The organism is Curtobacterium sp. MCPF17_046 (genome assembly GCF_003224295.1).
Classification (GTDB): Bacteria; Actinomycetota; Actinomycetes; order Actinomycetales; family Microbacteriaceae; genus Curtobacterium.
The window spans coordinates 115344-173014 of sequence record NZ_QKLB01000002.1 but is presented as its reverse complement, the minus strand read 5'-3'; the positions used below and the strand labels follow the sequence as shown (position 1 = coordinate 173014).

At 72.1% G+C, this 57671-nt stretch carries 53 protein-coding genes (2 of these 53 cut by a window edge); 5 read left to right on the top strand and 48 right to left on the bottom strand.

From position 1 onward, the window contains the following. The 18 genes from DEJ32_RS02390 to fmt all read right to left on the bottom strand — a co-directional run. A protein-coding gene (locus DEJ32_RS02390; protein ID WP_110825042.1) for a VIT1/CCC1 transporter family protein crosses the window boundary here: on the bottom strand, window positions 1–158 show its start. Its footprint begins 982 nt before the window's first position; the window shows 158 of its 1140 coding nt (coding positions 1–158); it begins with the start codon at window positions 156–158; the stop codon falls past the left edge of the window. 168 nt (window positions 159–326) lie between these two features. Further along, window positions 327–1772, bottom strand: a complete 1446-nt coding sequence (pyk, locus tag DEJ32_RS02385; RefSeq protein WP_110891288.1) for a pyruvate kinase — start codon at window positions 1770–1772, stop codon at window positions 327–329. A 99-nt stretch (window positions 1773–1871) separates the two neighbouring features. Beyond that, on the bottom strand, window positions 1872–3329 hold the full coding sequence (locus tag DEJ32_RS02380) for a glutamate synthase subunit beta (RefSeq protein ID WP_110825044.1): 1458 nt from the start codon (window positions 3327–3329) through the stop codon (window positions 1872–1874). A 59-nt stretch (window positions 3330–3388) separates the two neighbouring features. Beyond that, window positions 3389–7906: a glutamate synthase large subunit gene (gltB, locus tag DEJ32_RS02375; RefSeq protein WP_110900275.1), complete on the bottom strand. Its 4518-nt coding sequence runs from the start codon at window positions 7904–7906 to the stop codon at window positions 3389–3391. Window positions 7907–8210: 304 nt separating this feature from the next. Then, entirely contained in the window at window positions 8211–9200 is a 990-nt protein-coding gene (lgt, locus tag DEJ32_RS02370) for a prolipoprotein diacylglyceryl transferase (RefSeq protein ID WP_110900195.1), read from the bottom strand. A 96-nt stretch (window positions 9201–9296) separates the two neighbouring features. Next, window positions 9297–10085, bottom strand: a complete 789-nt coding sequence (gene trpA / locus DEJ32_RS02365; protein ID WP_110900194.1) for a tryptophan synthase subunit alpha — start codon at window positions 10083–10085, stop codon at window positions 9297–9299. Between the two features lie 2 nt (window positions 10086–10087). Continuing rightward, entirely contained in the window at window positions 10088–11302 is a 1215-nt protein-coding gene (gene trpB, locus DEJ32_RS02360) for a tryptophan synthase subunit beta (RefSeq protein ID WP_110900274.1), read from the bottom strand. Window positions 11303–11345: 43 nt separating this feature from the next. Then, window positions 11346–12143, bottom strand: coding sequence for an indole-3-glycerol phosphate synthase TrpC (gene trpC / locus DEJ32_RS02355; RefSeq protein WP_110891291.1), 798 nt, complete (start codon window positions 12141–12143; stop codon window positions 11346–11348). 4 nt (window positions 12144–12147) lie between these two features. Continuing rightward, entirely contained in the window at window positions 12148–12387 is a 240-nt protein-coding gene (locus tag DEJ32_RS02350) for a DUF6704 family protein (RefSeq protein ID WP_110825049.1), read from the bottom strand. After that, window positions 12374–13186: a Trp biosynthesis-associated membrane protein gene (locus DEJ32_RS02345; RefSeq protein ID WP_110900193.1), complete on the bottom strand. Its 813-nt coding sequence runs from the start codon at window positions 13184–13186 to the stop codon at window positions 12374–12376. The genes DEJ32_RS02350 and DEJ32_RS02345 overlap by 14 nt, the downstream gene beginning before the upstream one ends. Further along, the gene (locus tag DEJ32_RS02340) at window positions 13183–14715 is read right to left on the bottom strand and encodes an anthranilate synthase component I (protein WP_110900192.1); all 1533 of its coding nucleotides are present in this window, start codon (window positions 14713–14715) and stop codon (window positions 13183–13185) included. The genes DEJ32_RS02345 and DEJ32_RS02340 overlap by 4 nt, the downstream gene beginning before the upstream one ends. Continuing rightward, window positions 14712–15140 carry a phosphoribosyl-AMP cyclohydrolase gene (hisI, locus tag DEJ32_RS02335; RefSeq protein ID WP_110891294.1) on the bottom strand — a complete coding sequence of 143 codons (429 nt, stop codon included), beginning with the start codon at window positions 15138–15140 and terminating at the stop codon, window positions 14712–14714. Before hisI ends, DEJ32_RS02340 begins: the two co-directional genes overlap by 4 nt. Before the next feature lie 89 nt (window positions 15141–15229). After that, the gene (hisF, locus tag DEJ32_RS02330; protein WP_258365882.1) at window positions 15230–16021 is read right to left on the bottom strand and encodes an imidazole glycerol phosphate synthase subunit HisF; all 792 of its coding nucleotides are present in this window, start codon (window positions 16019–16021) and stop codon (window positions 15230–15232) included. Beyond that, entirely contained in the window at window positions 16018–16857 is an 840-nt protein-coding gene (gene hisG, locus DEJ32_RS02325; protein ID WP_110900191.1) for an ATP phosphoribosyltransferase, read from the bottom strand. Before hisG ends, hisF begins: the two co-directional genes overlap by 4 nt. 62 nt (window positions 16858–16919) lie before the next feature. Continuing rightward, the gene (locus DEJ32_RS02320; RefSeq protein ID WP_058742152.1) at window positions 16920–17183 is read right to left on the bottom strand and encodes a phosphoribosyl-ATP diphosphatase; all 264 of its coding nucleotides are present in this window, start codon (window positions 17181–17183) and stop codon (window positions 16920–16922) included. Between the two features lie 9 nt (window positions 17184–17192). Beyond that, window positions 17193–17858, bottom strand: a complete 666-nt coding sequence (rpe, locus tag DEJ32_RS02315) for a ribulose-phosphate 3-epimerase (RefSeq protein WP_110900190.1) — start codon at window positions 17856–17858, stop codon at window positions 17193–17195. A gap of 23 nt (window positions 17859–17881) precedes the next feature. After that, window positions 17882–19516 (bottom strand): RsmB/NOP family class I SAM-dependent RNA methyltransferase, encoded by a 1635-nt coding sequence (locus DEJ32_RS02310; protein WP_110900189.1) that lies wholly within the window; start codon window positions 19514–19516, stop codon window positions 17882–17884. Next, the gene (gene fmt / locus DEJ32_RS02305) at window positions 19513–20451 is read right to left on the bottom strand and encodes a methionyl-tRNA formyltransferase (protein WP_110900188.1); all 939 of its coding nucleotides are present in this window, start codon (window positions 20449–20451) and stop codon (window positions 19513–19515) included. Before fmt ends, DEJ32_RS02310 begins: the two co-directional genes overlap by 4 nt. A 126-nt stretch (window positions 20452–20577) precedes the next feature. Here fmt and DEJ32_RS02300 point away from each other — a divergent pair, with 126 nt between their 5' ends. Both DEJ32_RS02300 and DEJ32_RS02295 read left to right on the top strand, forming a co-directional pair. Beyond that, complete coding sequence (locus tag DEJ32_RS02300) at window positions 20578–20904, top strand: hypothetical protein (protein ID WP_110825057.1); 327 nt, start codon at window positions 20578–20580, stop codon at window positions 20902–20904. A 119-nt stretch (window positions 20905–21023) separates the two neighbouring features. Further along, window positions 21024–21500, top strand: a complete 477-nt coding sequence (locus DEJ32_RS02295; protein WP_110825058.1) for a DUF4383 domain-containing protein — start codon at window positions 21024–21026, stop codon at window positions 21498–21500. A 144-nt stretch (window positions 21501–21644) separates the two neighbouring features. Here the strand turns inward: DEJ32_RS02295 and DEJ32_RS02290 are convergent, their stop codons facing one another. The 23 genes from DEJ32_RS02290 to DEJ32_RS02180 all read right to left on the bottom strand — a co-directional run bounded on the left by DEJ32_RS02290 (window position 21645) and on the right by DEJ32_RS02180 (window position 48657). After that, on the bottom strand, window positions 21645–23807 hold the full coding sequence (locus tag DEJ32_RS02290) for a primosomal protein N' (protein ID WP_110900187.1): 2163 nt from the start codon (window positions 23805–23807) through the stop codon (window positions 21645–21647). Between the two features lie 8 nt (window positions 23808–23815). Next, the gene (gene metK / locus DEJ32_RS02285) at window positions 23816–25027 is read right to left on the bottom strand and encodes a methionine adenosyltransferase (protein WP_110900186.1); all 1212 of its coding nucleotides are present in this window, start codon (window positions 25025–25027) and stop codon (window positions 23816–23818) included. A 5-nt stretch (window positions 25028–25032) separates the two neighbouring features. After that, window positions 25033–25296: a DNA-directed RNA polymerase subunit omega gene (gene rpoZ / locus DEJ32_RS02280; RefSeq protein WP_110825061.1), complete on the bottom strand. Its 264-nt coding sequence runs from the start codon at window positions 25294–25296 to the stop codon at window positions 25033–25035. A 29-nt stretch (window positions 25297–25325) separates the two neighbouring features. Next, a complete protein-coding gene (gene gmk / locus DEJ32_RS02275) occupies window positions 25326–26288 on the bottom strand; it encodes a guanylate kinase (RefSeq protein WP_110825062.1) in 963 nt (320 codons plus the stop codon). Beyond that, the gene (gene pyrF / locus DEJ32_RS02270; RefSeq protein WP_110891507.1) at window positions 26285–27145 is read right to left on the bottom strand and encodes an orotidine-5'-phosphate decarboxylase; all 861 of its coding nucleotides are present in this window, start codon (window positions 27143–27145) and stop codon (window positions 26285–26287) included. Before pyrF ends, gmk begins: the two co-directional genes overlap by 4 nt. Beyond that, complete coding sequence (gene carB / locus DEJ32_RS02265) at window positions 27142–30420, bottom strand: carbamoyl-phosphate synthase large subunit (protein ID WP_110900185.1); 3279 nt, start codon at window positions 30418–30420, stop codon at window positions 27142–27144. Before carB ends, pyrF begins: the two co-directional genes overlap by 4 nt. Beyond that, window positions 30420–31634, bottom strand: a complete 1215-nt coding sequence (gene carA, locus DEJ32_RS02260) for a glutamine-hydrolyzing carbamoyl-phosphate synthase small subunit (RefSeq protein WP_110900184.1) — start codon at window positions 31632–31634, stop codon at window positions 30420–30422. The genes carB and carA overlap by 1 nt, the downstream gene beginning before the upstream one ends. Then, the gene (locus tag DEJ32_RS02255; protein WP_110890805.1) at window positions 31634–32176 is read right to left on the bottom strand and encodes a hypothetical protein; all 543 of its coding nucleotides are present in this window, start codon (window positions 32174–32176) and stop codon (window positions 31634–31636) included. Before DEJ32_RS02255 ends, carA begins: the two co-directional genes overlap by 1 nt. Further along, on the bottom strand, window positions 32173–33528 hold the full coding sequence (locus DEJ32_RS02250) for a dihydroorotase (RefSeq protein ID WP_110900183.1): 1356 nt from the start codon (window positions 33526–33528) through the stop codon (window positions 32173–32175). Before DEJ32_RS02250 ends, DEJ32_RS02255 begins: the two co-directional genes overlap by 4 nt. Next, complete coding sequence (locus tag DEJ32_RS02245) at window positions 33525–34484, bottom strand: aspartate carbamoyltransferase catalytic subunit (RefSeq protein ID WP_110890807.1); 960 nt, start codon at window positions 34482–34484, stop codon at window positions 33525–33527. The genes DEJ32_RS02250 and DEJ32_RS02245 overlap by 4 nt, the downstream gene beginning before the upstream one ends. Beyond that, window positions 34481–35050 (bottom strand): bifunctional pyr operon transcriptional regulator/uracil phosphoribosyltransferase PyrR, encoded by a 570-nt coding sequence (gene pyrR / locus DEJ32_RS02240; protein WP_110890808.1) that lies wholly within the window; start codon window positions 35048–35050, stop codon window positions 34481–34483. Before pyrR ends, DEJ32_RS02245 begins: the two co-directional genes overlap by 4 nt. Before the next feature lie 77 nt (window positions 35051–35127). Continuing rightward, window positions 35128–35580 carry a transcription antitermination factor NusB gene (nusB, locus tag DEJ32_RS02235; protein ID WP_110825069.1) on the bottom strand — a complete coding sequence of 151 codons (453 nt, stop codon included), beginning with the start codon at window positions 35578–35580 and terminating at the stop codon, window positions 35128–35130. 11 nt (window positions 35581–35591) lie between these two features. After that, the gene (gene efp / locus DEJ32_RS02230; RefSeq protein WP_110825070.1) at window positions 35592–36152 is read right to left on the bottom strand and encodes an elongation factor P; all 561 of its coding nucleotides are present in this window, start codon (window positions 36150–36152) and stop codon (window positions 35592–35594) included. A 99-nt stretch (window positions 36153–36251) separates the two neighbouring features. Continuing rightward, window positions 36252–37943, bottom strand: a complete 1692-nt coding sequence (locus DEJ32_RS02225; RefSeq protein ID WP_110900182.1) for an AarF/ABC1/UbiB kinase family protein — start codon at window positions 37941–37943, stop codon at window positions 36252–36254. 57 nt (window positions 37944–38000) lie between these two features. Further along, on the bottom strand, window positions 38001–39098 hold the full coding sequence (aroB, locus tag DEJ32_RS02220; RefSeq protein ID WP_375342307.1) for a 3-dehydroquinate synthase: 1098 nt from the start codon (window positions 39096–39098) through the stop codon (window positions 38001–38003). Next, window positions 39095–39658, bottom strand: coding sequence for a shikimate kinase (locus DEJ32_RS02215; RefSeq protein ID WP_258368870.1), 564 nt, complete (start codon window positions 39656–39658; stop codon window positions 39095–39097). The genes aroB and DEJ32_RS02215 overlap by 4 nt, the downstream gene beginning before the upstream one ends. Window positions 39659–39678: 20 nt before the next feature. Next, entirely contained in the window at window positions 39679–40899 is a 1221-nt protein-coding gene (gene aroC / locus DEJ32_RS02210) for a chorismate synthase (protein WP_110825072.1), read from the bottom strand. A gap of 56 nt (window positions 40900–40955) precedes the next feature. Then, window positions 40956–42719 carry an endolytic transglycosylase MltG gene (gene mltG, locus DEJ32_RS02205; RefSeq protein WP_146234059.1) on the bottom strand — a complete coding sequence of 588 codons (1764 nt, stop codon included), beginning with the start codon at window positions 42717–42719 and terminating at the stop codon, window positions 40956–40958. 70 nt (window positions 42720–42789) lie between these two features. Beyond that, window positions 42790–43233 carry a Holliday junction resolvase RuvX gene (ruvX, locus tag DEJ32_RS02200; RefSeq protein ID WP_181420568.1) on the bottom strand — a complete coding sequence of 148 codons (444 nt, stop codon included), beginning with the start codon at window positions 43231–43233 and terminating at the stop codon, window positions 42790–42792. 8 nt (window positions 43234–43241) lie between these two features. Next, window positions 43242–45899, bottom strand: a complete 2658-nt coding sequence (alaS, locus tag DEJ32_RS02195; RefSeq protein WP_110900179.1) for an alanine--tRNA ligase — start codon at window positions 45897–45899, stop codon at window positions 43242–43244. A gap of 115 nt (window positions 45900–46014) precedes the next feature. Next, the gene (locus DEJ32_RS02190) at window positions 46015–46212 is read right to left on the bottom strand and encodes a hypothetical protein (protein WP_110825076.1); all 198 of its coding nucleotides are present in this window, start codon (window positions 46210–46212) and stop codon (window positions 46015–46017) included. Window positions 46213–46381: 169 nt separating this feature from the next. Continuing rightward, complete coding sequence (gene rpsD, locus DEJ32_RS02185; RefSeq protein WP_110825077.1) at window positions 46382–47011, bottom strand: 30S ribosomal protein S4; 630 nt, start codon at window positions 47009–47011, stop codon at window positions 46382–46384. Window positions 47012–47295: 284 nt separating this feature from the next. After that, window positions 47296–48657 carry a replication-associated recombination protein A gene (locus DEJ32_RS02180; protein WP_110825078.1) on the bottom strand — a complete coding sequence of 454 codons (1362 nt, stop codon included), beginning with the start codon at window positions 48655–48657 and terminating at the stop codon, window positions 47296–47298. A 139-nt stretch (window positions 48658–48796) separates the two neighbouring features. Between DEJ32_RS02180 and DEJ32_RS02175 the strand changes: the two genes are divergently transcribed. Both DEJ32_RS02175 and DEJ32_RS02170 read left to right on the top strand, forming a co-directional pair. Then, the gene (locus tag DEJ32_RS02175; protein ID WP_110825079.1) at window positions 48797–49606 is read left to right on the top strand and encodes a peptidylprolyl isomerase; all 810 of its coding nucleotides are present in this window, start codon (window positions 48797–48799) and stop codon (window positions 49604–49606) included. A gap of 113 nt (window positions 49607–49719) precedes the next feature. After that, window positions 49720–50952, top strand: coding sequence for a DUF349 domain-containing protein (locus DEJ32_RS02170; protein WP_110825080.1), 1233 nt, complete (start codon window positions 49720–49722; stop codon window positions 50950–50952). Window positions 50953–51021: 69 nt separating this feature from the next. Here DEJ32_RS02170 and DEJ32_RS02165 read toward each other — a convergent pair whose 3' ends face one another. The 5 genes from DEJ32_RS02165 to DEJ32_RS02145 all read right to left on the bottom strand — a co-directional run bounded on the left by DEJ32_RS02165 (window position 51022) and on the right by DEJ32_RS02145 (window position 54443). Then, window positions 51022–51984 (bottom strand): bifunctional riboflavin kinase/FAD synthetase, encoded by a 963-nt coding sequence (locus tag DEJ32_RS02165; protein ID WP_110900178.1) that lies wholly within the window; start codon window positions 51982–51984, stop codon window positions 51022–51024. A gap of 17 nt (window positions 51985–52001) precedes the next feature. Next, window positions 52002–52526 (bottom strand): hypothetical protein, encoded by a 525-nt coding sequence (locus tag DEJ32_RS02160; protein ID WP_258368869.1) that lies wholly within the window; start codon window positions 52524–52526, stop codon window positions 52002–52004. 81 nt (window positions 52527–52607) lie between these two features. Beyond that, complete coding sequence (locus tag DEJ32_RS02155; protein ID WP_110825082.1) at window positions 52608–52973, bottom strand: hypothetical protein; 366 nt, start codon at window positions 52971–52973, stop codon at window positions 52608–52610. Next, on the bottom strand, window positions 52970–53911 hold the full coding sequence (gene truB / locus DEJ32_RS02150; RefSeq protein WP_110900177.1) for a tRNA pseudouridine(55) synthase TruB: 942 nt from the start codon (window positions 53909–53911) through the stop codon (window positions 52970–52972). The genes DEJ32_RS02155 and truB overlap by 4 nt, the downstream gene beginning before the upstream one ends. Window positions 53912–53996: 85 nt before the next feature. Continuing rightward, window positions 53997–54443, bottom strand: coding sequence for a hypothetical protein (locus DEJ32_RS02145; RefSeq protein ID WP_110900176.1), 447 nt, complete (start codon window positions 54441–54443; stop codon window positions 53997–53999). A gap of 52 nt (window positions 54444–54495) precedes the next feature. Between DEJ32_RS02145 and DEJ32_RS02140 the strand changes: the two genes are divergently transcribed. Continuing rightward, entirely contained in the window at window positions 54496–55395 is a 900-nt protein-coding gene (locus DEJ32_RS02140; RefSeq protein WP_110900175.1) for an A/G-specific adenine glycosylase, read from the top strand. A gap of 55 nt (window positions 55396–55450) precedes the next feature. On the opposite strand, the gene rbfA is transcribed toward DEJ32_RS02140, so the two are convergent. Next, on the bottom strand, window positions 55451–55948 hold the full coding sequence (gene rbfA / locus DEJ32_RS02135; RefSeq protein WP_110900174.1) for a 30S ribosome-binding factor RbfA: 498 nt from the start codon (window positions 55946–55948) through the stop codon (window positions 55451–55453). A 75-nt stretch (window positions 55949–56023) separates the two neighbouring features. Then, window positions 56024–57671, bottom strand: partial view of a translation initiation factor IF-2 gene (gene infB / locus DEJ32_RS02130; protein ID WP_110825087.1) — the 3' portion only. 1217 nt of this gene lie beyond the right edge of the window; 1648 of the gene's 2865 nt are visible here — the last part of the coding sequence; its start codon lies beyond the right edge, outside the window; the stop codon is at window positions 56024–56026.

Sequence of the window (57671 nt, the reverse complement as noted above, 5' to 3'; positions counted from 1 at the left end):
AGGGCGACGAGGATCTCGCGCTCCTCGCCGGTGCGTCGCGAGGCGAGGTTCCGGTAGACGGCCGCCTCGGCACGCTCGTCGGCGAGGTACCGGCGCCACCGCTGCACGTCGGCGCGGGACCGGGACGCGGTGTCGGTCCGGAGGCTCGGATCACCCATGCGACGCTCCTCACGTGCTCGTGCCGGTCGGTGTGGACCGGATAACGGTACCCGCGTGCGGACCGCGCCCGACGGGTGTCGTGCCTCCCGCCCGGGACGGCGGAGGCCGCCACCCTGGTGGGTGACGGCCTTCCGGGTCGTGTCGGTCACGGACCGACGCGACCGTGCTCAGTCGCGGACGTAGGCGGGTGCCGCCTCGGCGTGCGCGTCGCCCACCCGGTGCACGCGCAGGTCGTTCGTCGAGCCCTCGAGTCCGGGAGGCGAGCCGGCCGTGACGATGACCCGGTCGCCGGGGACGGCGAGGCCGTTGCCGATGAGGACGTCGTCCACCTGGGAGAAGAGCTCGTCGGTGTGGGTCTTCCGGTCCACCAGGTAGGACCGCACGCCCCACGTCATCGCCAGACGACGACGCGTCGTCTCGTTCGGGGTGAAGGCGATGATCGGCAGCCCGTGGCGCAGGCGGGACATGCGGCGGGCCGAGTCACCGGACTCGGTGAACACGCAGAGGTACGACGCCTCGGTGAACTCCGCGATCTCGACCGCCGCGAGGGTGATCGCGCCACCGAGCGTGCGGGGCTTCGTGCCGAGCGGGGCGATGCGCTCGAGGCCGTGGTCCTCCGTCGACTCGACGATGCGGGCCATCGTGCGCACGGTCTCCACCGGGTACTCACCGACGCTCGTCTCACCGGAGAGCATGACCGCGTCGGCACCGTCGAGGACGGCGTTCGCGACGTCGGACGTCTCGGCGCGTGTCGGGATCGGGGACGAGATCATCGACTCGAGCATCTGGGTCGCGACGATGACCGGCTTGGCCATGCGGCGGGACAGCTCGACCGCGCGCTTCTGCACGATCGGGACGGCCTCCAACGGGAGCTCGACACCGAGGTCACCACGGGCGACCATGATCGAGTCGAACGCGTCGATGATCTCCTCGAGCGCGTCGACGGCCTGCGGCTTCTCGACCTTGGCGATCACCGGGAGGCGCTTGCCCTCCTCGTCCATGATCTGGTGCGCACGCTCGACGTCGGCGGCGTTGCGGACGAACGAGAGCGCGATGAGGTCCGCGCCCATGCGGATGCCCCAGCGGAGGTCGGCTTCGTCCTTCTCGCTCAGCGCGGGCACGTTCACCGCGACACCGGGCAGGTTGATGCCCTTGTTGTTCGAGACGGTGCCGGCGACGACGACCTCGGTGCGGACGCGCACGCCGTCGGTGTCGAGGACGCGGAGGCGCACACGGCCGTCGTCGATGAGCAGCGGGTCGCCCGGCTTGACGTCCTGCGGCAGCCCCTTGAACGTGGTCCCGCAGACGTCCTTCGTGCCCGGCACGTCCTCCGTCGTGATCGTGAAGACGTCGCCGACGGCGAGCTCGTGCGGGCCGTCGGCGAACTTGGCCAGACGGATCTTCGGGCCCTGCAGGTCGACGAGGATCGCGACGGGCTTGCCCAGCTCCTCGGCGGCGCGACGCACGTTCTCGTAGTTGGCCTCGTGCACGCTGTAGTCACCGTGGCTGAGGTTCAGGCGGGCGACGTCGACCCCGGCCTGGATGATCTGCTTGACGACCTCGTAGTCGGAGGTGGCAGGTCCGAGCGTCGAAACGATCTTTGCGCGTCTCAATGGATTCCTTCGTGTGGTGGAGGTGGCTTCGCGGAACGACGAGAGGCCACCAGCACCCTATCGAGTGCCGGTGGCCTCCCGTCTACGAGGTGGGGACCATCAGACCGAGATCGCCCGGTCCGTCGCCTTGACCGGAGCCGGCAGGATCGTCGACCCCTCGAGGTACTCGTCGACCTTGGCCGCGGCGGCACGCCCCTCGGCGATCGCCCAGACGATCAGGGACTGCCCACGACCGGCGTCGCCGGCGACGAACACGCCCGGCTCGTTCGTGGTGTAGTCCGCCTGGCGGGACACCGCGCCCGACACGGTGGTCGGGAGCCCCAGCTGCGGCTCGATCGTGTCGGTCTCCGGACCGGTGAAGCCCATCGCGATGAGCACGAGGTCCGCGGGGATCTCACGCTCGGTACCGGCCTTCGGGACACGGCGGCCGTCGACGTACTCGGTCTCGGCGACGCGGAGCGCACGGACCTCGCCGGCCTCGTTCGCCAGGAACTCCACCGTGGTGGCCAGGAACATGCGCTCCCCGCCCTCCTCGTGCGCGCTCGTGACCTCGAACACCGTGGCGAACATCGGCCACGGCTGGTCCGACGGGCGCTCCAGCGGCGGCTGCTTGCCGATCGCCAGGTTCGTCACGCTGAGCGCACCCTGGCGGTGGGCGGTGCCGATGCAGTCCGCGCCGGTGTCACCGCCGCCGATGACGACGACGTGCTTGCCCTCAGCCGTGACCTGGTTGTCGACCACGGTGCCCGCGTTCGCCTTGTTCTGCTGGACGAGGTAGTCCATGGCGAAGTGCACGCCGGCGAGGTCACGACCCGGGATCGGGAGGTCGCGCGGCACGGTCGCCCCGGTGGCGACCACGACCGCGTCGTACCGCGACTTCAGGTCGTCCCAGGTGATGTCCCGACCGATCTCGACACCGGCACGGAAGCGGGTGCCCTCGGCCTGCATCTGGGCGAGGCGGGCGTCGATCTGCCGCTTCTCCATCTTGAAGTCCGGGATGCCGTAGCGGAGCAGACCACCGATGCGGTCGTCACGCTCGTACACGGCGACCGTGTGCCCGGCGCGGGTCAGCTGCTGCGCGGCGGCGAGCCCTGCGGGACCGGAACCGACGACCGCGACGGTCTTGCCGGTGAGGCGCTCCGGCGGGTGCGGCGTGACCCAGCCGTTCTGGTACGCCTCGTCGATGATCGAGACCTCGACCTGCTTGATCGTCACCGGCGGCTGGTTGATGCCGAGCACGCAGGACGCCTCGCACGGAGCCGGGCACAGTCGCCCCGTGAACTCCGGGAAGTTGTTCGTCGCGTGCAGACGCTCGATGGCCTGGCGACCCTCGCCGCGCCACGTGAGGTCGTTCCACTCCGGGATGAGGTTGCCGAGCGGGCAGCCCTGGTGGCAGAACGGCACGCCGCAGTCCATGCAGCGCCCGGCCTGTCGCTTGAGCGCGCCGGACTCCTGCTGCTCGTAGACCTCTTTCCAGTCCATGAGCCGCAGCGGGACGGGACGGCGGGCCGGCAGTTCACGTTCCTGGACCTTCAGGAACCCCTTGGGGTCAGCCACGGGTCACCTCCTGGGTGAGGGTGCGGGTCGAGCGGGAGTGAAGGCGGGTGCGCGCGTGGTCAGCCACCGGTGACCTCCAGGATGCGGTTCCAGACGACGGTGCCGTCCGGGTCGAGGCCCTCGTCGACGGCCTGCTGACGCGTCTGGAGCACCGCCGCGTAGTCACGCGGGAGCACCTTGACGAACTCGGACAGGTCGCCCGAGTCGAGCAGCCCGGCGGCGATCGTCGAGCCGGTCTCGTCGGCGTGCCGGCGGAGCAGGTCGGTGACGATCGCGACGTCGGCGCTGTCGAGCGGTTCCAGGCGGAGCTCACCGGACGCGAGCGCATCGGTGTTGACGAGCTCGCGACGGAGTCCGCGGACGTAGGCCGTGCCTCCCGACATGCCCGCGCCGAGGTTCCGGCCGGTCTCGCCCAGGATGAGCGCGAGCCCGCCGGTCATGTACTCGAGTGCGTGGTCGCCCACGCCCTCGACGACCGCGGTGGCACCGGAGTTGCGGACCAGGAAGCGCTCCCCCACGATGCCGCGGATGAACATGCTGCCCTGGGTCGCGCCGTAGCCGATGACGTTGCCGGCGATGACGTTCTCCGACGGGTCGAAGCCCGCGTCCGCCGCCGGGCGGACGACGATCTCGCCACCGGACAGCCCCTTGCCGACGTAGTCGTTGCTGTCGCCCACGAGCCGCAGGGTGATGCCGGCCGGCAGGAACGCGCCGAGCGACTGACCCGCGGAACCGCGGAGGGTGATGTCGATCGAACCGGTCGGCAGGCCGTTCTCCCCGTGCCGGAGCGTCACCTCGTGGCCGAGCATCGTCCCGACCGCGCGTTCCGTGTTGCGGATCGGCAGGTCGAGCGTCAGCGTGCCGCCGTGCTCGAGCACGTCGGACGCCTCGGCGATGAGCCGGTTGTCGAAGTGCTGCTCGAGCTCGTGGTCCTGCGCGCGGCGCCGGGTGCGCGGCTCGTCCGCCCCGAAGTCCGGCCCCTTGAGGACGGGTTCGAGGTCGAGTCCGGACGCCTTCCAGTGCGCGACCGCACGGTCCACGTCGAGCACGTCGGCGCGTCCGATGGCCTCGTCGAGGCTGCGGAACCCGAGCTCGGCGAGCAGTTCGCGCACCTCTTGCGCGATGAACTCGAAGAAGTTCACGACGAACTCGGGCTTGCCCGAGAACCGCGCCCGGAGCTCCGGGTTCTGGGTGGCGACGCCCACCGGGCAGGTGTCGAGGTGGCAGACGCGCATCATGATGCAGCCCTCGACGATGAGCGGCGCCGTCGCGAAGCCGTACTCCTCGGCACCGAGCAGGGCCGCAACGAGCACGTCGCGCCCGGTCTTCATCTGGCCGTCGACCTGCACCGTGACACGGTCGCGCATGCCGTTGAGCATGAGCGTCTGCTGGGTCTCGGCCAGACCGATCTCCCACGGGGTACCCGCGTGCTTGAGCGAGTTGAGCGGGCTCGCGCCGGTGCCGCCGTCGTGACCCGAGACGAGCACGACGTCGGCCAGTGCCTTCGTCACGCCTGCTGCGACCGCGCCGATGCCGGACTGGCTGACGAGCTTGACGTGCACGCGGGCCGAGGGGTTGGCGCGCTTGACGTCGAAGATCAGCTGCTTGAGGTCCTCGATCGAGTAGATGTCGTGGTGCGGCGGCGGCGAGATGAGGCCGACGCCCGCCGTGGCGTGCCGCGTCCGGGCCACCCACGGGTAGACCTTCTGCGGGGGCAGCTGCCCGCCCTCGCCGGGCTTCGCGCCCTGCGCCATCTTGAGCTGGATGTCGGTGGCGTGGGTCAGGTACATGCTCGTCACGCCGAACCGGCCGGACGCGACCTGCTTGATGGCGCTGCGCCGCTCGGGGTCGAGCAGACGCTCGACGTCCTCGCCGCCCTCGCCCGTGTTCGAGCGACCGCCGAGGCGGTTCATGGCGATCGCGAGCGTCTCGTGTGCTTCCTGCGAGATCGACCCGTACGACATCGCGCCGGTGTTGAACCGCTTGACGATCTCCGCGATCGGCTCGACCTCGTCGAGCGGTACGGGCTTGCGCGTGCCGTGCGAGAACCCGAACAGGCCGCGCAGCGTCATGAGCTGCTCGGACTGGTCGTCAACGGCCTTCGAGTACTCGCGGAACACGTCGTACCGGCGGGCCCGCGTGGCGTGCTGCAGCCGGAAGACGGTGTCCGGGTTGAAGAGGTGCGGCGGGCCCTCACGGCGCCACTGGTACTCGCCGCCGGTCTGCAGTCGCTCGTGCGAGAGCACGGCGCCGTCCTGCGGGTACGCCTGGGCGTGTCGCTCGGCGTTCTCCGCGGCGATCACGTCGACGTCGACTCCACCGAGGATCGACGACGTGCCGGTGAAGTACCGGTCGACGACCTCCTGGCTGAGACCGACCGCCTCGAACGCCTGGGCGCCGGCGTAGCTCGACACCGTCGAGATGCCCATCTTCGACATGATCTTCAGGACGCCCTTGCCGAGCGCCTTGATCACGTTCTTGACGGCCTGCTCCGGCGTGAGCCCGGTGATCATGCCCGAGCGCACGAGGTTCTCGCACGTCTCCATCGCCAGGTACGGGTTGATCGCGGACGCGCCGTAGCCGATGAGCGTCGCGACGTGGTGCACCTCGCGGACGTCACCGGCCTCGACGATCAGACCGACCTTCATGCGCTGCTCGGTGCGGATGAGGTGGTGGTGCACGGCGGCGAGCAGCAGCAGGCTCGGGATCGGCGCGTACTCGGCGTTGCCGTCACGGTCCGACAGGACGATGAACTGCTTGCCGGAATCGATCGCCGCGTCGACCTCGTCGCACACGGCGGTGATGCGCTGCTCCATGGCCGTCTCGCCGGCGTCGACGCGGTAGAGCCCGCGGATCGTCACGGTGAGGTGCCGCCCGGACGCCGTCTCGAAGTGCTGGATCTTCGCGAGCTCGTCGTTGTCGATCACCGGGAAGTCGAGCACGATCTGCTTCGCGTGCTCGGGCCCGGCGGTGAGCAGGTTGCGCTCCGGACCGAGGCCGAGCCCCATCGACGTGATGACCTGCTCGCGGATCGAGTCGAGCGGCGGGTTCGTCACCTGGGCGAACTGCTGCGTGAAGTAGTCGAACAGCAGTCGCGGACGCTGCGACAGGACCGCGATCGGGGTGTCGGAGCCCATCGCGCCGAGCGGCTCGGCCCCGGTCTGCGCCATCGGGCGGAGCAGGATCCGGACCTCTTCCTCGGTGTACCCGAAGGCGCGCTGCCGTCGGGTGACCGAGGCCGGGGTGTGCACGATGTGCTCGCGCTCGGGCAGGTCGGCCAGGTTGATGCGACCGGACTCGAGCCACTCGGACCAGGGACCGGACGCGGCGAGTTCGCGCTTGACCTCGTCGTCCTCGATGATCCGGCCGTTCTCGGTGTCGACGAGGAACATCCGGCCCGGCCGCAGACGGCCCTTGCGGACCACCTTCGACGCGGGCACGTCGATGACACCCGTCTCGCTGCCCATCACGATGAGCCCGTCGTCGGTCACCAGGAAGCGTCCGGGACGCAGGCCGTTGCGGTCGAGCGTGGCGCCGACGAGCGTGCCGTCGGTGAACGTGATCGCGGCGGGGCCATCCCACGGCTCCATGAGCATCGAGTGGTACTCGTAGAAGGCGCGGAGTTCCGGGTCCATGTCGACCTGGTTCTCCCAGGCCTCCGGCACCATCATCGACATCGCGTGCGGGAGGGACCGACCGGTCAGGGTGAGGAGTTCGAGCACCTCGTCGAACGAGGCGGAGTCGCTCGCACCCGGGCTCACGATCGGCAGCAGCGGTGCCATGTCGCCGAGGAGCTCGCTCTCGAGCTGCGACTGGCGGGCCCGCATCCAGTTCCGGTTGCCGCGGACGGTGTTGATCTCACCGTTGTGGGCGAGGGAGCGGAACGGCTGCGCGAGCGGCCACGACGGGAAGGTGTTCGTCGAGTAGCGCGAGTGCACGATCGCCAGACGCGACGCGAAGCGCTCGTCGCTGAGGTCGGGGTAGAACGGCTCGAGCTGGAGCGTCGTGACCATGCCCTTGTAGACCATGGTGCGGCTCGACAGCGACATGAAGTAGAGCTCGCTGTCCTGCTCCGCACGCTTCCGGAGTCGGAACGCCTGGCGGTCGAGCTCGATGCCGGAACGCGGCGCGCCGTGCTCGTCCGTGTGCGTGGACACGACGAAGACCTGCTCGAAGGCGGGCATCGCCGCACGCGCCAGGGTGCCGAGGACCTCGGGTCGGACCGGCACCTCACGCCAGCCGAGCACGCGGAGCCCCTCGTCCGCCGCGAGTGCCTCGACGGTCGCCTTCACGGTGGCGCGGGCGTCGACGTCGAGCGGCAGGTAGGCGGTGCCGACCGCGTACTGGCCGGCGTCCGGCAGGGCGAACGGCGCGACCTCGCGGAAGAACGCGTCCGGGACCTGACAGAGGATGCCCGCGCCGTCACCGGTGCCGGCGTCCGACCCGACGGCACCGCGGTGCTCGAGGTTCCGGAGCGCGCCGAGCGCGGCGTCGACGATGTCGTGCCCGGGCGTCCCGCGGAGCGTCGCGACCATCGCGAGACCACAGGCGTCCTTCTCGTTCGCCGGGTCGTACATCCCGGCGGCGTCGGGGACCGCCGAGAAGCGTCGGTGCGGCGAGCGGAGCCCGGTCCGGGACGACGAGTCCGTCGCGCCGTTCGGGACTGCAGAGGGCTGAGATGGCAGGAGCGCCATGGGGAACCGTCCTCACGAGGAAGTGGAACAGGGACAGCGGTGGCCCGGTGGTGCGTTCCGCCCGAGCGGGCGGGACTGGTGCCCGTGCTCGCCGCCAGGAGGTGTCCGGGCGGCGTGCGAGGAGTGGGGCCCGCTTGTGGCGGACCGCGATCGCGGTGTGGTGCTGGGTTCGGGAGAGGTCGGGACCTCAGTGTCGGTCGGCTGCGATGGCGACCGGCTCCGGATCGGCGACACCGGTCGTGGTGTCGTGCTCCGAGTAGGTGTCGTCCGAGTCTACATCGGACTTCGAGCGCGGCTCGCGACCCGGCAGGTACGGGCTCGGCTCCTTGCCGAGGTGACGACGAGACTGCACCCAGAAGAGCAGCAAACCCAGCAGGATCGCGGCGAAGGACATCCAGACGTTGGTCCGGACCCCGCCGAAGGTCTCGCTCGTGTCCACGCGGATCGACTCGAGGACGGAGCGGCCGACGCCGTACCAGATGAGGTACAGGGCCATCACACGACCCCACTGCAGGCGGAACTTCCGATCGAGGAGCAGGATGACCACGGCACCGACGACGTTCCAGATGATCTCGTACAGGAAGGTCGGGTGGAACAGGACGCCCTCGGGCAGGCCGGCCGGGTACGACGGGTTGGTCGCCTCGATCTGCAGGCCCCACGGCAGGCTCGTCGGCATGCCGAACAGCTCGTGGTTGAAGTAGTTGCCGAGACGGCCGGCGGCCTGGGCGAGCAGGACGCCGGGCGCGGCGGCGTCGATGAACGCCGAGAACCGCAGGCCGGTCTGCCGGCAGCCGATCCAGGCGCCGAGCGACCCGAGGATCAGCGCGCCGAAGATCGCGAGTCCGCCCTCCCACACGTAGAACACCGAGAGCGGGTCGATCCCGGGACCGAAGTAGTCGTCGACGTGCGTGAGCACGTGGAACAGGCGGCCGCCGATGATGCCCGCCGGCACCGCCCAGATGGCGATGTCGATGATGATCCAGCGCTCGGCACCGCGCGCGTTCAGCCGGGAGTTCGTGAGCAGCACCGCGATGACGATCCCGACGAGGATGCAGATCGCGTACGCGTGGATCCGGAAGTCCAGCGGCATCGAGATGCCGAACGTGCTCTGCAGCCATGCGGTCAGGTCGAAGTACTGCCACGCCGTGCTCGGGCTCGGGATGCTCAGGAGGGACATGTGGGTGCTGTCGCCTTTCACGGGGCTGGTGGTCGCCGGTCCTGGTGGTGCCGGGGGCCGGTCGGCCCCGATCACTGTAGCGCGGGTCGACCCGGCTCAGCGCCGCGCGGAACCCGACGACAGGTCGGCGGCACGCTCCGCGACGCCGGAGACGCCGAGGTCCGCCAGTGCCCGGACGAACGCGGAGCCGATGATCGCTCCGTCCGCGTACTCGAGCACCTCGGCGACCTGGTCGGCGGTCGAGATCCCGAGGCCGACGCACGTGCGCTCGACACCCGCGTCGCGGAGCCGCGAGACGACGGTTCGGGCCGCGCTGTCGACGCCGGAGCGGGCACCGGTGACGCCCATCGTCGAGACGGCGTAGACGAACCCGCGGCTCCGATCCACGGCCTGCTTCATCCGGGCGTCCGTGGAGGACGGGGCCGCGAGGAACACCCGGTCGAGCCCGGTGCGCTCCGAGGCGTCGATCCACTGCCGGCCCTCGTCCGGGATCAGGTCCGGCGTGATGAGGCCGGCCGCCCCGGCCGCGACGAGGTCGTCCGCGAAGCGGTCCACGCCGTACCGCAGCACGGGGTTCCAGTACGTCATCACGAGGACGGGGGTGTCGACGCGCTCGGTGATCGCGTGCACCGCGTCGAAGACCTGCGCGACCTTGAAGCCGTTCGCCAGGCTCTCCTCCGCGGCGCGCTGGATGACCGGGCCGTCCATCACGGGGTCGGAGTACGGCAGCCCGAGCTCGATGACGTCGACGCCGTTCTCGGCGAGGGCCACGGCGGCGTCGATGCTCGTCTGCAGGTCCGGGTAGCCGGCGGGGAGGTACCCGACGACGGCACCGGCGCGCTCGTCGTTCGCGCGGTCGATGGTCGCGGCGACGGTCTTGTTCATGCTCACGACTGCACCGCCGTCTCGTCGAGGATGCCGAAGTACCGACTGGCGGAGGCCACGTCCTTGTCGCCGCGGCCGGACAGGTTCACGAGGACGACGCCGTCGGGGCCGAGCTCCTTGCCGAGCTTGATCGCCCCGGCCAGGGCGTGGGAGGACTCGATCGCGGGGATGATGCCCTCGGTCCGGCTCAGCAGGCGGAAGGCCTCCATCGCCTCGGTGTCCGTGATCGGCTCGTACATCGCCCGACCGATCGAGGCCAGGTAGGCGTGCTCCGGTCCGACGCTCGGGTAGTCGAGCCCGGCCGAGATGCTGTGGCTCTCGATCGTCTGCCCGTCCTCGTCCTGCATCAGGTAGGACTTCGCACCCTGCAGGACGCCCTCGCGACCGAGGGTGATGCTCGCGGCGTGCCGCCCCGTCTCCACCCCGTCGCCCCCGGCCTCGAAGCCGTACAGCCGGACGGACTCGTCGTCGAGGAAGGCCTCGAAGATGCCCATGGCGTTCGACCCACCGCCGACGCAGGCAGCGACGACGTCCGGCAGGCGCCCGACGCGGTCGAGGACCTGCTGACGCGCCTCTTCGCCGATGACCTTGTGGAACTGTCGCACCATCTCCGGGAACGGGTGCGGGCCGGCGACGGTCCCGAGCAGGTAGTGCGTCGAGTCGACGTTCGCGACCCAGTCCCGCAGGGCCTCGTTGATGGCGTCCTTCAGCGTGCGCGAGCCGGTCTCCACCGGGATGACCTGCGCGCCGAGGAGCCGCATGCGGGCCACGTTGAGCGCCTGTCGCTCGGTGTCGACGGCGCCCATGTACACGACGCAGTCCATGCCGAAGAGGGCCGCCGCCGTCGCGGTCGCGACGCCGTGCTGTCCCGCTCCGGTCTCCGCGATCAGGCGGGTCTTGCCGAGTCGGCGCGCGACGAGCGCCTGCCCGAGGACGTTGTTGATCTTGTGCGAGCCGGTGTGGTTGAGGTCCTCGCGCTTCAGGACCACCCGGGCACCACCGGCGTGCTTCGCGAACCGCGGCACCTCGGTGATGATCGACGGCCGCCCGGTGTACTCGCGGTGGAGCGTGTCGAGCTCGTCCCGGAAGGACTGGTCGGCCCAGGCCTCCCGGAAGGCGGCTTCGAGCTCGTCGAGCGCCAGGACGAGCGACTCGGGGACGAACCGCCCGCCGAAGTCGCCGAAGTACGGGCCTTGCAGGTCACGGAGTGAGGTCACGGTGGTGCTCCCGGGAGTGCCCGGCACGGGGCCGGACGGGTTGTCAGCCGTCGATGAACGACGCGAGCGTGGCGGCGGGGTCGGCGCCGGTGACGAGCGCCTCCCCGACGAGGACGACGTCCGCCCCGGCGGACCGGTAGTGGGCGACGTCGGCGGGGGTCTTCACGGCGGACTCGGCGACGCGCACGACCCCGTCGGGGATGCGGTCGGCGAGCGAGCCGAACAGGTCACGGTCGAGCGAGAAGTCGGTGAGGTCGCGGGCGTTGACACCCAGGATGCGAGCACCGGCGTCGAGCCCACGGGAGACCTCGTCCGCCGAGTGCGCCTCGACCAGGACCCGCATGCCGAGCTCCTCGGCGAGGCCGTGCAGCTCGACCAGGGCGGGCTGCTCGAGTGCGGCGACGATCAGCAGGACGAGGTCGGCCCCCGCCGCACGCGCTTCCAGCACCTGGTACGGGTCGGCGATGAAGTCCTTGCGGAGCACCGGCACCGACACCCGGGCCTTGACCGCCTCGAGGTCGGCGAGCGACCCGAGGAACCTGCGCCCTTCGGTCAGGACGCTGATCGCCGAGGCTCCGCCGCGCTCGTAGTCGGCGGCGAGCGACGCGGGGTCCTCGATGGGCGCCATCGACCCGCGGGACGGGCTGGCCCGCTTGACCTCGGCGAGGACCTTGACGCGGTCCCCCGGCGCGAGGAACGTGAGGGCGTCGAGCGGGGACGCGACCCGGTCGAGGTCACGCTCGACGTCCGCGTACGGCCGGTCCAGGCGACGGGCCGCGGCGTCCTCGAGCGCGCCGGCGACGAGGGTCAGGAGGAGGTTCTCGGAGGGCGCGGCAGGCACGCGCTCACTCGCCGTGGTGCTTGGGGACGAACTTCGGGCCGTTCACGCCGTAGCCGGCCTTGCCCATGACCGCGCCGACGACGAGACCGATGACCACGACGGCGGCGGATGCCCACACGCCCCAGGCCATGTCGAACCAGAAGAAGAGCGTCCCGGCGGCGAAGCCGATCAGCATGATGACGACGGCCGTCCAGGCCGCCGGCGAGTGGCCTTCGCCGAGTTCTGCGGGCTCAGTGTTGCTCACGGTGCTCCTCGTTGTCGCTGGCGCCGCCGGTCGGGCGACGCTCCGACGATCCTACCGCGTCCGTGGTCCGGACCCGCCCGTCGGCAGTGTCCCCCGCGGTCGGGTCGAGACCCGCGCTCAGGTCGTCCCAGTCGACGACGGCGTCGCGGACGACGGGCGCCCTGGACCCGGTCCGGGAGGCGCCGGTCCCGTCTGACGTGCCGGCGCCGTCGGACGTGCCGGTGCCGTCCGACGTGCCGGTGCCGTCCGACGCATGGGAGCCGGAGAGGTCCGCTGCCGACGCCGACCCGGGCGTGGCGACGTCGCCGTACTTCCGGCTCGGACCGGGCCAGGACCGCTGCAGGACGAGCACGGCGACGCCGAGGAGTGCTGCGAGCACGCCGCCGGTGATCCCCACCACGGGCCAGATGCTGACGTCGACGCGCGTGACGACCTGCCGGACGGCGCCGATGTCGCTCACGCCGGCGACGGACCCCACGGCGCTGCGTGCGGCGGCCACCGGGTCGGACAGTGCGGAGATCCCGGTGACCACGACGGCCACGCCGAGCAGGACCTGGACGACCGCGAGCACGACCCGGACGACACGACCGGCGATCGTCAACGCGAGGAACAGCGCGAGGCTCGCGATCGCGACCGCGGTGTACTGCGGCACGACCGTCGCGCCGTCGGCGGCCACGGTCTTCACGACCGCCGCGGAGTGGTCGAGGTGCACGGTGAACCAGGTCTGCGTCCACGCGAGCATCACGAGGCCCGCGACCGCGAGCCCGACGACGACCACGAGCGGTCGGGAGCGCTTCACCGGAGCACCCCGGTCATCCGGTTCGCGGTCGCGACGGCACGCAGCGGCGCCGCGGCCTTGTTGACCGACTCGAGGTGCTCGCTCGTCGGGTCGGAGTCGGCGACGAGCCCGGCCCCGGCCTGCACCCGGGCGACGCCGTCCTGGATCAGGGCGGTGCGGATCGCGATCGCGACGTCGGCGTCCCCGGCGAAGTCGAAGTAGCCGACGACGCCCGCGTAGGCACCGCGCGCCGCCGGTTCGAGCTCGTCGATGATCTGCAGTGCGCGCGGCTTCGGTGCCCCAGAGAGCGTGCCGGCCGGGAAGGTCGCGCGGAACACGTCGATCGCGGACGCCCCGGGCCGGACGGCCCCCTCGACGCTCGACACGAGGTGCATGACGTGGCTGAAGCGTTCGACCGTCATGAACTCGGTCACCGCGACCGTGCCCGGCTCGCACACCTTCTGCAGGTCGTTGCGGGCCAGGTCGACGAGCATGAGGTGCTCGGCCCGTTCCTTCGGGTCCTGCAGCAGTTCCTCGCCCAGGCGGACGTCCTCCTCCGTGGTGGCACCGCGGGGTCGGGAGCCGGCGATCGGGTGCGTCATGGCCCGGCCGTCCTGGACCTTCACGAGCGCCTCCGGCGACGCGCCGACGATCCAGAAGGGCTCGCCGTCGGTGCCCGCCAGGGACAGGAAGTACATGTACGGGCTCGGGTTGAGCGTCCGCAGCACGCGGTAGACGTCCAGCGGGTCGGCCGTCACGTCGTGGTCGAACCGCTGCGAGATGACCACCTGGAAGACGTCGCCGTCGCGGATGTACCGCTTCGACCGCTCGATCGCCGCCGCGTACTCCTCCCGGGTGGACCGGGAGCGTGCGGTCGGTTCGGCGATGTCGAACGCCTCGGCGACGGTGGCGACGCTCGGCTGCACGAGGTCGGCCTGCATCCGGTCGATTCGGGTCTGGGCGTCGGACCACAGCGTGTCGGCGTCGTCCGTGCCGTCGTGCAGAGCGCTCGCGACGAGCAGCACGAGCCCGGTGCGGTGGTCGAGCGCGGCCAGCTCGGCGACGAAGGACAGCGCCTGGCCGGGCACGTCGAAGTCCGCCGGCGGGGCGTCGGGCAGGTGCTCGAGCTGGCGGACGGCCTCCCACCCGATGAACCCCACCGTGCCGCCGACGAGCGGCGGGGTCCCGGGCACGCGGGGGGTGGCCCACCGCTCGTGCAGGCGGGCGAGGACCTCCAGCGGAGCGCCGTCGAGGGACCCGACGGCACGTTCCGCCGACAGGCCGGTGTCGATCCAGGCCGCCCGGTCACCCTCCTGCGTCAGGACGCCGAAGCTCCGCACGCCGACGAAGGACCAGCGCGACCACAGCCCACCCTGTCCGGCGGACTCGAGCAGGAACGACCCGGGGCGTCCGTCGGCGAGCTTCCGGTAGACGCCGACGGGCGTCTCGCTGTCGGCGAAGAGCGCACGGACGACGGGGACGACGCGGTGCCCCTCGGCGACCAGCTGGTCGAAGTCGGCACGGCTGGTGGTGCGGGGTGCGTCGCTCACCGGTCGGACCCCGCGGCGGGCTCGGCGGCGTCGCCGGGGCCGGTCGGCGCGTCGGCCGGTGCGGACGCCGTCACCGGGTCCAGCGGGTCGACGTCGAAGCAGCTGTGCGCACCGGTGTGGCAGGCGGCCCCCACCTGGTGCACCGTCACGAGCAGGGTGTCGTCGTCGCAGTCGAGGGCCGCACCGCGGACGTACTGGGCGTGCCCGGACGTGTCGCCCTTGCGCCAGTACTCGCGCCGGGACCGCGACCAGAAGGTCACCCGACCCTCGGTCAGGGTGCGGCGGAGGGCCTCCCGGTCCATGTAGCCGAGCATGAGGACGTCCTTCGACGATTCCTCCTGCACGATGGCGGGGAGCAGTCCGTCCGCACCGAAGCGCGCGCGGTCGAGGACCGCTCCGGTGCTGGTGCTGGTGCTGTCGGTCATGAGACCACCAGCCTACGGCCCGGCGCGGTCGGCGACCGGCGCGGCGGTCCGACCCGGCCGGGAGGCCCGTCCCGCGCGGTCCGGCCGGCTCAGCGGACGACGTGCCCGGTGGCGCGCAGCGCGTCCTTGACGTCGCCGACGGTCATCTCGCCACGGTGGAAGACGCTCGCCGCGAGGACCGCGTCGGCTCCCGCGTCGATGGCCGGTGCGAAGTGCTCGACGCGTCCCGCGCCTCCCGAGGCGATGACCGGCACCGAGGACACCGCGCGGACCGCGGTGACGAGCTCGAGGTCGAACCCGTTCTTCGTGCCGTCCGCGTCGATCGAGTTGACGAGGAGCTCGCCCGCGCCGCGCTCGACCGCGTCGCGCGCCCAGGCGATCGCGTCGATGTCGGTCTCGGTGCGGCCGCCGTGGGTCGTGACGACGAAGCCCGAGGCGGTGCGGGCGGAGCGCTTGACGTCGAGCGAGAGCACGACCGCCTGCGAGCCGAACCGGTCGGCGATCTCGGTGACGAGCTCGGGCCGGGCGATCGCGGCGCTGTTCACGCCGATCTTGTCCGCACCGCACTGCTGCAGCCGCGAGACGTCGTCGACGCTCCGGACACCACCCCCGACGGTGAGCGGGATGAACACCTGCTCGGCGGTGCGGGTGACGGTGTCCCACATCGTCGCGCGGTTCTCGACCGTCGCCCCGACGTCCAGGAAGGTCAGTTCGTCCGCGCCCTGCTCGTAGTAGCGGGCGGCCAGCTCGACCGGGTCGCCGGCGTCCTGCAGGTCGAGGAAGTTGACGCCCTTGACGACCCGGCCGCCGGACACGTCCAGGCACGGGATGACACGGACGGACACGCCGCCGAGGGCGGTCGCGACGGGCGCGTCGGTCACAGGCGTGCGGCGTGGATCGGGCTGACGAGGATGGCCCGCGCGCCGAGGTCGTAGAGCGCGTCCATGATGAGGTTCGCGTCCTCGCGCGGGATCATCACCCGGACCGCGGACCAGTCGCGGTCGTGCAGCGGTGAGACGGTCGGTGACTCGATGCCCGAGGCGATCGGCGTCGCTCGTTCGAGCAGCTCGGACGGGATGTCGTAGTCGAGCATGACGTACCCGCGGGCGACCAGCACGCCCTGCAGGCGGCGGCGGAGGACGTCGATCCCGGCGATGGTCTCGTCCGTGGTGATGAGGACCGCGGTGGACTCGAGGATGACCGGACCGAAGATCTCGAGGCCCGCGGCGCGGAGCGTGCTGCCGGTGGACACGACGTCCGCGACCGCGTCGGCGACACCGAGGCGGACCGCGCTCTCCACGGCGCCGTCGAGCTTCACGAGCGTCGCGGTCACGCCGTGCCGCGCGAGGAACTCGCCGACGAGTCCGGGGTAGCTCGTCGCGACCCGGACGCCCTCGAGGTCCTGCAGCGTGGCGTAGCGACCGGGGGCCCCGGCGAACCGGAAGGTGGAGTCGGCGAACCCGAGCGCGTCGACCTCGTGCGCGGCCGAGCCGGAGTCGAGCAGCAGGTCACGGCCGGTGACGCCGACGTCGAGCGCGCCCGAGCCGACGTAGGTCGCGATGTCGCGCGGCCGCAGGAAGAAGAACTCCACCCCGTTGCGCTCGTCGAGCAGGTGCAGCGCCTTCGGGTCACGGCGACCGGCGTACCCGGCCTCCCGGAGCATCTCGGAGGCGGTCTCGGACAGGGAGCCCTTGTTGGGCACGGCGATGCGGAGCATCAGGGGTCTGCTTCCTGGAGGAGGGTCGGTGACGGTTCTGCGGTGCGCTGGACCAGCGCTCCCTACAGATGTCGCCAGACGTCCGCCGGAGTGAGGCCCTTCGCGACCATGAGCACCTGCAGGTGGTACACGAGCTGCGAGATCTCCTCCGAGGTGCGCTCGTCGCCCTCGTACTCGGCCGCCATCCAGACCTCGGCGGCCTCTTCCACGATCTTCTTGCCGATCTGGTGCACGCCGGCATCCAGTTCGGCGACGGTGCCGGAGCCCTCCGGGCGCGTCCGCGCCTTCTCGGTCAGCTCCGCGAACAGGTCGTCGAACGTCTTCACGCTCCCAGGCTACCGGTCCGCGAGGGCACGCTGCGCCGCCGCCCGGAGATCGGCGATGCGCGCTGCCGGCTCCCCGCCGTACACCGCGGAGCCGGCGACCAGGGTGTCGGCACCGCTCCGCACGGCCTGGGGCACGGTGTCGACCGCGATGCCGCCGTCGACCTCGAGCCAGACGTCGAGCCCCGACGCGTCGACCGCCGCCCGGGCGTCGGCGAGCTTCGGCATCACCTCGGGCATGAACGACTGCCCGCCGAACCCCGGCTCGACGGTCATGAGCAGGACCATGTCGTAGGCGTCGAGGTGGTGCAGCACCTGGGTCACCGGCGTGCCGGGCTTCAGGGCGACGGCGGCACGGGCCCCGTTCGACCGGATCGCCGCGGCGGTGGCCACGGGGTCGGTCGCCGCCTCGAAGTGGAACGTCACGCTGGCCGCGCCGGTCTCGGCGTACTTCGGTGCCTCGGTGTCGGCGTCGGTGATCATGAGGTGGACGTCGAGCGGGACCGGCGAGACCTGCTGCAGGCGCTGCACGATCGGCAGCCCGAGCGTCAGGTTCGGCACGAAGTGGTTGTCCATGACGTCGACGTGCACCATGTCGGCGGTCCCGATGCGCTGGAGCTCGCGCTCGAGGTTCGCGAAGTCGGCGGACAGGATGCTCGGCGAGATGCGGATCGTCACCCGTCGAGCCTACCGGCCGCGGTTCAGGCCGTTCGGCGCACGAGTGCGATGAACATCGCGTCGGTGCCGATGCGGTGCGGCCAGAGCTGCACCGTCCGGCCGTCCGCGACCCGGGGGTCACGAGCGGCCACCGACCGGACCACGGACGCCGTGTCGAGCTGCTCGAGCTCGTGCCCGTGGCGGCGCATCAGGGCGTCGACCTGTCCGCGGGTCTCCGCCAGGTGCGGCGAGCAGGTCACGTAGGCGAGCGTGCCGCCCGGTGCGAGGACCCGGACCGCGGCCTCGAGCAGTTCCTCCTGCAGGACGGCCAGCTCGGCGACGTCCTCGGGCTGCTTGCGCCAGCGGGCCTCCGGACGGCGGCGCAGCGCACCGAGCCCGGTGCACGGCGCGTCGAGCAGGATGCGGTCGAACCGCACGCCGGAGCCGTCCTGTCCGAAGCGACGGCCGTCGCCCTCGACCACCGTGACGGTGTCGCGGAAGTCGCGGAGGGCCTCCCGGACGAGTCCCACCCGGGCGGGGACGAGCTCGTTCGCGACGAGGGTCGCCCCGGCCTGCGCGGCCTCGGCCGCCAGGAGCGCCGCCTTGCCGCCGGGACCGGCGCAGAGGTCGAGCCACCGCTCGCCGGGCCGGACCTCGGAGGACCGGGAGAGCGCGAGGGCGGCGAGCTGCGAGCCCTCGTCCTGCACGCGGAGGCGCCCAGCCGCGACGCCGGGGACGCGTGCCGGGTCGCCGGCGACCCCGCGGATGCCGACCGGTGAGACGGGCAGGTCGGGCGCGACCGGTGCGGTCGCGGGCGCGGTGTCGCCACCGGCGATGTCGGCGTCGGCGGCGGCGGCGGCGCCGCCAGCGTGGTCGCCGGTCGTGTCGTCGTCGGCGGGACCGACGGGAGGCCCGTCCCCGGAGGCGTCGCCGTCACCCGTGGCGCGCGCGGTCGCCTGCTCGACGTCCTCCGCGGTGGCGACGCCGGGCAGTGCCGCGAGCTGGACCCGGGGCGCCTCGTTGTCGGCCGCCAGGAGTGCGACGAGTTCGTCGCGGGAGCGCTCGGCGGCGAGGGCGTCACGGAACGCCGACACGACCCAGACCGGGTGCGACCACCGCGTCGCGAGCAGTGCCTCGCCACCGAGGCCCGCCGTCACCAGGGCGTCCCACTCCTCCGGGGTCTTCGCGGCGACCTTCCGCATCACGGCGTTGACGAAGCCGGTCGCCCGGGCGACCCCGACCTCTCGGGCGAGTTCGACCGTCGCGGACACGGCCGCGTGGGTCGGCGTCCGCATGGCGAGCAGCTGGTGGACGCCGAGGCGCATCACGTCGAGCACGTCGGCCTCGACGAGGTCCGCGCGACGTCCGGAGGCCAGGGCGACGACGGCGTCGTACCGGCCGATCATCCGGATGGTGCCGTAGGTCAGCTCGGTCGCGAAGCCGGCGTCGCGGGCGCTCAACCCGGCGCGGCGGATGCGGGTCGGCAGCAGGAGGTTCGCGTAGGCGTCGTCGACCTGCACGGCACGGAGCACGTCGAACGCGACCCGGCGGGCGCTGACCTGGCGGGCTGTCTGGGGGCGACCCCCGGTCCGACGTCCGCCGGCACCGGGTCCGCCGCTGCGCCGACCCTCGTCACCGCTCCCCTGTCGGCCCCGCGGCCGTGCCTGTCCCGCGCTCATGCGAACACCTTCCCGTCGAGCGGACCGAGCCCGCGGGCCCAGGCCGCGGCGTCCATCGCCTTCTTGCCGGCCGGCTGCACCTCGCGGAGCACGAGCGGCTCGTCCGCCGTGCCGACCAGCAGCACACCGTCCACCAGTCGGAGCGCACCGGGGGCGGGACGCGGGGCGGTCTCCCCCGCGCCGCCCGGCCCGACCCGGCCCGCCCGGAGCAGCTTGACCCGGGTCTCGCCGAGCAGCGCGAACGCGCCGGGCTCGGGGGTGACCCCGCGGAGTCGTGCGTGCACGACGGCGGCGGGGGCTGCGAAGTCGGTGCGGCCGTCCTCGAGCGTCAGCTTCGGCGCCGTCGTCGGCTCGCCGACCTGGTCGGCGGCGACCGCGGTCCCGGCAGCGAGGTCGTCGACGACCCGGACGACGAGCTCCGCGCCGCGCTCGGCCATCGCGCTGAGGACGTCGCCCGACGTCGCCTCGGGATCGATCGTGAACGGCTCGGTCGCGAAGACCGGGCCGGCGTCCAGGGCCTCGACGAGCTGGAACACCGTCGCCGCGGTGGTCGTCTCACCGGCCATCACGGCGCGCTGCACCGGGGCGGCGCCGCGGTACGCCGGGAGGTCCGAGAAGTGCAGGTTCACCCATCCGAGCCGCGGGGCGTCGAGGGCCGGACGGCGGAGCAGCGCCCCGTACGCGACGATCACGCCGAGGTCGACGTCCAGGTCCGCGATCCGGGCGGTCACCTCGTCGTCCACGCGGGCGGCCTCGATCACCGGGAGCCCGAGCTCCGACGCGACCTGCGCGACCGGCGTGGGGGTGAGCACGCGCTTCCGTCCCTGCGGCGTCGGCGGCCGGGTGAGCACCGCCGCGATCTCGTGGTCGGACGCCGCCAGAGCGCGGAGGGTGGGGACCGCGGCAGCGGGGCTGCCGGCGACGACGAGACGCATCGGACCAGTCTCCCACGAGACCCGGACCGGACGGGCGGCCGAGGTCGCGCCCGGTCCGCGCCGGGACTGGGTGTGTGCGGAGGCGGTCCTGCCTACGGTCGCTGGCACCTCGACGGAAGGACCACCATGACCAGCGACGCACTGCCCCTGCCCGACTTCGACCACCTCCCGCTCGGCAACCTCGCCGAACACGTCCGCCCGCTCGACCGCGACCAACTGCAGACCCTGCTCGACCACGAACGGGGCCACGGTGACCGACTGCCGGTCGTGCAGGTGCTGACCTCCCGCATCGCAGCCCTCGACGCCGGCGCCGAGCCGACCGGGACGGTGCCCGAGCACCTGCCCGAGGTCCAGCAGGGCACCGCCTCGCCCGCCGTCACGCCCGCGACCTCCGGCCCGGTGGTCAACCCGCCGTCGCACGGCGACCCGACCAACCCCGCCCAGCCGCGCTGAGCCCGGCAGCCGGAGGTCCCGTCGGCCGCTCCGTCCCCGGGACGAGGGTCCGCGGCACCTCCGGACGTCCCCGTCATCGCACGGGTACGGTCACAGGCAATCCGCTGAAAGGAACGACCATGTCAGACCGACTGTCCACCCCCGCTCCCACCAGCTTCGCCGAGACGCCCGTCCAGAAGGGCGCCCTCGTCGTCGGGATCGTCTTCCTGCTCGTCGGCCTCGCCGGCTTCGTCCCCGGCCTCACGACCGGTGACCTGGGCGGCGCCGGCAACGACTCCATGGGCATGCTGCTCGGCATCTTCCAGGTGTCGGTGCTGCACAACATCGTCCACCTGCTGTTCGGTGTCGTCGGGGTCCTCGCAGCACGTCGTGCCAGCGGGTCCCGGTTCTACCTGGTGATCGGCGGCGTCGTGTACTTCGTCCTCTGGATCTACGGCCTCTTCACCGCGAACAGCGACAGCGCGGCGAACTTCGTGCCGCTCAACTCGGCCGACAACTGGCTGCACCTCGTCCTCGCGATCGGCATGGTCGCGCTCGGCGTCGTGCTGTCCCGCGGCCGTCGCGCACCGGTCGGTGCGGAGCGCACTGCTCGCTGATCCGCGTCGGTGACGGACGGGAGGCCCGTGGCGGGATCGCCACGGGCCTCCCGTCCGTCCGGGCCGCACAGCGCGGAGGGCGCGAACAGCGCGTGGGCCCGTACAGCGCGGGGCCCGTGCAGCGCGGGACCCGTGCAGCGCGGGTCAGACCTCGGAGAAGGGTTCGGCGTCGTCCATCCGGACCCGGAGCGCCGGGACCGCCCGCCGCTTCGTGCCACCGGCGACGACCCGTCGTGTCGAGGAGCGCCGGATCACCTCCGCCTTGAGCGTCGCCGCGACCTCGGCGCCGTGTCCGTACGGGAACCGCACGATCGCGCGGACCGTGCCCGGCGTCGGGTCCTCCACCGGGACGGGCCCGAGGACGGGCCCCACCGGAGCGTCGCCGAGTGCCTCGACCGCGCCGGTGACGGCCTCGTCGGTGCCGGTGAGGGTCGCGACCCGGACGGCCGGCGGGAAGAACAGCTCGCGGCGGTCGGTCAACTCGTCGTGCGCAGGCAGGTCGAGCCGCCAGAGTGCCATCGCGTTCGCGAGCTTCCCGCCGATCCCGACCAGGTAGACCGGAGCACCGGGCGCGCCCTTGGCCGCGGCGTTCGCCCACACGCGCAGGACGTCCTCCTGCACCCGGAGCCCCTCCCGCGCGAGCATCCGCTCGCCGTCGAGGAGCAGGACGCACGCGTACCCGCCGGCGACGTCCGGCTCGGCTCCGCGGGTCGCGACGACGACGGCGGGACGCGCCGGGACCTCGTCGATCGGGCGGGACCCGTCGGCGACGACGATGCGGGTGTTCGGGAAGGCCCGGCCGAGTTCGTCGGCGGTGCGCTGCGCCCCCTGGCCGACCGGCTTGAGCGTGCCGTTGCCGCACGTCGGGCAGCGGTAGCCGGCGGCGAGGGCACCGCAGAACCGGCACTGCGGGGTCGACCCCGCGTGTGGACTGCCGAGCGGGCCGCCGCAGACCCGGCAGTGCGCGCGCTCCCCGCACTCGGAGCAGACCAGTCCCGTCCCGAACCCGGGGTTCGACACCTGGACGAGGACCGGACCCTCACGACTCGCCTCGCGGGCCGCCCGCCACGCGCTGCTCGGGATCCGGGCCTGCGCGGCGTACCCGTCGGCGTTCGTCTGGTGCGCCGTCGGCACGACCTTCGGCACCCGGACCCGGTGCGGAGCGAACTCCTGCAACCAGCCGAGCTCGACGAGCCGCTGCACGTCGGTGCTCCGGGCGTGCGAGAGCATGAGCAGCGCCGCGCCCGACTGCGCGGTCCGCACGAGGGCGACGTCCCGGGTGTGCACGTACGGTGCACGCTGCTCGGCGAAGGACGGGTCGCCGTCGTCCCACAGCGCGATGAGCCCGAGCTCGGCGGCCGGGGCGTACACGGCGGCCCGGCTGCCGATCGCCACCACGGGGTGGGTCCGGGCGGTCAGGAGCGCGCGGGCCCGCTGCCCGTTCGTCTGCTTGGCGTCGAAGCGGACGACCCGCTCCGGCGGCACGAGGACGTGCAGCGCACGCTCGAGGTCGGCGACGTCCCGGAAGTCGGGGACGGCGAGCACGGCGGAACGCTCGCCCGCCAGGGTGTGCGCCGCGGCCTGGGCCAGGGTGGCGGCCCAGCCCGGCACCCAGACGCCGTCGGGCGCGTCTGCGGCGACCGGGTGCGGACCGCCGTCGGCGGGAGCAGGGCCGTCCGCTGTCGGGTCGGCGTCAGCGCCGGCGTCAGCGTCGGCGTCAGCGTCAGCGTCAGCGTCGACGTCTGGCTCCGTCGCGGGCGTCGGTGCCGGTGCCGGTGCCGGTGCCGGTGCCGGTGCCGCGAGCAGCACCGGGTGCGGGACGGCACTGACCGCCGCACGGCCACCGGCGTCGATGACGGCCTCGAGCGCGCCGTCCGCGTACCCGGTGACCGGGACCGCCCCGACCGCCGGCGGGACGTGCTCCGGGTCCCGCTCGAGCCAGGCCTTCTCGGGCCGGACCTGCCGGGTCGGCACCGCGAGCCGCAGCACGTCACTCGCGACCCCGGCGGCACGGTCGGCCACCGCCCGCGCGAGTCGCCAGACCTCGGGCGCGAGCACCGGCACCGGGCTCACGAGTTCCTCGATGACGCTGAGTTCCCCCGGGAAGTCGTGCTCCGGGGACAGGGCGTCGTCCGACACGACCTCGACCACGTAGGCGTCGGTCATGCGCGCACCGGAGCGCAGCGGCACCTTCACGCGGACCCCCGGCACGCAGTCGTCCTCGAACTCGGCCGGCACCCGGTAGTCGAACAGACGGTCGAGCTGCGGGAGCGGCGAGTCGAGGACGACGCGCGCGACGGTGGCCACGGAGGGCCTCAGGCGGTGGCGGGGACGAGTCCTGCCGCGGTGCGGAGCTCCTCGACGCGGTCGAGCTGCTCCCAGGTGAAGCCGGGCAGGTCGCGACCGAAGTGCCCGTAGGTCGCCGTCTGCGCGTACTTCGGCGTGAGCAGGTCGAGGTCGCGGATGATCGCGGCCGGTCGGAGGTCGAACACCTCGGTGATCGCGGCTTCGATCGTGGCGTCGTCGACGTGGCCGGTGCCGAAGGACTCGACGTACAGACCGACCGGCTTGGCGCGACCGATCGCGTAGGCGACCTGCACCTCGAGCCGGTCGGCGAGTCCCGCCGCGACGGCGTTCTTGGCGACCCAGCGCAGGGCGTACGCCGCCGAGCGGTCCACCTTCGAGGGGTCCTTGCCGCTGAACGCGCCACCGCCGTGCCGCGAGGCCCCACCGTAGGTGTCGACGATCACCTTGCGCCCGGTCAGGCCGGCGTCGCCCTGGGGCCCGCCGATCTCGAACCGACCGGTCGGGTTCACGATGACGTCCACACGGGACGAGTCGAGGTCCACCAGGTCGAGGACCGGACGAATGACGTGCTCGGTGATGTCGGCCGTCAGCTGCTCGAGCGTGACGCTCGGCGCGTGCTGCGTCGACAGCACCACGGTCTCGACGGTCTTCGGCGTGACGCCGTCGTACCCGACCGTGACCTGGGTCTTGCCGTCCGGGCGCAGGTACGTCAGCTCACCGGACTTGCGGACCGCTGCGAGCTTCTCCGCCAGGCGGTGTGCGAGCCAGATGGCGACGGGCATGTACTCGGGCGTCTCGTTCGTCGCGAAGCCGAACATGATGCCCTGGTCGCCCGCGCCCTGGCGGTCGAGCGGGTCCACCCCGGCACCCGAGCGGGTGTCGAGCGACTCGTCGACGCCCTGCGCGATGTCGGGCGACTGCGCTCCGATCGAGATCTCGACGCCACAGGTACGGCCGTCGAAGCTCACGTCGGAGGAGTCGTAGCCGATGCCCGTGATGACGTCACGGACCAGCTGCGGGATCTCGACGTAGCCGGAGGTGGTGACCTCGCCGGCGACGTGCACGAGCCCGGTCGTCACCATCGTCTCGACGGCGACCCGGGCGTGCGGGTCGACCGTGAGCAGGGCGTCCAGGATGGCGTCCGAGATCTGGTCGCAGATCTTGTCGGGGTGGCCTTCGGTCACCGATTCCGACGTGAAGAGACGGAGTGCGCTCGTCACCGGGATCAGACGGTGGGCTGCTGCTGCTTGGTGACGGTCAGCTTGTCCTCGTTGATCTCGTGGAGCGCGACCGAGAGCGGCTTGTCGTCGATCGTCGAGTCGACGAGCGGACCGACGTTGTCGAAGAGCGAGCCCTCGTGCAGGTCGGCGTAGTAGTCGTTGATCTGGCGGGCGCGCTTGGAGGCGAAGATCACGAGCGCGTACTTCGACTCGACCTTGCTGAGCAGGTCGTCGATGGGCGGGTCGATGATGCCCTGGGGGTTGGCCATGGGGTTGCTCCTCGTCGTCGGTGCACCCGTCAGGGCGCAGAGAACAAGTCTACGACCTCGCGTGCCGCCGTGCTGACATCCGAGTTCACGATCCGCACGTCGAACTCGTCCTGCGCGGCGAGCTCCACCTTCGCGGTCTCGAGCCGCCGGGCCTGCTCCTCGGCGGACTCGGTGCCGCGGCCGATGAGCCGTCGGACGAGTTCGTCCCAGGTCGGCGGCAGCAGGAACACGAGCACCGCCTCGGGCATGGCGTCCCGCACCTGCCGGGCACCCTGCAGGTCGATCTCGAGCATGACCTTCTCGCCGGCGTCGAGCGCACGGTCGATCGGCGGCCGCGGGGTGCCGTACCGGTACGAGTTGTGCACGGTGGCGTACTCGAGCAGTTCGCGGTCGCGGATCATCCGGTCGAACTCGGCGTCGTCGACGAAGTAGTAGTGCACGCCGTCGACCTCGCCCGGGCGGGGCTTGCGGGTCGTCGCGGAGACGCTGAGGTTCACCTCGGGGTACTGCTCGCGGATGTGCGCGCTGACGGTGCCCTTCCCGACCGCGGTCGGCCCCGCGAGCACGACGAGCTTCGAGGCCCCCCGCTTGCGCCCACGTGCCGCCAACCAGTCCGCGAGTTCGGTGCGCTGTCGACTGCCGAGGCCGCCCAGGCGCTTGGACGGCGCGATGCGGAGGGCGCCCATCACGGCCTCGGCTCGGGCCGGACCGACACCGGGCAGGCTCGTGAGGAGGTCCCGCACCCGGAGCGACCGCTCGGCGGCGGTCGCCGCGACGACCGACTCGTCCTCCGACCACGCGGCTTTGGCGACCTCGAGCGGCGACCGCTCCCCCGACGCCACCGCGGCCTTGACGGCGGCACGTGCTCGTCGTGCGGCGACGGCGGCCTTCGCGGCCGCGACACGGTCGACCTCCGGCGGGTTCCGGTGCGCGGGGAGCTCGGCGCGGTCGTCGGTGGACGTGTCGGGCGCTGCCCCGGTCTGCTCGGTCACGCGGCCACCGCCAGGGCGCGGGCGATCCGCTCCGCGCGGTCCGCCACCAGGCCGGCGACGGCGTCCGGACCGTCGACGAGCAGGCCGCGCGATTCGTTCACCAGGACCTGCTCGGCACGGCTGCCGTACAGCCCGCGGAGGTCCTCGATGCGTGCGCCCTGCGCGCCGAACCCGGGCGCGAGCACCGGCGCCGCGCCGATGTCGTCGGCGGTGATGCCGAAGTCGTCGAGGTCGAGCGTCGCGCCGAGCACGAGCCCGACGTCCCCCAGGGCCTGGTCGGCCGTCGTCCGGTTCTCGTCTGCCACGTCCACGACGATACCGGCCGCCACGGTCCGACCGGCACGCGGCCCCTCGGCCACCACCGCCGTCTGGAGCACGCGTGCCTCCGGGTTGCTCGTCGCGGCGAGCACGAACACACCCGCTCCGTGCGCACGGGCGACGCGGATCGTCCCGGCGAGCGAGGCGTACCCCAGGTACGGCGACACGGTCATCGCGTCCGCCGCGAACGGCCCGTCGCGGTCCAGCCAGGCGAGCGCGTAGTCGTCCCCGGTGGACCCGATGTCGCCGCGCTTCACGTCGGCCACGACCAGGAGGCCCGCGTCCCGCGCCCGACGGATCGTCGCCTCGAGCGCCCGGAACCCGGCCGCCCCGGCGGCCTCGAAGAACGCGACCTGCGGCTTCACGACGGCCGCACGGCCCGCGGCCGCGTCGACGAGGGTGGCGCCGAACGCCGTGAGGCCCTCCTCGTCGCGGCCGAGCCCCCACGCCGCCAGCGTGGCGGCGTGGGGGTCGATCCCGACGCACAGGGCCGAGCGCGCGTCGATGGCGGCCGCGAGCCGGACGCCGAACGGCGTCACCACCCGGCCCGCTCGAGCGCGTAGTCCTGCAGGCTGCGGACGCTGTGCGGCGTCCCGATCGTCTCGATCGCCGCGACCGCCGCGCCGAGCTGCGAGATCGTCGTGAACAGCGGCTTGTCGGCCGCCACGGTGGCCGCACGGATCTCGTACCCGTCCGCACGACCCGAGGCACCGCTCGGCGTGTTGATGACGATGTCGACCTCGTTGCGGGCGAGCAGGTCGACGACGCTCTCCTGCCCCTGGCTGTACTTGCCGACCGTGCCGACCAGGATGCCGTTGCGGCGGAGCACCTCGGCGGTGCCCTCGGTCGCGATGATCCGGAACCCGAGCTGCTGCAGGCGGTGCACCGGCAGGACGATGGCGCGCTTGTCCGTGTCGGCGACGCTCACGAAGACCGTGCCGCTGGTCGGGAGCCCGCCGTACGCGGCCTCCTGGCTCTTCAGGAACGCCCGCGGGAAGTCGCGGTCGATGCCCATGACCTCGCCGGTCGAGCGCATCTCCGGGCTGAGCACGGAGTCGACGACCTGCCCGTCGGCGGTGCGGAAGCGCCGGAACGGGAGCACGGCCTCCTTGACGGCGACCGGCGCCTGCGCCGGGACGAACGCGCCGTCGCGGGCGGGCAGCATCCCCTCGTCGACCAACCCGTCGATCGTCGAGCCGGTCATGATGCGCGCGGCGGCCTTCGCCAGGGCGATGCCCAGTGCCTTCGACACGAACGGCACCGTGCGGCTGGCACGCGGGTTCGCCTCGAGGACGTAGAGCACGCCCGCACCGATCGCGAACTGCACGTTCAGCAGACCGCGGACGCCGACGCCCCGCGCGATCTCCTCGGTCGCGTCCACGACGGCCTGGATCTCGGCGCGACCGAGGCCGACCGGGGGCAGGGTGCAGGACGAGTCACCGGAGTGGATCCCGGCCTCCTCGATGTGCTCCATGATGCCGCCGACGTACAGCCGCTCGCCGTCGTACAGCGCGTCGATGTCGATCTCCACCGCGTCGTCGAGGAAGCGGTCGACCAGCAGCGGCAGGTCCGGGCCGATGATCGCCTCGTCGGCCATCCGGTCGAAGTAGTCGGCGAGGGCGGCGGAGTCGTAGACGATCTCCATGCCGCGCCCACCGAGCACGAAGGACGGGCGGACGAGCACCGGGTAGCCGATGCCCTCGGCGACGGTGGTCGCGCTCGCCAGGTCGTGGGCGGTGCCGTTCTTCGGGGCGAGGAGGCCGGCGTCGTCGAGGATGCGGGAGAAGGCCCCGCGCTCCTCGGCGAGGTCGATGGCGTCCGGGCTCGTGCCGAGGATCGGGATGCCCGCGGCCTCGAGCGGCTTCGCCAGGCCCAGCGCGGTCTGCCCGCCGAGCTGCACGACGACGCCCACCACCTGCCCGGACGCCTGCTCGGCCTCGATGACCTCGAGGACGTCCTCGGCCGTGAGCGGCTCGAAGTACAGGCGGTCCGAGGTGTCGTAGTCGGTCGAGACCGTCTCCGGGTTGCAGTTCACCATGATCGTCTCGAACCCGGCGTCGCTCAGCGCGAAGGACGCGTGCACGCAGGAGTAGTCGAACTCGACCCCCTGGCCGATGCGGTTCGGGCCGGAGCCGAGGATGACGACCTTCTTGCGGTCGCTCGGGGCGACCTCGGTCTCGGTGTCGTAGGACGAGTAGTGGTACGGCGTCAGGGCGGGGAATTCGCCCGCGCAGGTGTCGACGGTCTTGAACACCGGCCGGATGCCGAGCGCGTGCCGCTGGTCGCGGGCCTCCTGCTCGGTGATGCCCCGGAGCGCGGCGATCTGCACGTCGCTGAAGCCGTGCTCCTTCGCCCAGCGGACCGTGTCGGCGTCGAGCGTCGCGGCGTCCCGGACCTCGGCCGCGACCTCGTTGATGAGGACGATCTGGTCGATGAACCAGGGGTCGATGCCGGTGGCGTCGAAGACCTCCGCCGTGGTGGCGCCGGCGACGAGGGCCTGCTGGACCGTGACGATCCGGCCGTCCGTCGGGATGCGCGACTTCTCGAGCAGGGCGGCCTTGTCGAGCTGGTCCGCCGGGACGTCCCAGTGGAAGCTCGACCCGCGCTTCTCGAGCGACCGGAGCGACTTCTGCAGCGCGGTGGCGTAGTTGCGGCCGATGGCCATCGCCTCGCCGACGCTCTTCATCGTCGTGGTGAGCGTCGCGTCGGCGGCGGGGAACTTCTCGAACGCGAAGCGCGGGGTCTTCACGACGACGTAGTCCAGCGTCGGCTCGAAGCTCGCCGGGGTGACCTGCGTGATGTCGTTCTGGATCTCGTCGAGCCGGTACCCGATGGCGAGCTTCGCGGCGATCTTGGCGATCGGGAAGCCCGTCGCCTTCGACGCGAGGGCCGACGAGCGGGAGACGCGGGGGTTCATCTCGATGACGATCACGCGACCGTTCGAGGGGTCGACCGCGAACTGGATGTTGCAGCCGCCGGTGTCGACACCCACCCGACGGATGATGTCGATGCCGATGTTCCGCATGTTCTGGTACTCGCGGTCGGTCAGCGTGAGCGCGGGGGCGACCGTGATCGAGTCACCGGTGTGCACGCCGACCGGGTCGACGTTCTCGATCGAGCAGATGACGACCGTGTTGTCGGCGTTGTCCCGCATCAGCTCGAGCTCGTACTCCTTCCAGCCGAGGATCGACTCCTCGAGCAGGACCTCCGTCGTCGGGGACGACTGCAGGCCGTCGCCGACGAAGCGGACGAGCTCCTCCTCGTTGTAGGCGAAGCCCGAGCCGAGCCCGCCCATCGTGAAGGAGGGCCGGACCACGAGCGGGTAGCCGAGGTCCTGCGCGAACTCCTTCGCCTCCTCGAGCGTGTGCGCGATGTGGCTGCGGGCGACGTCCGCGCCCGACTCGAGGACGAGCTCCTTGAAGAGCTGTCGGTCCTCACCGCGCTGGATGGCGTCGACCTTCGCGCCGATGAGCTCGACGCCGTGCTTCTCGAGGATGCCGGCCTCGTCGAGCGCGATCGCGGCGTTCAGGGCGGTCTGCCCGCCGAGCGTCGGCAGGACCGCGTCGGGCTGCTCGATGCGGATGATCTCCTCGAGCGAGGCGTTCGTGATCGGCTCGATGTACGTCGCGTCGGCGAAGTCCGGGTCGGTCATGATCGTCGCCGGGTTCGGGTTCACGAGGATGACCCGGACGCCCTCGGCGCGCAGGACGCGGCACGCCTGGGTGCCGGAGTAGTCGAACTCGGCGGCCTGCCCGATGACGATCGGACCGGAGCCGATGACCAGGACGGAGCTGATGTCGGAGCGCTTGGGCATCAGTTGCCCTCCTTCGTGGTGTCGGCGGTCGTGACGTCGGCGGCGGGGGTGGTCGCGTCGGCGGTGGCCGCGTCGAGCGGCTCCCCCTGTCGTCGGGCGAGGACCATGTCCCGGAAGCGGTCGAACAGGTACATGCTGTCGTGCGGTCCGGCGGCCGCCTCGGGGTGGTACTGCACACTGAACGCGGGGATGTCGAGCGCGCGGAGGCCCTCGACGACGTTGTCGTTCAGCGAGTAGTGCGACACCTCGACCCGGCCGAAACCGACCGGCGACTCGAGGGTCTCCCCGACCGGGGCGTCGACCGCGAAGCCGTGGTTCTGGCTCGTGATCTCCACCTTGCCGGTCGTGGTGTCGAGCACCGGCTGGTTGATCCCGCGGTGGCCGAACGGCAGCTTGTAGGTGCCGAAGCCGAGCGCGCGGCCGAGCAGCTGGTTGCCGAAGCAGATGCCGAAGAACGGTCGGCCGTCGCGCAGGCTGTCCTGCAGGAGCGACACCTGGGCGTCGGAGGCGGCCGGGTCGCCGGGGCCGTTCGAGTAGAACAGCGCGTCGGGGTCGAGCTCGCGGAGCCGCTCGACGGTGACGTCCTGCGGCAGCACGTGCACCTCGAAGCCGCGCTCGGACAGGTACCGCGTGGTGGACGCCTTGACGCCGAGGTCGAGGACGGCCAGCGTGCCGACCCGCTCCCCGACCGGCGCGACCACGTACTCCTCGGCCGTGGAGACCTCGGCGGACAGGTTCTTGCCCGTCATGCCGGTCTGCTCGGTGACGATCCGGAGCTGCTCGTCGGCGTCGAGCGTCGCGTCGGCCCCACTGAAGACACCGCCCTTCATCGCGCCGGCGTCGCGGATGCGCCGGGTCAGGGCCCGGGTGTCGATCCCGGAGATGCCGACGATGCCGTCGCGCACGAGGTGCTCGTCGAGCGAGGCGTTGGCCCGGTGGTTCGACACCACCCGGCTGGGGTCGCGCACGACGTACCCGGCGACCCAGATGCGCCGGGACTCGGGGTCCTCGTCGTTCACCCCCGTGTTGCCGATGTGCGGTGCCGTCTGCACCACGATCTGGCCCGCGTACGACGGGTCGGTGAGCGTCTCCTGGTAGCCGGTCATGCCGGTCGCGAAGACCACCTCGCCGAGCGTGCGCCCGCGGGCGCCGTAGGCCCAGCCGTCGTACCGGGTGCCGTCCTCGAGGACCAGTACGGCCCGTTCGCGTGTCATCAGTTCGTCCCTTCGCCCGCGGTGTGCGGGGAGTCGTTCGTCGTCGCCGGTCCCTGCAGCGCGCGGAGCGCGTCCGCGTCGCCCTGGGGGAACCGGAAGTAGGTGTCGAGGTCCGTCGCAGCTGCGGCGCCGGTCGCCGTCCATCGCAGTCGGACCAGTCCCCCGGGCTCGACCACCCGGTCGATGGCCCACGTGGCCCGGTCGGCACCGCGCACCGCGCTCCGGGCGATCCAGCGGTCGTCCGTGCCGGCGTGGTGCAGCACGACGCCGGACCGGTGGACCGTCACACCGCCGCGGCCGCGGAACCCGAGGCCGCCGGCCGTGATGCGTTCGAGCGGCTCGTCGGCGCGGGTCGTCGCGACGGTGAACCCGTCCCACGACCCGACCACGGGCCCGGGGTCCGCTGGGACCGGGACGGGAGGCACGGCCTCCGCCTGCCGTCGGCTGCGCGTCCGCCACGTGCGGGCCATCGCGACGAACAGCGCCGCCACCGCGAGCAGGATCACCCCGCCGAGCAGCCAGCGCGCCGTGTCACCGCTCATGCGGTCGCCGCCCGCTCGTGCGCGGCCCGTGCCGCGACCGTCCCGGCGTCGAGCAACTCCCCGTCGAGGACGGTGGGCATGCCGTGGTGGAACGTGGCGACCACCCGACCGGGCAGGCGCATGCCGAGGTACGGCGAGTTCCGCGACTGTCCGTGCAGGTCGTCGACCGAGAACTCGCGCACGGCGGCCGGGTCGTACAGCGTGACCTCGGCCGGGGCGCCCTCGGCGATCGCGTGCCCGTGGCCGGCGACCTGGCCGATCCGGGCCGGCGCGCTCGAGAGCACCCGGGCGACGTCGGCCCAGTCGAGGCGTCCGTCGGCCACCACGGCGGCGTGCACGACGCTGAGCGCCGACTCGAGCCCGACCATGCCGTTCGCGGCGGCCGGCCACTCGCAGTGCTTCGCCTCGGCCGGGTGCGGCGCGTGGTCGGTGGCGACGATGTCGATCGTGCCGTCGGCGAGGGCCGCGCGGAGCGCGTCGACGTCCTCACGACTGCGGAGGGGCGGGTTGACCTTGTAGCGGGCGTCGTACCCGGGCGCACCGTCGTGGCCCGCGATGAGGTCCTCGGTCAGGACGAGGTGGTGCGGGGTGACCTCCGCCGTGACGTCGATCCCGCGGGACTTGGCCCAACGGATCACCTCGACGCTGCCCGCCGTCGAGACGTGGCAGACGTGCAGCCGGGCACCGACGTGGTCGGCGAGCAGGACGTCGCGCGCGATGATCGACTCCTCGGCCACGGCGGGCCATCCGGCGAGGCCGAGCTCGGAGGACAGCCGGCCCTCGTTCATCTGCGCGCCGATGGTCAGACGGGGTTCCTGGGCGTGCTGCGCGAGCACCCCGCCGAAGCCCTTGATGTACTCGAGCGCACGCCGCATGAGCAGCGGGTCGGCGACGCAGGAACCGTCGTCGGAGAACACCCGGACGGCCGCGCGCGAGGTCGCCATCGCGCCGATCTCGGACAGGTGCGTGCCCTGCAGACCCTGCGACACGGCGCCGATCGGCCGGACCGTGACGTAGCCGGCGTCGTCCCCGAGCGCCTGCACCTGCTCGACCACCCCGGCGGTGTCGGCGACCGGCGAGGAGTTCGCCATCGCGTTCACCGCGGTGAACCCGCCGGCAGCGGCGGCCCGTGAGCCGGACAGCACGGTCTCGGACTCCTCGTGGCCGGGTTCGCGCAGGTGGGTGTGCAGGTCGACGAGACCGGGCAGGGCGAGCAGCCCGTCGGCGTCGACGACCGTGGCACCGGCCGTGTCGAGACCGGACCCGACCGCGGTGACGAGCCGACCCTCCAGGCGGATGTCGGCGCGGGTGCCGTCGACCAGCTGCGCGCCGCGGATGAGGTGTGCGGTCATGCGACGGTCTCCTTCTGGTGGTCACCGGTGAGGGCGAGGTAGAGCACGGCCATCCGGACCGAGACGCCGTTCGCGACCTGCTCGACCACGGTGGAGCGGGCGTCGTCGGCGGCCGCGCCGGCGATCTCGAGCCCGCGGTTCATCGGGCCGGGGTGCATCACGAGCGTGCGCTCGGGCAGCCGGGCGAAGCGCGCGGCGGTGAGCCCGAAGTGGCGGGTGTACTCGCGCGGGTTCGGGAAGAAGGCGTCGTTCATCCGCTCCTGCTGGATGCGCAGGGTCATCACGACGTCCGGGTCCTCGGCCAGTGCGGCGTCGAGGTCGTGCTGGACCGCGGCGCCGAAGGGGCGGTCCACCGCGGGCAGCAGCGTCGGCGGCGCGGCGAACGTGACGTGGGCGCCGAGGGTCCGGAGCAGCCAGGCGTTGCTGCGGGCCACGCGGCTGTGCAGGACGTCGCCGACGATGAGCACGCGGACGCCGTCGAGGCCCTGCCCGCGGCTCGCCGTGCCGTGCAGCCGGCGGCGCATCGTGAACGCGTCGAGGAGCGCCTGCGTGGGGTGCTCGTGGGTACCGTCGCCGGCGTTCACGACCGGCACATCGATCCAGTCGGCCTCGGCCAGGACGCGCGGGGCGCCGGACGCCCCGTGGCGGATGACGATGCCGTCGATGCCCATCGCGTCGAGGGTCTGCACGGTGTCCTTGAGCGATTCGCCCTTCGAGACGCTCGAGCCCTTCGCGGCGAAGTTGATGACGTCCGCGGAGAGGCGCTTGGCGGCCGCCTCGAACGAGATCCGCGTGCGGGTCGAGTCCTCGAAGAACAGGTTGACGACCGTCCGGCCGCGCAACGCCGGCAGCTTCCGGACCTCGCGCGTGTTCACCTCCGCCATCTCCTCGGCGACGTCGAGGATGCGGACGGCTTCCTCCCGCGACAGGTCCGCGGTCGAGAGCAGGTGCCTCATGCCGCACCGCCCTGCTCGATGACGACCTCGTCGATGCCGTCGGTCTCGGTCAGGTGCAGCGAGACCCGCTCGTCGCCCGCGGTCGGCAGGTTCTTGCCGACGTGGTCGGCCCGGATCGGCAGCTCGCGGTGGCCCCGGTCGACGAGGACCGCCAGGCGGACGGCGCGTGGTCGGCCGATGCCCTGCAGGGCGTCGAGCGCTGCGCGGACCGTCCGGCCGGAGTAGAGGACGTCGTCGACGAGGACGACGACCTTGCCGTCGACGCCGCCGGCGGGGATGACCGTCCGGTGCGGGGACCGACCGATGCCCCGACCGAGGTCGTCGCGGTACATCGTCACGTCGAGTGCTCCGACGCGCTCGGTGCCGATGCCGCCGGACGCGGACTCCCACCCGGGCTCGATGTCGGCGAGGACCCGACCCAGGCGCTCGGCGAGGACGGCCCCGCGGGTCGGGATGCCGAGCAGCACGAGGTCCGAGCCGCCGTGGTTGGCCTCGAGGATCTCGTGTGCGATGCGTGTCAGGGCACGCGTGATGTCGGACTGCTGCAGGACCGTTCTGGTGCCCACGCCGACCTCCTTTCTCGTCTCTCTGGACGACCCCCGCCTCACTGGACGGCATCAAAGGATGCTGGTTGCGTTCGAGCCTAGCGGGACTCCCGGTCCTCCGCGACAGTCCGACCGGACGGTCCACGGCCCTCCGCGACGGCGCCGAGGACGCCGTTCACGAAGCCGGCCGAGTCGTCGGTGGACAGCGACTGGGCGAGCTCGACGGCCTCCGCGATCGCCACGGCGTCCGGGACCTCCGGGTTGAACCGGATCTCCCACACGCCCATGCGCAGGATGCAGCGGTCGAGGACCGGCATCCGGGCGATCGCCCAGCCCTGCGCGTGGTCGGAGATGACGCCGTCGATCTCGTACCGGGCCTCGTCGACGCCCGTCACGATCTGCCGCGCGTAGTCCCAGCTGGAGGCGCGCTCCGGCTGGTCGAGGTGGCGGACCGTCTCGGTCGCGAGGACGTCCGCGATCGGCAGCTCGCGCACCTCGGCCACGTACAGCATGTCGAGGGCGCGCTTGCGAGCCTTCGAACGAGCACTCATACGGTCAGCGCCTAGTCGTTGACGCGGCCGAGGTAGTTGCCGTCGCGGGTGTCGACCTTGACCTTGGTGCCGGACTCGAGGAAGAGCGGGACCTGGATCTGGTACCCCGTGACGATCGTCGCCGGCTTCGTGCCGCCGGAGGAGCGGTCGCCCTGCAGGCCAGGCTCGGTCTCGATCGTGGTGACGATCGAGGTCGGGAGCTCGACGTAGAGCGGGTTGCCCTCGTTCATCGCGATGGTGACCTGTGCGGACTCGAGCAGGAAGTTGCGCGCGTCACCGACGACGGCCGCCGGGACGTTGACCTGGTCGTAGGTGTCCTGGTCCATGAAGACGTACGAGTCGCCGTCCTCGTAGAGGTACTGGAAGTCGCGACGGTCCACCGTGGCGGTCTCGATCTTCGCGCCGGCGTTGAAGGTGCGGTCGACGACCTTGCCGGAGACGACCTGCTTGAGCTTGGTGCGCACGAAGGCGCCGCCCTTGCCCGGCTTCACGTGCTGGAACTCGACGACCGACCAGAGCTGCCCGTCGATGATGAGAACGGCGCCGTTCTTGATGTCAGTGGTACTCGCCATGGGTCTTCCGTTCGATGGTGTTGTGAAGGTGTCCAGGCTCGTGGAGCCCCGGACGAGTGTAGCGGACGGGGCCCGGCGTGCCGGGACCGGACCGCCGGCCTACTGCCGTCTCCGCGCCAGCCACGCGTCGACGGCCGCCCACGCGAGCAGCACGACACAGGTGCCGCCGAGCAACGCCCCGGCCACGAGCGTGCTGATCACGGCCGTCGGCCGGGCCGGCGCGGCCAGGTAGACCACGGCCAGGAGGCCCGCCCCGGCTCCCAGGAGCACGAGCAACACCCGGCGGATCATGCCGGAGACGGTCTGGCGGTCACGCCGGTCGCTGAGCAGCCGGATGTTCACCGACAGCCGCCCCGCCTCGAACGCCTCGGTGATCTTGTCGATGCGGCGCGGCAGCCGCCGCGCCGAGGTCACCAGCCCGAAGAGCTCGCGGACGAGGACGCTCCGCACCGCGGCGGGCCGGAGCTGGTCGCGGATCTGCTCCGCCGCGAGGCCGCGCGACTCCTCGAGCAGGTCGAACGACGGCGCGAGCGTGCGGAGCGTCCCCTCGAAGATCGCCAGCGCGCGGGCGGCCGCCACGAAGTCGGCCGGAGCACGCAGCCGGTAGCGACCGAACACCTCGACCGCGTCGTCCACCGTCTCGACGCCGATCCGCGCGCCCGGACCGAGTTCCTCGGCGACGAACCGCGCCATGTCGCGCCGGAAGTCCGCTTCGTCCTCGGGGTCGCGGACCGGCGCCATCCGGAGGACCGCGTCCGCGATGCGTGAGGTGTCGTCCTGCAGGTAGGCGGCGAGCAGTTCCTGGACCGTGTCCCGGAGACCCGGGTCGAGCCTCCCGACCGATCCGAAGTCGATGAGCGCGGGCCGTCCGTCGGGCAGGAGCAGGACGTTCCCCGGGTGCAGGTCCGCGTGGTAGACGCCGTCGAAGACGACCTGACGGAGGAACGCGCGGAGGACCGAGCGCATCGGCTCGTCGAGGTCGCGGTCGGAGCGCTCGGCTCGGATCGCGCTGAGCGTGTCGCCCTCCAGGAACTCCATCACGAGCACGCGTCGCGTGGACAGGTCGCGGTACGGCTCCGGGAACCGCACCTCGTCGGGACGCGCGCTCCGGGCCTGGGCCGCGCGGAGCGACTCGAGGTTCCGCAGCTCCGCGGTGAAGTCGACCTGTCGGACGAGGTCGGCGCCGTACTGCTCGGCCACCTCGACCACGCCGAGCTGCCGCGCCTGCGCGGACGTCCGGGTCAGGAAGCGCACGAGCCGCAGGGCGATGTCGACGTCCCGCCGGACCGCGGCGTCGATGCCCGGCCGCTGCACCTTGACCGCGACCGCGGTGCCGTCGGCGAGCCGTGCGCGGTGCACCTGCGCGATGGAGGCCGCGGCGACGGGCTCCGGGTCGAAGGACGCGAACACCCCGGCCACCGGCGCGCCGAGCTCGGCCTCGAGCAGCGCGGCGACCTCGTCGGGCGCGGCGGGACGCACGCTCCCCTGCAGGAGCGCGAGGCGCTCCGTCCACTCGTCGGGCAGCAGGTCGTCGCGTGTGGACAAGACCTGGCCCATCTTCACGAAGCCACCGCCGGCCTCCTCGAGCGCCAGGCGCAGGTGGTCGGCCTGGTCCCGGCGGAGGTCGGCCGTGGCCGGCTCCCGCGAGAAGTCGAGCCGACGGATCGGCAGGAGCCCGTGGCGCCGTGCGATCCCGAGCACCTCGGCGAACCGACGGGCCCGACCGCGGGCGGTCCCCGCGTCCGGACGCTGCTGGGTGGAGAAGTTGCTGAGACGGGGCGGGTTCGGCACGTCCTCAGTCTGCTCCGTGGGCCTGGGGCGGACCGGGGTGCCGGGACCCGTCGGACCTCAGGCGCCGACCTCCTGGTATGCGGTGAAGAGCAGGTGGTCCTCCGGGCCCTCGAGCGTCACCGGCTTGCCGATCCCGTCGAGGATGATGAACCGGAGCATGCCGGCGCGTGCCTTCTTGTCCCGACGCATGGTCGCGAGGAGGCTCTGCCACCGTCCGAGCGGGTAGGTGGTGGGGAGCGAGAGCGAGTCCAGCACCGCCCGGTGTCGGTCCACGGTGGCGTCGTCCAGGTGCCCGGTCAGGCGTGCGAGTTCGGCGGCGAAGACCATGCCGACGGAGACCGCAGCGCCGTGTCGCCACTGGTACCGCTCGACGTGCTCGATCGCGTGACCGAGGGTGTGCCCGTAGTTGAGCACCTCGCGACGGCCCTGCTCCGTGAAGTCGTCCGACACGACCTGCGCCTTGAGACCGATCGCGAGTTCGACGACGCGACGGAACTCGGGCGTCGTCGGGTCGGTGACGCGATCGACGTCCGCCTCGATGACGTCGAGGATCTCCGGGACCGCTATGAAGCCGGCCTTGACGATCTCGGCGAAGCCGGCGAGGACCTCGTTCCGCGGCAGGGTCCGGAGGAGGTCCAGGTCGGCGACCACCGCGCGCGGGGCGGCGAAGGCGCCGACGAGGTTCTTGCCCTCGTTCGTGTTGATGCCGGTCTTGCCGCCAACGCTCGCGTCGACCATGCCGAGCACCGTGGTGGGCATCGACAGGTACGGCACGCCGCGCAGCCACGTGGCGGCGACGAACCCGGCGAGGTCGGTGACGGCGCCGCCGCCGAGCCCGATCACGGCGTCGGTGCGGGTGAAGTCGGACTGGCCCATGACCTGCCAGCAGAACGAGGCGACCTCGATCCGCTTCGCGGCCTCGGCGTCGGGGACCTCCGCGATGAGGGCCTCGAGCCCCGCGTCGACGAGCAGCTGCCGGAGGTCCTCGGCCCGGGCCCCGAGTGTCGGTGCGTGCACGATGAGGACCTTGGCGACGCGCGGGCCGAGCAACGCGGGGACGGCCCCGAGCAGGCCGTTCCCGACCGCGACGACGTAGCCGTCGTCGCCGCCGACGCGGATCTCGGTGGTGCCCTCGGGCAGGGTCGACTCGGTCACGGTGCTCCTTCGTCGGAGGTGGTGGGGGTGCTGGGTCGGCCGTCGATCCGGCCATCGGTCCGGGCGCTCGCCGGTGTCGTGCGCCGGACCCACGCGACGACGTCCTCCGCCACGCGGGACATCGGCCGCCGCGAGGTGTCGAGCACCAGGTCGGCCAGCCGCTCGTACGTCGGTGCCCGCTCGTCGAGGATCGACTGCCACGCCGTGATGCCGCCGGTCGCGATGAGCGGCCGGTCGCTACCGAGGATCCGGGGCGCGACCGCCTCGGCCGAGACGGTCAACAGGACGACGTGCGCATCCGCGATCGCCGCGCGCGTGCCCTCGTGCATGACGGCTCCCCCGCCGAGGGACACGACGCCGCCCGTCTCGACCGCTCGTCGGACCGCCTCGGCCTCGAGCTCGCGGAACACGGGCTCGCCGCGATCGGCGAACAGCCGCGGGATCGGGCCGTGCTCGCGGGCGATCACCCGGTCGGTGTCGGTGAACGGGACGCCGAGTGCCTTGGCCACCCGGCGGCCGACGCTCGACTTCCCCGCGCCCATCGGTCCGATGACGACCACAGGCCGGGGTACGGCCGCGTTCACCGGGCTGGCGTCGGCGCGGTCGGGTCGCTCCGGCGCGTCCGGAGCGTCTCCGGGATCGCGGCGAGGTAGCCCTCGAGGTTCCGCTTCGTCTCAGCCACGCTGTCACCGCCGAACTTCTCGAGCACGGCGTCGGCGAGCACCAGGGCCACCATCGCCTCGGCGACGACGCCGGACGCCGGCACCGCGCAGACGTCGGAGCGCTGGTGGTGCGCACTCGCGTCCTCGCCCGTCGCGACGTCGATGGTCTGCAGCGCGTGCGGGACGGTGGCGATCGGCTTCATCGCGGCACGGACGCGGAGGACCGTACCGGTGGACATGCCGCCCTCGGTGCCGCCCGCACGGTCGCTCGTGCGCACGATCGCACCGTCGGCGCGCTGCAGTTCGTCGTGCGCGGCGGACCCGCGGCGGGCCGCGGTCGCGAAGCCGTCACCGACCTCGACGCCCTTGATCGCCTGGATGCCCATGATCGCCGCTGCCAGGCGCGCGTCGAGCCGACGGTCCCACTGCACGTGCGAGCCGAGTCCCGGCGGGACCCCGTAGAAGAGCACCTCGACCACGCCGCCGAGGGTGTCGCCGTCCTTCTTCGCGGCCTCGACCTCGGTCACCATGCGGGCGGAGGTCGCGGGGTCGGCGCAGCGGAGCTGGTCGTCGTCGAGGCGGTCGACGTCGGCGGGCACGGGCAGTGCGGCGTCCTCTGGCACGCGGACCGTACCGACCTGCAGCGTGTGCGCGACCGAGGTCATCCCGAGTTCGGCGAGGAAGGACTTCGCCACGGCGCCGAGCGCGACCCGGGCCGCGGTCTCACGGGCGGACGCGCGCTCGAGGATCGGTCGGGCCTCGTCGAAGCCGTACTTCTGCATCCCGACCAGGTCCGCGTGCCCGGGGCGCGGGCGCGTCAGCGGGGCACCGCGGCCGCGGGAGGCGTCGGTCTGCTCGACGGGCTCGGGGTTCATCACCTCGACCCACTTCGGCCACTCGGTGTTGCCGATGCGGATCGCGATCGGGCTGCCCATCGAGAGACCGTGGCGGACGCCACCGGACAGGTGCAGCTCGTCCTGCTCGAACTTCATGCGGGACCCACGGCCGTAGCCGAGCTTGCGGCGCGCGAGGTCGGCGCGGATGGACTCGTACGACACCGGGACGCCGGCCGGGAGGCCTTCCATCATGGCGATGAGTTCGGGTCCGTGGGACTCTCCAGCGGTCAACCAACGAAGCATGGAGCCATCCTCCCACAGCGCACGGCCGTGCGACGTGCCGTGCGCTGCGGGAGGGACTACTGGTACTCCGGGTGCGCCCGCAGCCAGCTGCGGAAGCGCTCGACCGCGACGAGGTGCTGGTCGTACGTGTCCGAGAACACGGTCTCGCCGGTCTCGAGGTCGACCGTGACGAAGTACAGCCAGTTGCCCGTCGCCTGGTGCACGACCGCGTCGATCGCGATGTCACCGGGGTTCGAGATCGGCGCCGGCGGCAGTCCGTCGTGCTGGTAGGTGTTGTACTCGTTCGACGCGTCCGCACGCTCGGCGTCCGTGGTCGTCACGGTGTGCGTGTTCCCGGTGCCGTAGGCGACGGTCGCGTCGGACTGCAGCCGCATGCCGTCGTCCAGCCGGTTCTGGAACACCCGCGCCACCTTCGGGTAGTCCGCGGCGAGACCGGCCTCCTTCTGCACGAGCGAGGCGAACACCACGACGCGCTCCTGGTCGGCCTCGGCGACGCCGGCCTTCTCGAGCCGCTGCTTCATCGTGTCGACCATGGCCTGGAAGTACTGCTTCGCGGTCCAGTCGGGCTTGATCGGGTAGGTCGCCGGGAACAGCCAGCCCTCGAGGGTCGTGACGCCCGCCGGGAGACCGTACGCCGAGACGTCCTCCGCCGCGGCGGCGACCTCGGCCTTGCTCAGGCCGGCCTTCGAGACCATGCCGGCCTCGATGTCCTGCAGGGCCGTCCCCTCCGGGATGACGAGTGACGGGTCCTCGACGCGGTTCGCCTTGTCCTGCAGGGCCGAGAGCGCGGCCTTCGAGCTCATCTTCTTCTTGAGCGCGTAGGAGCCCGGCTGGAACTGGACCTCGGGCGACGCGAGCAGCAGTTCGTAGAACGCGCTCGAGGTCTTCACCACGCCGCTGCGTTGCAACGTGGCGGCGACGTCCTCGCCGATGTCGCCCTCCTTGATCGTGATGGTCACCTTCGAGGTGCCGTCACCGGTGTAGTCGTCGGTCTCCTTCGCGCCGGAGATCGCGCTCATCACCGCCTTCACCTTCGGTGCGGCGAACGCGTAGGCACCGCCGGCGGCGGCGAGCACCAGCGCGACGATGACGATCCCCGCGATGAGCGGGCCCTTGCGACGGGCGGGACGGTCGTCCCGCGGCGGACGGGAGGCTCCCCCGCGCCCGCCCCGTCGGCCGCCGTCGTCCCCGCCCGCGCCACCGCGTCCGGCACCGCCGCGGGGCCCGTCGCCACCGGGTCCGTCGGCACCGGGCCCGTCGCCACCGGGTCCGTCGGCACCGGACGCGTCGTCGTCCGCGGCGCCGCTGCCCGTGCCGGTGGACCCGACCGGAGCTGCTGCGACGGTGCGTGCACCAGGGCCGGCGTGCTCTGCGGCAGGAGCGACGCCGTCGTCGGCACCGACCCCCTGCCACGTCCCGCGACGGCGGACCGGGGTGTCGACGTCTGCGGCGGCGTCGCGCGTTCCTCGACCGACGGCAGCCGGCACGGGACCGCTGTGCAGGGTGCCGCCGAGCAGGGCGTGCACGTCGGGGTGGACGTCGTCGCCCGCCGGGGCGGTGCCGACGCTGCGGCGCGGGCCGGGCCTCCCGGGCTCGCCCGCCGACTGCTCGGGCGGTGCCGCTGTCGGCTGATCGCGCTGCGTCGCCGCCGCCGGCCGGTCGGCCTCCTGTCGTTCTCGTGCCGCACGGGCGGCTCGGCGCGAGAGCGGCGCGTGGCCGCTGCTCTGGCCGGAGCCGTCCGTCGGGGTCCCGGTGCGCTCACGGCGCTCGGCGTCGTTGCCGGTCGCGATGATCGCGTTCCAGTCCAGATCGTCTGCCAACGGTCCTCGGTCTCTCGGTCGGGAACTCCGCGGCTCCGGGCCGCGGGTGCGACGTCGGGAGGGCAGCCGATCAGGGGAGCTCGGCCCCGGGTGGGGCGCCGGATGCGCGCTCGTGGTCGAGCGCATGTTGCAGAATGATAACAGCGGCCGCTTGGTCGATCACGGCGCGCGACTTCTTCGTGTTCTTGCCGGCCTGGTGCAGGCCCCGCTGGGCGGTGACGGTGGAGAGTCGCTCGTCCACGAGCCGGACCGGCCGGTGCGCGGCGATGCGGCCGGCGAAGTCGCGCGCGTCGGCGGTGGAGGCGGTCTCCCCGCCCGACATCGACAGCGGGAGCCCGACGACGACCTCGAGCACGTCGTACTCCTCCGCGATCGCCAGGATCCGTCGGAGGTCGGACGAGTCGTCCCGTCGCACGGTCGCCACCGGGGTCGCGAGCAGACCGTCGCGGTCGCACACCGCGACCCCGATCCGGGCACGGCCGACGTCGACGCCGAGCCGCCGCCCGGAGCGGATCGCCACGGTCAGGCCGCGATGCGGTCGGTCACCGCACGGAGCGCAGCGGGGAGGGCCGACGCGTCGGTCCCGCCGCCCTGCGCCAGGTCCGGCTTGCCGCCGCCGCCACCACCGAGCACGCCGGCGGCCTCCTTCGCGAGGGGGCCGGCCTGCACGCCCGCGGCGCGGGCCGCGTCGTTCGTGGCGACGATCACGACGGGCTTCCCGCCGACGACGGCGCCGAGGACCACGACGGCCGCGTCCGAGCCGAGCTGACCGCGGACGCCGGTGGCGAGGGAGCGGAGGTCGTCGCTCGACGTCAGCCCCTCGACCACCTGCGCGACGACCGAGACGCTCCCGGCGCGCTGGGCCGTGCGGGCGATCGACGGCACGCGCTGCTGCAGGTTCGCCGACTCGAACTCGGCGATCCGCTTCTGTGCGGTCTTGAGGTCCTCGAGCAGCGCCTGCACGCGGCCCGGCAGGTCGTCACGCTGTGCCTTGAGGGCGCTCGAGAGCTGCGAGACGATCGTCCGCTCCACGGCGAGCTCGCGGAAGCCCTCGAGTCCGACGAGCGCCTCGACGCGGCGGTTCGTCGATCCGACGCTCGCCTCGCCGACGAGGTTGACGAGGCCGACCTGCGCGCTCGACGCGACGTGGATGCCACCGCAGAGCTCGCGGGACCACGGGCCACCGATGTCGACCATGCGGACCTCGGCGCCGTACTTCTCGCCGAACAGCGCCTGCGCGCCGAGTGCCTTCGCCTCGTCGATCGGCAGGATGCGCGTCGACACCTCGAGGTCGGAGCGGATCGCCGTGTTCACTACCTCCTCGATCTCGGAGCGGGTCTCGAGCGACACCGGCTGGCTCCAGGAGAAGTCCAGGCGCATGTAGCCGGCCTTGTTGTACGAGCCGGCCTGGAGCGCTTCCGGACCGAGCACGTCCCGGAGCGCCGCGTTCACGAGGTGCGTCGCCGAGTGCGCCTGCGTCGCGCCGCGGCGGTACTCGGCGTCCACGACCGTGGTGGCGGGGTCGCCCACGCCGACCTCGCCCGAACGCACCTGCACCGTGTGGCTCCACAGCCCGGAGACCGGGCGCTGCACGTCGAGGACCTCGAGGTCGAACCCGTTGCCGACGATCGAGCCCTGGTCGGCGTCCTGCCCACCGGACTCGGCGTACAGCGACGTCTCGCCCAGGATGACCTCGGCGATGTCCCCGGCGACCGCGCGGTCGACGCTGCGCCCGTCGACGATGAGGCCGAGCACGCGACTCTCGGCCTGGAGGGCGTCGTAGCCGAGGAACACGGTCTCCCCCGCAGCCCGGAAGGCGCTGTAGACGCTGAGGTCCGCGAGCGCGGTCTTCTTGCTCTTGGCGTCGGCCTTCGCGCGGGCGCGCTGCTCCGACATGAGCGTCTCGAAGGCGGAGCGGTCGACGTGGACGCCGGCCTCCTCCGCCATCTCCATGGTCAGGTCGATGGGGAACCCGAAGGTGTCGTGCAGCAGGAACGCGGTGTCGCCGCCGATCGCCTGCCGGCCGTCCTGCTTGGCTCGGTCGACCGCGACGTCGAGGATCGTCGTGCCCTGTGCGAGCGTGCGGAGGAAGGTCTCCTCCTCGGCGTAGGCGATGCGGGCGATGCGGTCGTACTGCTCACCGACCTCCGGGTAGGCGTCGCGCATGGCGTCGCGGGAGGCCGGGAAGAGCTGCGGGAAGGTCGCGCCCTCGACGCCGAGCAGGCGCATCGCACGGACCGTGCGACGGAGCAGCCGACGGAGGATGTACCCGCGGCCCTCGTTCGACGGCGTGACGCCGTCGGTGATGAGCATGAGCGCCGACCGCACGTGGTCCGCGACGATGCGCATCCGGACGTCGTCCTCGTGGTCGGCACCGTAGCGCCGTCCGGAGACCTCGGCAGCCTTGTCGAGCACCGGGCGGACCTGGTCGATCTCGTACATGTTGTCGACGCCCTGCTTGATGAAGGCGACGCGCTCGAGCCCCATGCCGGTGTCGATGTTCTTGCTCGGCAGCTCGCCGGTGATCTCGAAGTCGACCTTCGACCGCACGTCGGCGATCTGGTACTGCATGAAGACCAGGTTCCAGATCTCGACGTAGCGGTCGTCGTCGGTGGCCGGACCGCCGTCGACGCCGTACTCGGGACCGCGGTCGAAGAAGATCTCCGAGCAGGGCCCGGCCGGCCCGGGCTGGCCGGTGGACCAGTAGTTCGTGTCCTTGCCGAGCTTCTGGATGCGGTCGTCGGGCAGCGTCGAGTGGCGCTTCCAGAACGCGATCGCCTCGTCGTCCTCCTCGTACACGGTCACCCAGAGGTCGTCGGCGGAGAACCCGAGCCCGCCGTCGGACTCCGGGTCCGTCAGGAACTGCCAGGCGTACTGGATCGCCTGCTCCTTGAAGTAGTCCCCGAACGAGAAGTTGCCGTTCATCTGGAAGAACGTGCCGTGCCGGGGGGTCTTGCCGACCTCTTCGATGTCGTTCGTGCGGATGCACTTCTGCACGCTCGTGGCACGGGGGTACGGCGCCGGGATGAGCCCGGTCAGGTACGGGATGAACGGCACCATGCCGGCCACCGTGAACAGCAGCGACGGGTCGTCCGAGACGAGCGACGCGGACGGGACGACGGTGTGGCCGCGGTCACCGAAGAACTGGAGCCAACGGCGGCGGATCTCTGCGGTCTGCATGGTGCTTCCTGTAGGGCGTGTGGCGGGGACGGGAGGCTCGGGGCCGGTGGAACGGGACCGCGCGTCCTGAGGGGACGGTGCGGCTGAGGGGACGGTGCGGTGGTGTGGGAGGGCGTCAGTCGTCGACGCCGTGGCCGGTGGGACGCAGCTCGGCCTCGCGCGAGCGGTACCCCTCGGCCACGGCGCCCGTGAAGGCCTTCGCCCGGGCGTCGACCTGGGCGAGGAGGTGCGCGGCGGAGGGCGTCCGGCTGACGCGCTGTGCGGCGACGAACCCGATGACCACGCCGACGGCGACGAAGAACAGCTGCTTCACGGTGCCTCCCTCTCGCGCACGCCGGAGCGCGCGTCCGACAAGCGTATCGCGGCACCCCGACGGCCCGGGTCCCGCGACGGCACGGTCTGCGCGCCCGCGGGGCCCGGGAACGCAGAACGGCGGGCCGCCCTCCGGAGAGGACGACCCGCCGTTGCCACCGACGCTGGGGTCAGCGGGCTGCGTAGTACTCGACGACGAGCTGCACTTCACAGGTCACGGGGACCTCGGCGCGCTTCGGACGACGGACCAGGCGGGCCTGGAGCTTGTCGATCTCGACGTCCAGGTAGCCCGGGACCTTCGGGAGGACTTCCTGGTGACCACCGGCAGCGGCGACCTGGAAGGGCTCGAGCGACTCGGAGCGCTGCTTGACGTGGATCAGCTGGCCCTCCTTGACGCGGAAGGAGGGGCGGTCGACGAGCTTGCCGTCGACGAGGATGTGACGGTGCACGATCAGCTGGCGGGCCTGCGCGGTCGTCCGGGCGAAGCCGGCACGGAGCACGAGGGCGTCCAGGCGGGTCTCGAGGAGCTCGACGAGGTTCTCACCGGTCAGACCGGCCGACTTGCGGGCCTCTTCGAAGACGATGCGGAGCTGCTTCTCGCGGATGCCGTACTGGGCGCGCAGACGCTGCTTCTCACGGAGACGGACGGCGTAGTCGCTGTCCGCACGACGGCGCGTGCGGCCGTGCTCACCGGGCCCGTAGGGGCGCTTCTCGAGGTAACGGGCCGCCTTCGGCGTCAGCGGGATGCCGAGCGCGCGCGAGAGGCGGGTCTTGCTGCGGGTGCGGGACTTGGTAGACACAGGGTCCTTTTCTCTGTACTGAACTGAAGATGTCACGGGTCTCGGAGCGCGCACGCACCGACGGACCCCGTGACGGGATCCAGAGGGATGAGCCTGTGGGATCGGACGGCTACAGTCCGAACCTCTGCCCCCGTGCCGGGCTGTTGGACCACACGAGGTGGTCCGACTGCTCCGGCACTGTGTCCTCGACGCAGCCGCACGCGAGGACCAGGACGTAGGCCCGTCAACGATAGCAGCACGACGGCCCCGCGCACAGCCTCCATCCGGTGTCGGCGCGTCGGCGTTCAGTCGCCGCGGATGATGCCGCGCAGGCGGTCGAGCCGGGGGCCGATCTCGCGCTCGAAACCGTTCGCCGTCGGTGTGTAGTACTCGGTGCCGTCGATGGCGTCCGGCAGGTACTGCTGGGTGGCGACGCCGTGCTCGGCGTCGTGCGAGTACACGTACCCCTTGCCGTGCCCGAGCCGCTTCGCCCCGGCGTAGTGCGCGTCCCGGAGGTGGTTCGGCACGACGCCCATCCGCCCGGCCTTGACGTCGGCGATCGCCTGGTTCACACCGTTGTACGCCGCGTTCGACTTCGGCGCGGTCGCGAGGTAGACGACGGCCTCGGCGAGCGGGATCCGCCCCTCCGGCATGCCGATCAGCTGCACGGCCTGCGCCGCGGCGACCGCGATCGGTAGGGCCTGCGGATCGGCCATGCCGATGTCCTCCGACGCCGAGATGATGATCCGGCGGGCGATGAACCGCGGGTCCTCCCCCGCCTCGATCATCCGGGCGAGGTAGTGCAGTGCGGCGTCGACGTCGCTCCCCCGCACCGACTTGATGAACGCGCTGATGACGTCGTAGTGCTCGTCGCCGGCCCGGTCGTAGCGGAGCAGTGCGCGGTCGACCGCGGCCGCGACCGTCTCGGCGTCCACGACCGGCGCCGTGCCGTCCTCGCGCTCGTCGTCGTCCTGGCCGGCGACCGCCGACGCCGCGGCTGCCTCGAGCGCGGTCAGGGCCCGGCGGGCGTCCCCCGACGCGAGCCGGACGATCGCGGCGCGGGCTTCGTCGCCGAGGACCACGGCGCCGCCGAGGCCGCGTGCGTCCTCCACCGCGCGGTCCACGAGCATGCCCAGGTCGGCGTCGGTCAACGGCTTCAGGGTGAGCAGGAGCGACCGGGACAGGAGCGGCGAGATGACGGAGAAGGACGGGTTCTCGGTCGTCGCGGCGATGAGGATGACCCAGCCGTTCTCGACACCGGGCAGCAGGGCGTCCTGCTGCGCCTTGCTGAAGCGGTGGATCTCGTCGAGGAACAGCACCGTCGTCGAGCCGTAGAGGTCCCGGTGCGCGAGGGCCTTCTCCATGACCTCGCGCACGTCCTTGACGCCGGCGGTCACGGCGGAGAGCTCGACGAACTCGCGGCCGGACTGCCGGGCGATCGCCTGCGCCAGGGTCGTCTTGCCGGTGCCCGGAGGACCCCAGAGGATCACGGAGACCCCGCCCGGGTGCTCCCGCGTGCCTGTTGCCAACTGCACGAGCGGGGACCCGCGACCGAGCAGGTGCTGCTGTCCCGCCACCTCGTCCAGGCTCGTCGGACGCATGCGGACCGCCAGCGGCACGGAACCCTGCGCGAGACCGGCCCGCCCACCCGTCGTCGGCGCGTTCATCCCCGAGCGGTCTGGTGCCATGCCTCGATGGTAGGCGTCCGCACCGACGTGCTCGCCACCGCACGGCACCGACCCGGGCCCGAGGGGGCGACCCGGTACGCTCGCAACCGACACCGCGACGAGAGGTCAGAAGAGCACCGTGGCACCGAAGAACCAGAGCCGTGAAGCCCGCGAGCGACTCCGTCTCTACCAGGCCAGACAGGGCCTCCACGAGCGTCAGCGACGTCGTCGGGTCCGCGACGACGTCGTCTGGGCCGGGGCCCTCGTGCTGGTCGCCGCGCTCGCGACCGGTTCCCAGTTGGTGTACGCGGCGACGCAGGACGACGACCGCGCCACCGCGTCGGCCAGCGCGACCGGCACCGCCACCCCCACGCCGTCACCCAGCGCGACCGCGGCGGGCACCGGTGACGTGCCGAGCAAGGACATCGCGGCGGGGTCGACCTGGACCGGCTCCCTGACGCTCAACGACGACGTCCGGCTCGGCATCGAGCTCGACGGCGCAGCGGCACCGCAGGCCACCAGCGTCGAGATCGACCTCATCCGCAAGCGGTTCTACCAGGGCACGACCTGCCACCGCCTCGCCGACAGCGACGACTTCCACTTCCTGCAGTGCGGGTCCGCGAACGGGGACGGCACGGGGGACGCCGGCTTCCAGTACGGTCCGCTCGAGAACGTGCCCGAGGACGGCCGGTACGCGGCGGGCACCATCGCCATCGCCCGCGGGTCGTCGCCCGCGTCACAGACCACGCAGTTCTTCATCGTGACGGACGACACCACGCTCGACCCCTCGTCGGGTGGGTACACGGTCGTCGGGAAGGTCACGAGCGGCCTGTCGGACCTCGTGTCGCAGGTGACGTCGAAGGGCATCGCGGACCCCGGCGCCGACGGATCCGGGAAGCCGGAGGTGCCGACGGAGATCACCGGCGCCACGATCGCCCGGGAGAAGTAGTCCACGGCGAAAGCGCACACGCCCGTCGCACGGCCCGACCGTGCAATAGGCTGACGACCTGACCGTGCCGACGGCGACGTCGGTGATGCACGACCACGATCGAGGCGAGACCTGTGGCATCTGACGAAGCAACGACCTGGGGCAGGGTCGACGAGAGCGGGACGGTCTACGTCCGGTACGAGGACTCGGAACGGGTCGTCGGCGAGTACCCGGACGCGTCCGCCGAGGAAGCCCTCGCCTACTTCGCCCGCAAGTACGCCGATCTCGAGGGCCAGGTGAAGATCGCCGAGCAGCGCGTCAAGGGCGGCGCGTCGGCCGGTGACGTCGCCCGTACCGTCGAGCACCTGCGGAGCCTGGTGGCGGACGCGCGGGTCGTCGGGGACATCAAGTCGCTCGAGGACCGCATCGGCGCACTCACCGACCAGGTGGGCTCCCTGACCAAGGAGCAGGCCGCGCAGGCGCAGCAGGCCCTGACCGAGGCGCTCGCGTACCGCACCGCGCTGGTGGAGGAGGCCGAGGCACTCGCCGCGGTCGACCCCGCCCGGGCGCAGTGGAAGCAGGTGACCGCGCAGCTCGACGACGTCTTCGCCCGCTGGCAGCAGCACCAGCACGACGGCCCGCGCATCCCGAAGAACGACGCGAACGACCTGTGGAAGCGGTTCCGGACCGCGCGCTCGACGGTCGACCAGCACCGACGCGCCTTCTACTCGGAGCTGGACTCGCAGCACCGCGATGCCCGAGCCCGCAAGCAGGAACTCGTGCAGCAGGCCGAAGCGCTCGCACCGCGCGGCTCGGACGCGATCCCCGCGTACCGCCAGCTGCTCGACGAGTGGAAGGGTGCCGGGCGCGCCGGCAAGCGTCACGACGACGCGCTCTGGGCTCGCTTCAAGGCCGCCGGCGACGTCCTCTTCGAACAGCGGCACGCCGAGGCGTCCGCCGAGAACGAGGAGTACTCGGCGAACCTCGAGGCGAAGCTGGCGTTGCTCACCGAGGCAGAACCGATCCTGCAGATGCAGGACCGCGCTGCGGCACGCAAGGCGCTGACGGACGTCCAGCGTCGCTGGGACGAGATCGGCCGCGTCCCGCGCGCCGACGTCCGCCGCGTCGAGGACCGCATCCGCGCGGTGGAGGACCACGTCCGTGGCCTCGAGGACCAGCACTGGAAGCAGTCCGACCCGGAGCGCAAGGCACGTCAGACCGGGCTCGCGAGCCAGCTCGAGGGCGCGATCGCGAAGCTCGAGGGCGAGCTCGCCGACGCCGAGGCGAGCGGGGACGCGCGCCGGATCAAGGACGCACGCGAAGCGCTCGACGCCCGCAAGATCTGGCTCGACGCGCTGGGCGGCTGAGCGCTCGACCGACGACGGACGGATGCCCCGTGGCCGATCGGCCACGGGGCATCCGTCTGTCACGTCCCGTCAGGCGGAGACGGGCATGCCCAGCAACGCCCGGATGTCGAGGTCGTCCTGGCGCATCTGCGCGGCGAGCTCGTCCATCCCGCCGAAGGCGACCATCCCGCGGACGTAGGCGACGAACAGCACCGAGATCGTTTCGTCGTACAGGTCGATGTCCACGTCGAGCAGGTGCGCCTCGATCTGCTTCTCCGGGACGCCCTCGAACGTCGGGTTGTTGCCGACCGACACGGCGGCCGGGTACGTCACTCCGTCGTGCACCACGCGGGCGGCGTACACCCCGTCGGCCGGGACGAATCCCTCGCAGTGCGGGTCGAGGTTCGCGGTGGGGTAGCCCATCTCGCGCCCTCGCTGGTTGCCCCGCACGACCGTGCTCCGGACGGCGTGCTCGCGGCCGAGCAACCGTGCGGCCTCGGCGACGCGACCGACGCCGAGGAGTTCGCGGATCCAGGTGGAGGACACGCGTCGCTCCCCCGCCGGACGGACGTCGTCGACCAGGCCGACGTCGTCGATGAGCTCGACGAGGAACCCGTGCCGCTCACCGAGCTCCCGGAGCAGGGCGACGTCCCCGGCACCGCGTGCCCCGAACCGGAAGTCGCTCCCGACGAACACCAGACGCGCGTGCAGCGTGCCCACGAGGATCTCCGACACGAACGACTCGGCGGACTTCGCCTGCAGTTCGGGGTCGAACCGGAGCAGGAGGGTGGCGTCGACGCCGACGTCCGCGAGGAGTTCGCGCCGCTGTGCGGTGCTCGTCAGCGCCGGCGGCACCCGCTGCGGGTCGATCACGTTGAGCGGGTGCTGGTCGAAGGTGACGACGGTCGAGGTGAGACCGCGCGCGCGGGCCGCCTGCTCGAGGTGGGCGATCACGGCGCGGTGCCCGACGTGCACACCGTCGAACTTGCCGATGGTGACGGCACTCGGGCCGAAGTCCGTCGGCACGGCTGCCGGGTCGTCGTAGAACTGCATGCTGGCGTCCCTCCCCGTCACTCGGCGGACCCGAGGTGCTGGTCCGCGGCGGCCGCTGCGGGCGTCGTGCCGCGCTCGACGGCTGCGCGATGGTGCTTCCGGAGCCACCACAGGCCCGCGATCGGCAGCACGAGCGGCGCGAAGGCGTACCCCATGCCGTAGTAGGACCAGATCGTCAGGTCCGGGAACAGCTGGCGGTCGAGCAGCGAGAGCGTCCCGACGACGAGCACGCCGGTCATCTCGAAGACGATGGTCACGCAGGCCACCCGGTACCAGATCCGGCCGGGCACGATGAGGGCGACCATGGCGAGGATGTAGACCACGGCGGCGATGGCGCTCAGCGTGTACGAGAACGGCGCGAAGGAGAAGTCCTCCGCGATCTGCACGACGCTCCGACCGGTGGCGGCCAGGGCGAGGATGCCGTAGACCGCGATGAGGACCCGGCCGACACCGGTGGCCAACGAGGACACCCTCGGTGCCGAGGTGCGCTCGGCCGCGGTGCTCGCCGAGGAGGATCCACCTGCAGAGGACTTGGTCGCCATTGCACCGATCCTACCGACCACCCGGGACACCCGGGCACGGTGACGCGGGGAGCACGGCCGTCGCGTGCAGCACCGTTCCCGTCAGTTCAGCGCGAACCAGATCTGGTACATCCGGTACACCATGACCGCTGCGGTGAACGCACCGGCGCCGAGCACGACGGTGCTCCAGCGCGTGCGGTCGATGAGGGCCCAGACGATCGTGGCGGGCGGTACCAGGACCACCGAGACGGCGTAGACCCAGAACTCGAGCACGTTGCCCTGCGGCGGGTTGCCGACGGCCGGGGCGATGAGCGCCACCACGAACTGGACCAGGAGCAGGAGCTCGACGAGGGCCAGTGCGCCGACGGTGGCATCGTCCGGCTTCCGGCCGACGAGGCCGAGGACGACGGCCGCCACCCCGATGACGCAGGCGATCGCGAACTGCACCCACATGAACCACTCGATCACGCGTTCGCTCCTGCCGCTGTGGGGAAGTTCGTGATGACGCGGAGCTGTCCGCGGCGGACGGCGACGAGCCCGACGAGTCGGTCCCCACCGGTGGCGATGGCGGCCACGGGTCCCTCCGAGTCCGGGTGCTCGACGCTGATCCGCTTGCCGTCACCCAGGTCCTTCGCCTGGTGCCCGTCCAGCTGCACGACCGGGAAGAGTCGCCGTGCCACGTCCGCCGGTCGGGCGAGCGCCCCGTGGACGTCCACGGCGTCGTCCTCGAGGTCGACGGCGTCGTCGACCGTGAAGGGACCGACGACGGTCCGACGGAGCGCGGTGAGGTGTGCGCCGGTGCCGAGCGTGACGCCGACGTCACGGGCGAGTGCCCGGATGTAGGTGCCGGACGAGCAGGACACGACGACGTCGAGGTCGATGACGGAGACGTCGGCTCCGTCGACCGACACGACCCGGTCGACCCGGCCGAGGACCTCGAACCGGTCGACGGTCACGCGCCGGGCGCGGAGTGTGACCGCTTCACCCTTGCGGGCCAGGTCGTAGGCCCGGCGCCCGTCGACCTTGATGGCGCTGACGGTGGACGGGACCTGGTCGATCAGACCGCGGAGCGCGGCGACGGCGGCCTCGATCGCCTGGTCCGAGACGCTGTCCGCAGCCGCACCGACTGACGACACCGGCTCGCCGTCGGCGTCGTCCGAGTCGGTGCCGACACCGAGCCGGATCGTCGCCGTGTAGGTCTTGCCGAGTCCGACCAGGTGCGTCAGGAGCCGGGTGGAGGGGCCGACGCCGAGCAGGAGCAGCCCGGTCGCCATCGGGTCGAGGGTGCCCGCGTGGCCGATCTTCTTGAGGCCGAGTCGTCGGCGGGCGATCGAGACCACGCGGTGGCTCGAGATGCCCTGCGGCTTGTCGACGAGGATGATGCCGTCGGGCGGGGTCACGAGCACCGCAGCAGCGTAGCAGCGGGACCGCTCGCCGTCGCGTCCGCTCGGCCCGACGTGCGACCCGGACGGCCTACCGGTCGCGGCGGGCTCAGCAGGCGTCGTTCCACTCGCGCCGCGGGTGCTCGGGGTCGGTCACGTCGAGCACGGCCGATGCGGCGATCTTCACGTCCGCTCGGCGCTCGAGCCGCCCGGCCTCCTGCTCCACCCAGAGGGACCAGCGCCACAGCGACCGTGTCCCCGGCGCGAGGAGCTTGGCTCCGTGCACGACGAGCACGCCGTCGCCCGCGCCGGTGGTCCGGAACGGGGTCACGAGGTCGGCGCGGAGCGTGTCGGCGTCGGTCGAGGGAGCAGCGGCCGCCATCGCGTGGACGCCGTGCCGCTCGAAGCCGGCGACGAGTGCAGCCGCCACACGTTCGAGGTCGAGGCCGTCCTGTCCGTCGACGGCGACCACGGTGCGGTTCGTCCCGACCTGCGCGATCACCTCGCTCGCGATCGCGGCCATCGTGTCGGTCTCCTGCGGTGCCCAGCGTGCCATGCCACCACCGTAGGCTGTCGTGGTGAACGCGGGCCGAGCCTCCAGTCCGTCGGTGGACGACACCGGCCTCCACACGCGATCCGCCTTCCTGTCCCCCGTGCTCGACTGGTTCCGCCGGGAGGCGCGCGACCTGCCCTGGCGGCGGCCCGGGTTCCCGGCATGGGGCACGCTGGTGAGCGAGGTCATGCTGCAGCAGACGCAGGTCGCCCGCGTCGTCCCCCGGCTGGAGGCGTGGCTCACGCGCTGGCCGACCCCCGCGGACCTCGCGGCGTCGCCGCCCGCGGAGGCCGTACGGGCCTGGGACCGGCTCGGGTACCCGCGCCGTGCGCTGGCGCTGCACGCGGCGGCCACCGCCATCGCGGAACGACACGGGAACGTCGTGCCGCGGGACGTCGACGAGCTCCTGGCCCTGCCCGGCATCGGCGACTACACGGCCCGCGCGGTCGCGGTGTTCGCGTACGGCGACCGGCACCCGGTCGTGGACGTGAACGTGCGGCGGGTGCTCGCCCGGGCCGTGCTCGGGCAGGGCGAGCCCGGACCGGCCAAGGCGAAGCAGGACCTGCCGCTCATGGAGTCCGTGCTCCCGGTCGAGCGCGACGCCGCGGCCGCCACGAACGCGGCCGTCATGGAACTCGGGGCGCTCGTCTGCGTCGCCCGGGTGCCGGCGTGCGACGCGTGCCCGATCGCCGACCGCTGCGCCTGGCGGGCCGCCGGGTACCCGGACCACGACGGTCCACGCGCACCGAAGCAGGCGCGCTTCGCCGGCAGCGACCGTCAGGTGCGGGGCCTGCTCATGGCGGAACTGCGCGCCAGCGACGTGCCGGTCACGACGGACGAGATCGCGCTGGTCTGGCCGGACGCCGAGCAGCGGGACCGGGCGCTCGCCTCGCTGCTGCGCGACGGACTGGCCGAGGGCGACGATGCCGAGGGGTACCGGCTGCCACGTGGCTGAGACGCACGGAGCGCCCGCCACCGACCGGTGACGGGCGCTCCGTGCGCCGATGCGGTCAGCTCCGCGCGGCGTCCGACTCGTCGTCGTCCGACGCCTCGTCGTCCGACGCGTCGTCGTCCTCGTCCTCGTCCTCGTCCTCGTCGTGCTTGTACGGGTCGGCCTCGCCGGCGTACGTGGCGCCGACCGCCGCGGCCTTGACCTGCTGGTCGCGCATCTGCGCCTGCGCGAGCAGGTCCTCGAGGTGCGCCGAGGTGTCGGGCAGGGCGTCGGCGATGAACTCGAGCGACGGCGTCAGCCGGGCCGTGATGTTCTTGCCGACCTCGGTCCGGAGCATGCCGGTCGCGGCCTTGAGCGCGGCGGCCGAGTCGGCACGCTCCTCGTCGGTGCCGTACACCGTGTAGAAGACGGACGCGTGCTGCAGGTCACCGGTTACGCGGACGTCGGTGATGGTGACGAAGCCGAGTCGCGGGTCCCGCAGGCCCTTGTCGAGCCGACGAGCGACGACTTCCTTGATGCGGTCCGCCATCTTGCGTGCGCGCTGCGGATCAGCCATGGGTTCCTCCTTGCGGAACGGGGTGAGGCCCCGCCCCTCCGGTCGGAGAGGCGGGGCCCAGGGTACTCAGTGCGATCAGTCGCGCGGCTTCTCGACGAGCTCGGTGGTCTCGATCTCGTCGCCGACCTGGATGTCGTTGAACTTGCCCAGACCGATACCGGCTTCGAAGTCCGTCCGGACCTCGGTGACGTCGTCCTTGAAGCGACGCAGGGACTCGATGGCGAGCCCGTCCGCGACCACGACGCCGTCACGGATGACGCGCGCCTTCGCGTTGCGCGTGATCGTGCCGGACCGGACGATGACACCGGCGATGTTGCCGAACTTGGAGGAACGGAACACCTCGCGGATCTCCGCGACACCCGACTGGACCTCTTCGTACTCGGGCTTGAGCATGCCCTTGAGCGAGTTCTCGATGTCCTCGAGTGCGTTGTAGATAACCGAGTAGAAGCGGACGTCGATGCCTTCACGGGCAGCGCGCTCGCGGGCCTTGACGTCCGGACGGACGTTGAAGCCGACGACGATCGCGTTGTCGATCGTGGCGAGGTCGATGTCCGACTCCGTGATCGCACCCACACCGCGGTGCAGGATGCGCAGCTGGACGCTGTCGTCCACCTCGATGTCGAGGAGCGACTGCTCGAGTGCCTCCACGGCACCGGAGACGTCACCCTTGATGATGAGGTTGAGCGAGTCGACCTTGCCCTCTTCGAGTGCACGGGTGAAGTCCTCGAGCGAGATGCGCTTGCGGGCCTTGGCCAGCTGGGCGTTGCGCTGCGCGGCTTCACGCTTCTCGGCGATCTGACGAGCGGTGCGGTCGTCCTCGGTGACGAGGAACGTGTCACCGGCGCGCGGCACCGACGACAGACCCTGCACCTGGACCGGACGGGCCGGCGTCGCGGCGTCGACCGCGTTGCCGTTCTCGTCCGCCATCGCACGGACACGGCCGTACGCCGTGCCGGCGACGATCGCGTCACCGACGTGCAGCGTGCCGGACTGGATGAGGACGGTCGCCACCGCACCGCGGCCCTTGTCGAGCCGTGCTTCGATCGCGACGCCTCGGGCGTCCTTGTCGGGGTTGGCACGCAGGTCGAGCCCGGCGTCAGCGGTCAGCAGCACCGCGTCCAGCAGGTCCTGGATGCCGATGTTGTTGCGCGCGGAGACGTCGACGAACATGACGTCGCCGCCGTACTCCTCGGCCACAAGGTTGTACTCAGTGAGCTGCTGGCGGACCTTCGCCGGGTTGGCACCGTCCTTGTCGATCTTGTTGACCGCGACCACGATCGGCACACCGGCCGACTGCGCGTGGTTCAGCGCCTCGATCGTCTGCGGCATGATGCCGTCGTCCGCCGCGACCACGAGGATCGCGATGTCCGTCACCTGGGCACCACGGGCACGCATGGCCGTGAAGGCCTCGTGACCCGGGGTGTCGATGAAGGTGATCGGGCGCTCGATGCCCTCGTGCTCGGTGACGATCTGGTACGCACCGATGTGCTGCGTGATGCCGCCGGCTTCGCCCTCGACGACCTTCGAGTTCCGGATCGCGTCGAGCAGTCGGGTCTTACCGTGATCGACGTGACCCATGACGGTGACGACCGGGGGACGCTGCTGCAGGACGGAGTCGTCCTCGTCGGCGTACTCGGCGTCGATGTCGATGTCGAAGCCCTCGAGGAGCTCCTTGTCCTCGTCCTCGGGCGAGACGACCTGGATCTTGTAGCCGAGCTCCTCG

Excerpts from the sequence above, each read along its gene's own strand:
- DEJ32_RS02310 (WP_110900189.1), bottom strand. The coding sequence starts at position 19,516 with ATGAGCGCGGGACAGGCACGGCCGCGGGGCCGACAGGGGAGCGGTGAC.
- aroC (WP_110825072.1), bottom strand. The coding sequence starts at position 40,899 with ATGCTTCGTTGGTTGACCGCTGGAGAGTCCCACGGACCCGAACTCATC.
- alaS (WP_110900179.1), bottom strand. The coding sequence starts at position 45,899 with ATGCAGACCGCAGAGATCCGCCGCCGTTGGCTCCAGTTCTTCGGTGAC.
- efp (WP_110825070.1), bottom strand. The coding sequence starts at position 36,152 with ATGGCGAGTACCACTGACATCAAGAACGGCGCCGTTCTCATCATCGAC.
- trpA (WP_110900194.1), bottom strand. The coding sequence starts at position 10,085 with ATGAACAAGACCGTCGCCGCGACCATCGACCGCGCGAACGACGAGCGC.
- nusB (WP_110825069.1), bottom strand. The coding sequence starts at position 35,580 with ATGAGTGCTCGTTCGAAGGCTCGCAAGCGCGCCCTCGACATGCTGTAC.
- gltB (WP_110900275.1), bottom strand. The coding sequence starts at position 7,906 with ATGTACGACCCGGCGAACGAGAAGGACGCCTGTGGTCTCGCGATGGTC.
- hisG (WP_110900191.1), bottom strand. The coding sequence starts at position 16,857 with ATGCTCCGCATCGCCGTGCCCAACAAGGGCTCCCTGTCCGAGACCGCC.
- DEJ32_RS02165 (WP_110900178.1), bottom strand. The coding sequence starts at position 51,984 with ATGCAGTTCTACGACGACCCGGCAGCCGTGCCGACGGACTTCGGCCCG.
- DEJ32_RS02255 (WP_110890805.1), bottom strand. The coding sequence starts at position 32,176 with ATGAGCGGTGACACGGCGCGCTGGCTGCTCGGCGGGGTGATCCTGCTC.
- DEJ32_RS02245 (WP_110890807.1), bottom strand. The coding sequence starts at position 34,484 with ATGAGGCACCTGCTCTCGACCGCGGACCTGTCGCGGGAGGAAGCCGTC.
- rpoZ (WP_110825061.1), bottom strand. The coding sequence starts at position 25,296 with ATGGCCAACCCCCAGGGCATCATCGACCCGCCCATCGACGACCTGCTC.
- lgt (WP_110900195.1), bottom strand. The coding sequence starts at position 9,200 with ATGTCCCTCCTGAGCATCCCGAGCCCGAGCACGGCGTGGCAGTACTTC.
- rbfA (WP_110900174.1), bottom strand. The coding sequence starts at position 55,948 with ATGGCTGATCCGCAGCGCGCACGCAAGATGGCGGACCGCATCAAGGAA.
- DEJ32_RS02160 (WP_258368869.1), bottom strand. The coding sequence starts at position 52,526 with ATGGCGACCAAGTCCTCTGCAGGTGGATCCTCCTCGGCGAGCACCGCG.
- DEJ32_RS02180 (WP_110825078.1), bottom strand. The coding sequence starts at position 48,657 with ATGAACGCGCCGACGACGGGTGGGCGGGCCGGTCTCGCGCAGGGTTCC.
- DEJ32_RS02145 (WP_110900176.1), bottom strand. The coding sequence starts at position 54,443 with ATGGCACGCTGGGCACCGCAGGAGACCGACACGATGGCCGCGATCGCG.
- DEJ32_RS02300 (WP_110825057.1), top strand. The coding sequence starts at position 20,578 with ATGACCAGCGACGCACTGCCCCTGCCCGACTTCGACCACCTCCCGCTC.
- DEJ32_RS02250 (WP_110900183.1), bottom strand. The coding sequence starts at position 33,528 with ATGACCGCACACCTCATCCGCGGCGCGCAGCTGGTCGACGGCACCCGC.
- carA (WP_110900184.1), bottom strand. The coding sequence starts at position 31,634 with ATGACACGCGAACGGGCCGTACTGGTCCTCGAGGACGGCACCCGGTAC.
- fmt (WP_110900188.1), bottom strand. The coding sequence starts at position 20,451 with ATGCGTCTCGTCGTCGCCGGCAGCCCCGCTGCCGCGGTCCCCACCCTC.
- DEJ32_RS02295 (WP_110825058.1), top strand. The coding sequence starts at position 21,024 with ATGTCAGACCGACTGTCCACCCCCGCTCCCACCAGCTTCGCCGAGACG.
- carB (WP_110900185.1), bottom strand. The coding sequence starts at position 30,420 with ATGCCCAAGCGCTCCGACATCAGCTCCGTCCTGGTCATCGGCTCCGGT.
- hisI (WP_110891294.1), bottom strand. The coding sequence starts at position 15,140 with ATGACCGACAGCACCAGCACCAGCACCGGAGCGGTCCTCGACCGCGCG.